This window comes from Micromonospora sp. NPDC005173 (genome assembly GCF_040608515.1).
Taxonomy (GTDB): Bacteria; Actinomycetota; Actinomycetes; order Mycobacteriales; family Micromonosporaceae; genus Micromonospora.
Map to the genome: position 1 here is coordinate 1 of NZ_JBEXIK010000035.1, position 55755 is coordinate 55755.

The window sequence follows — 55755 nt, forward strand, 5'->3', positions numbered from 1 at the left end:
TGTTGGATGAGCCTGAGGTGTATGGGCTGCCGCCGGATCCGGTGGTGACCACCCGGGACCTGCCGGCCATGTGGAAGCGCGCCGGCCTGGCGGCGCTCGCCATGGCGGCGGCAACCGTCGCCGCGTTCGTCGGAGGTTCCTCGTGAGTCCAGACCGTCCCCCGGTGGGTGACCTGTTCCGTCGCTTCCGCGACCGGCTCGCCGCCGAGGGCGCCGAAGGCCCCGACCGGCTCGGCCGCCCCACCCGGCCGGAGACGAACGGCCACGGCGCCACGCGGAGCGACAGCCCAGCGGCAACCGCGAGCCGTGGAACGGCGGGCACCGAGGCCCAGGCCGACCTGACCCCGCAGCCGCCGCGGACCGCCGAACCCGCCGGCCGGCGGACTGGCCGGCGGGGCGGTCGTCGCGGTGGTGGCGAGGAACTGCGGGTGCCAGAGGCCGAGTTCACCTCGTACTACGGCCGGCCCGTCCTGAAGCCGCCGGTCTGGAAGTGGGACATCGCGGCGTACCTGTTCACCGGCGGGCTGGCCGCCGGCTCGTCGCTGCTCGCCGCGGGCGGGCAGCTCACCGGCCGACCGGCACTGCGCCGGGCTGGTCGGGTCACCGCGCTTGCCGCCGTCAGCGCCAGCGCCGTCTTCCTGGTCAGGGACCTGGGCAGGCCGGCGCGGTTCCACCACATGCTTCGGGTGGCCAAGCTGACCTCACCGATGTCGGTGGGTACCTGGATCCTCACCGCCTTCGGGCCGGCCGCCGGGGTGGCCGCGATCGCCGAGGTCGCCGACTGGCTGCCCCGGCACGGGCTGCTCGGGCTGGCCCGTCGAGCGCTGCCGCCGGTCGGGCACGCTGCCGGGCTGCTCGCCGCCGGCACCGCGCCCGCGTTGGCGACGTACACCGGGGTGCTGCTCGCCGACACGGCGGTGCCGTCCTGGCACGAGGCGTACCCGGAGCTGCCGGTCATCTTCGCGGGCAGCGCGTTGGCCAGCGGCGCCGGCGTGGGTCTGCTCGCCGCGCCGCCGGCCCAGGCCGGGCCGGCCCGCCGGATGGCAGTGGCCGGCGCGGCCCTGGAACTGTTCGGCGCGCACCGGGTGGAGACCCGCCTCGGCCTGCTCAGCGAGCCCTACCGGCTGGGTCTGCCCGGTCGGCTGCTGCGCGCCGGTCGGCTGTTGACCTCGGTCGGGGTGGCCGGCGCGCTGCTCGGCCGGCGCAGTCGGGTGGTTGGCGTGCTGTCCGGCACCGCGCTGCTGGCCGCGTCGGTCGCCACCCGGTTCGGCATCTTCCACGGCGGCGTCGCCTCCGCCCGCGATCCGCGGTATACCGTGGTGCCGCAACGCGAGCGGGTCAATGCTCGCCGGAATGGTATGGATCTTCCACCTGGCCCGGCGGCCCCGCCTGTGTTGTGATCGAATGTCCGGTGGAGGCGTTCAGGCGGCTGGTGCCCCTCCCGGTCTTCAAAACCGGAGTGGTCCGGGACCCGGGCCAGGCGGGTTCGATTCCCGTCCGTCTCCGCCAACGCGCGGCAGGAGTTGACGTGATGGGCGAGGGGCCGGTGGACCCGCGACGCCGGGTGCCCCGCACCGACACGCTCCTGGCCGACCCGCGGCTGACCGCGGCCATCGCGAGCCTCGGGCGGGACCGCGTCAAGTCGGTCGTCGCCCAGACGCAGGAGCGGGCCCGTCGCGGCGAGATCGGCCCCGACGAGGTCCGTGACGCTGCCGTCGCCGCGCTGCCCGCACCCGGCCCCCGCGCGGTGCTCAACGCCACCGGCGTCGTGCTGCACACCAACCTGGGTCGGGCGCCGCTGTCGCCTACCGCGGTCGCTGCGGTCGTGGCCGCCGCCGGGCACACCGATGTGGAGCTGGACCTGTCCACCGGGCGGCGGGCCCGCCGCGGCCGCGACGCGATCGACGCGCTGGCCGCCGCCGTGCCCGACGCGGGCGCCGTGCACGTGGTCAACAACGGCGCCGCCGCGCTGGTGCTGGCCGCCACCGCGTTGGCCGCCGGCCGGGAGATCGTGGTCAGCAGGGGCGAGCTGGTCGAGATCGGCGACGGCTTTCGCCTGCCCGACCTGCTGGAGAGCACCGGCGCTCGGCTGCGGGAGGTGGGCACCACCAACCGCACGACGCTCGCCGACTACGCCGCCGCAGTCGGCCCGAACACCGGCTTCGTGCTCAAGGTGCACCCGTCGAACTTCCAGGTCACCGGCTTTACCTCGGCCACACCGGTCCGGCAGTTGGCCACCATCGGCGTGCCGGTGGTCGCCGACATCGGCTCCGGCCTGCTCACCCCGGATCCGCTGCTGCCCGACGAACCGGACGCGGCGAGCAGCCTGCGCGCCGGCGCCGCGCTGGTCACCGCCAGCGGCGACAAGCTCCTCGGCGGCCCGCAGGCGGGGCTGCTGCTCGGCGACGCCGAGCTGGTCGACCGGCTGCGCCGCCATCCGCTGGCCCGGGCGTTGCGCGTGGACAAACTCACCCTGGCCGCGCTGGCCGCCACCCTGCACCGCCCGGACACCCCGACCCGGACCGCGCTGCACGCCGACCCGGGCGTCCTGCGCCGGCGGGTGGAGCGGCTGCGCGACCTGCTCGGCGCGGACGGTCGCAAGGCGGAGGTGGTGCCGGCGGTCGCCGTGGTCGGCGGCGGCGGGGCCCCCGGCGTGGAGCTGGATTCCTGGGCGCTGAGCCTGCCCGAGCGGTACGCCATGCCGCTGCGCACCGGCGCCCAGCCGGTGCTCGGCCGGGTGGTGCGGGGCCGGCTCCTGCTCGACCTGCGCTGCGTGCCGCCCGACGCCGACGAGGCGGTCCGGGCGGCCGTGCTGCGCGTACCCGGAGACGACTGACCGTGTTCGTCGTCGCCACTGCCGGGCACGTCGACCACGGCAAGTCGACCCTGGTCCGGGCGCTGACGGGGATGGAGCCCGACCGGTGGGCCGAGGAACGCCGCCGGGGGATGACCATCGACCTGGGCTTCGCCTGGACGACGCTGCCATCGGGCGGCACGGTCGCCTTCGTCGACGTACCCGGGCACGAGCGTTTCGTGCCGAACATGCTCGCCGGGGTCGGGCCGGTGCCGGCGGCGCTGGTCGTGGTCGCCGCCGACGAGGGGTGGATGCCGCAGTCCGCCGAGCACCTGGCCGCGCTGGATGCGCTCGGCGTCGGGTATGGCCTGCTCGCGGTGACCCGCGCGGACCTGGCCGACCCGGGGCTGGCCATGGACCGGGCCCGGGCCGAGATCGCGGCGACCAGTCTCGGCGTGGTGGAGACGGTGGCGGTCAGCGGGCTGACCGGCGACGGCCTGCCGGAGCTGCGGGCGGCCCTGGATCGGCTCGCCGCCCGGCTGCCCGTTCCCACAGTGGACGATCCGGTCCGGCTCTGGGTGGATCGCAGCTTCACCGTGCGGGGCAGCGGCACGGTGGTCACCGGCACCCTCGGCGCTGGCCGGTTGCGGGTCGGTGACGAGCTGGAGCTGGCCGGCGCCGACGAACCGGTCCGGGTCCGTGGCCTGCACTCACTCGGCCAGGCCCGGCCGGAGGCGGCGGCGGTGGCCCGGGTGGCCGTCAACCTGCGTGGCACGCCTCGTGACCGGCTCGGCCGCGGCGACGCGCTGCTCACCCCGGGCCGGTTCCACCACACCGACCTCGTTGACGTCCGGCTCACCGGCGACCCGGCGGCTGACCTGCCGGCCACCCTCACCCTGCACGTCGGGTCGGCGGCGGTGCCGGTACGGGTCCGCCCACTCGGCCCGGACACCGTCCGGCTCAGGCTGGCCCGCCCGCTGCCGTTGCTGGTCGGCGATCGGGCGCTGCTGCGCGACCCGGGCCGGCACCACGTGTCCGGCGGGGTGCGGGTGCTGGACGTGGCGCCACCGCCGCTGGCCCGCCGGGGCGCTGCCGCCGCCCGCGCGCAGGTCCTCGCCGACCTGGACGGCCGGCCCGACCTGGCCGGGGAGCTGCGCCGCCGTCGGCTGATCCAGGCCGGCGCGCTGATCCGGATGGGGGTGCCGGTGCAGGCCGCGCCGGTGGCCGGCGACTGGCTGGCCGATCCCGGGCACTGGCAGCGACTCGGCGACCAGGTGACCGAGGAGGTCGCGCGCTACGCACGGGAGCACCCGCTGGAGCCCGGCATGCCGGTGGACGCGCTACGCCAGCGCCTCGCCCTGCCCGACCGGGTGTTGGTTGAGGCGCTGGTCCGGCCGCCGCTGCGGATCCACGCCGGCCGGGTCGGAACGGCGAGCGCCGGCGCGCTGCCCGAACCGGTGGCGCTTGCCGTGCAGCGGGTCCGGGCCGAGTACGCCGACCGCCCGTTCCGCGCCCCCGAAGCGGACCGCCTCGTCGACCTGGGGTTGGGCCCTCGGGAGATTGGGGCCGCCGTACGCGCCGGTGCATTGCTGCGGCTGGCGGACACCGTGGTGCTGCTGCCCGACGCGCTCGACGACGCGGTCCGGGTGCTGGCCGCGCTGCCCCAGCCGTTCACGCTGTCCGCGGCCCGTCAGGCGTTGGACACCACCCGCCGGGTGGCGGTGCCGCTGCTGGAGCTGCTGGACCGCCGGGGCGCGACCCGTCGACTGCCCGACGACGCCCGCATCGTCGTCACCTGACGGTCGTGCCCGGCTGACCCGGCCAACCGGCCACCGCATCACCGACGGTCACCTACGGTGACGCCATGGACCCTTCGGCGGTCTGGCGGGACCGGCAGCACCGGTGGCGGATCGAGGCGTACCGCGCCCCGGACCTGCGGTTCGCCATCTACGCCACCAACGGCCCCACCGAGTCCGCCCCGCTCTGGCTGTTCGGCATGTCGGCGCTGGCGCGGTGGCTGATGACCCACGCCATCTCGCTGGACGACCTGGAGACCGACTGAGCGCCGGCCGGCTGGAAACCGCACCCAGAGCTGGTCCCGCTGCGGTTGAGTGGCCTGAGGCGGCGGACGGGGGTGCGCGGTGGGCGGTCAGCTCGGGCAGTTGGCGCTGGTGGCCGTTCTGGTGCTGGTCAACGCCGCGCTCTCCGGCAGCGAAATGGCACTGGTGACGCTGCGCGAGGGGCAGCTGCGACGGCTGAGCCGGCGGACCAGCGCCGGCGACCGGCTGGTCCGGCTCACCCGCGACCCGAACCGCTACCTGGCCACCATCCAGCTCGGCATCACCCTGGCCGGGTTCCTCGCCTCAGCGGCGGCCGCGGTGTCGCTGGCCGAGCCGCTGGTCGCCCCGCTGGGCTTCCTCGGCGCGGCGGCCCGACCCGCCGCGGTGGTGCTGGTGACGGTGGTGCTGACCTTCGTCACGCTGGTGTTCGGCGAGCTGGCCCCGAAGCGGTTGGCCATGCAGCGCGCGGAGCGCTGGGCGCTGCTCAGCGTCGGCCCGCTGGACCTGCTGGCCCGGCTCTCCCGTCCGGCGGTCTGGCTGCTCAGCCGGGCCACCGACGCGGTGGTCCGGCTGGCCGGCGGCGACCCGCGGGCCAGCCGGCAGGAGATGACCGAGGAGGAGCTGCGGGAGATGCTGGTCAGTCAGCGTGGTCTGTCGGCCCAGCAGCGGGAGATCCTGACCGGCGCGTTCGACATCGCCGGCCGGACGCTGCGGGAGATTCTGGTGGCCCGGCGCGAGGTGACCGCGCTGCCGGCGGGCCTCGCCGCCGACGAGGGGGTACGGAAGCTGGCCGCTGCCGGCCGGTCCCGCGCTCCGGTCACCGGCCCGGGTGGCCTGGACGAGGTGATGGGCGTGGTGCACATCCGCGACCTGGTGCAGGCCGGCGTCGGCACGGTGGGGGAGAGGGTCCGGCCGCCGCTGCTGCTGCCGGTCACCCTGCCGGTCGCCGAGGCGTTGCGTCAGCTCCGTCAGGAGCACCAGCAGCTGGCCCTGGTGGTCGACGAGCACGGCGGTATCGACGGCATCGTCACCCTGGAGGACCTGCTGGCGGAGGTGGTCGGCGAGTTGTACGACGAGACCGACCGGGACGTACGGGGGGTGATCCGGGAGTCGGACGGGTCGCTGTTGGTGGCGGGTGACTTTCCGCTGCACGACCTGCCGGACCTCGGGGTGCGGCTGAGTTTCCCGCTGTCGAGGGAGTACACCACGGTGGCCGGGCTGGTGCTCGCCCGACTGGGTCACCTGCCGAGCGAACCGGGGGAGACGGTGCGGCTGCCCGGGTTGACCCTGGAGGTGGTGGAGGTCGCCGACCGGGCGGTTCGCCGGGTGCGGCTCCGCGGATTCGTCGCCGAACGCTGAGCCGGGCCCGCCCTCCACCACCCGGACGGGGGACAATACCGCCGAATTCGCCCGCAGCGGATGGGCGCCACATACGGTGCGATACGTGAAGGACCGAGGGTTGCGTACGTTCGTCACGGTGCTGGCCGGCCTCGCGGTGATCTATTTCGGTAGTACCGGCCGCAGTCCCGAGGAGGGCCGTGGCCTCTCCGGCGGGTTGGTGGTGCTGGCGCTGCTCGCCGCGCTGCTGGTGTGGCACCTGACCCGGCCGGGCGACAAGACGGTGAAGTGAGCGCCTGCCTCAGCGGGCGGCGACGCGGGTGACCTCGCCGGCGGACTCCTCGCCGAGCGCCACCCGGACCAGCGCCGAGGCGAGCCGGCCGAAGTCCGGCTCGTCGACCAGCCCGGCCAGTCGGTCGGGTGAGCCCGGCAGGCCCAGCCGCTTCGCACCGGCGAGTGCCCGGCGGTCGGCGTACGGGCGCAGGTCGGACCAGACCGTCTGTGCCTCGCGCAGGTAGATGTCCGCGCCGGTGGGCCCGATGCCGGGAAACTCGGTGAGCCGCCGACGCAGCCCGGCCGGGTCGCCCTGGGCCTCCCGGTGCAGCCGCCGCAGGTCACCGTGCCAGCGGTCCAGGCACAGCCGGGCGCCGGTGCCGAGCATGGTCGCGGTCCGCTCGTCGTAGCGGCGGTAGTGGCCCCGGCCCAGCGCGTCCACCCGCTGCTGCCAGCTGGCCGCCTCCATCGCCTGCGGCGTGCGGTAGCCCGCGGCGAACAGCTCCCGCGCGGCGTCCACCGCCACGCACGCCCGGATCCGGGTGCTCAGCAGGGTGGCCAGCACCAGCAGCTGGTACAGCGGACCGGGGCGGTCCGAAAGCCGGATGCCCGCCTGCTCCGCGTACGTGTCGTGGTGTCGGTCTAGCAGGACCCGCGCCACCGTTCGGTCGTTGCCCACGTCCGGTGGGTACCCGCCCGGCGGGCGGCTAGCCCTCCCGGCGGCGAGCGGGGCCGGAATGGCACCGGGCCGGGCGGGTATGCCTGCGGTGGAGGCGGTCGATGCCGCCTGCCGTACCCGGAGGGAGACACCCGTGGTCAACCCGCAGCAGGAGGAGTTCCGGCGCAACGCCAAGGGAGCCACCAGTCAGGACAGCAAGGTGCCCACGCCGACCGGGCACCCGCTCAACCGCGGCTCGTCGCGCGGAGACGAGGGTCGGCCGGTGCCCAAGGGTCAGGTGTCGCCGTACGGCCCGGCGGGTGAGCCGGTCGCCGAGGACGACAGCTAACGGTTTCGCCCTGACGGCCGCCGCAACCTGTTCCAGGTGGCGGCGGCCGTCAGCCCGAACGCCAGGTGCGGAATGATGTCGGAGATCCAGTCGGAGCGCCGCCAGGTGCGGGGGTCGCTGATGCCCAGTGCGGTGATGGACCCGTCAGTCATGGTCATCACGCCCGCGCCGAGCACGCCGGTGGCCATCGGCAGCGGCTGCCGCCGACCACGTGCGTAGAGCGCGAACGCCACGCCCGCGCCGATGCCCAGCCCGTAGCCGATCAGAGGCCCGAGGCCCGAGCGGCGGTTCGCCGCCCGGGCCCCGGGCCCCAGATCCACGTGCGCGATCCCGGCCAGCCGGTCCACGGTCTGCTCCGGGACGCTGCTCGCCGGCCGTGCCCGAAGGACCATGTCCAGATAGCTGACCACGTTCAGCGCGGCGCTGCCGACGGCGCCCGCGATGGCGCCGTCGGCCACGTCAACCGTCCTCATTTCGGGTCGCCCGGTTCGCGTTCTCCCTTGGGTCCGTACGTGCGCTCGCCGCGCACCACACCCCGTTGGCCGCGGTCCTCCTGCAGGATCTTGTTGGCAACCTGGTTGGCCTTGCCGTCGGGTACCCGCCGTCCGGAGTCGTCGATCACGTTGCGCATTCGCGCTCGCTGCTTGTCGTACGCGTTACTGCCCGGCCGTGGTCCTGGCATCTGCTGCCTCCTTCGTCGCCGTTGGCGTACCGCGCTCGTCTACCCGTCTGACAGCGGGCCATTCCCGCGTCTCAGCGGGGGGCGCGGACCACGGCGACCGGGCAGTGCGCGTGGTGCAGCACCGACTGGCTCACCGACCCCAGCAGCAACCCACTCACCTGGCCGCGCCCCTGCCCGCCGACGACCACCAGTTGGGCGGAGCGGGACGCCTCGGCGAGCACGGCGCCGGCCCGCCCGTGCACCGCCCGCCGGGTCAGCCGCAGCTCGGGGTGGCGCTCGGCCAGCCCGGTCAGCGACTCGGCGAGGACCTGGTCCTCCTCGTGGTGCAGTTGCTCCGCGTCGTACACCAGGGGCTGCATGTCGCCGGGGCGGGTGCTGGGCGGGTGCCGGTAGGCGTGCACCGCCAACAGCGGTGCGTCGCGCGCCACGGCGGTCTCGGCGGCGAACTCGGCGGCGAGCCGGGACGCCGGCGAACCGTCCAATCCGACCAGCACCGGCTCGCCGGGATGTTCCACGCCGCGAGCCACGAGCACCGGGCAGTCGGCGTACGCGGCAACCTGTACCGCCACCGAGCCGACCACCAGCGAGGTGAAGCCGCCCAGCCCTCGGTCGCCGAGCACGATGAGAGCGGCGGTGGGGGATTCGCCCACCAGCACCGCGGCGGCCTCACCGTCGATGATCTCGCCGGAGATCGTCAGCCCCGGTACGGTCGCCTCGGCCTCGGCCACCGCCGCCGCGACCAGTTCCTCGGCCTGGTGGCGCAGCCCGCCGCCGGCCGGGGCGTCCGGGGCGGGGGAGACGGGCACGTGCAGCAGCGGCCAGATGAACCCGTGCACCACCCGCAGCGGCCGGTGTCGGCGCGCGGCCTCCGCGGCGGCGAGGCGCACCGCGCGCAGGGACGGCTCCGAGCCGTCCACGCCGACCACCACCGCTGCGCTGTTCGCCGAGTTCACCGGCCACCTCCCGCCGGGGCCAGTATCGCGGGCGGGAACGGCTCGGCGGAGCGATACCGCCCAGGACGTCGGGGTCGGTACGCTGGCGGCGACCGGTCGGGGAGGGGGCGTCGTCGATGGGTGAACCGGACCAGCCGAGCACCGCTCGCATGATCGACTTTTGGCTTGGCGGGGATCACCACTTCCCGGTCGACGTGGCCGCCGCGACCGCCTTCGAGCAGGCGTACGGGCCGTGCGCGCCGGTGTTCCGGGAGCTGAGGGCGTTCCTCGGTCGGACGGTACGGGCGATCGCCGGGCAGGGCGTGGACGGGTTCCTGGTCTTCGGCGCGGGGGTGCCCACGATGGGCAACGTGCACGAGGTCGCCGCCGAGGCCACTGTGCTCTACACCGACGTCGACCCGGTCACCATCCGGCTGGGGCAGCGCATCCTCGTCGGCAGCGACCGGGCCGGCTACGGCTACGGCGACGCCACCGACATCGGCACCATCGATCCGGCGCAGCTGCACCGCTTCGTCCCAGGCTGGGGCCGGCGGCCGGTCGGGGTGGTCTTCCTCGGGCTCGCCGCGTTCCTCGACGACGACACGCTGACCCGCACCCTCGACGAGCTGTACGCCGCCGCGGCGCCGGGCAGCCTGCTGGCCGTGGACTTCGACACCGAGGAGCTGGCCGGTCATCCGGAGGCGCAGGCGATGATGGGGCCGGCGTTCCGGATGCGGCCGCCGTCGTCGTTCGCGCCGTTGCTGGGTCGATGGACGCCGACGGCGGACGGAATCGTGCCGGTCACCCGGTGGCGGCCGGACGGCCCGCCGGCCGAGGTGCCCGACGCGTTCCACGGTGTGCTCGCGACCCGCGGCGCCGACTGACGCCGCCTCGACCGCGCCGGCGGGCTGTCCCGGGGCGTCCGTATGATGCTTGCCCTGTAGCAAGCTTCTGGAGAGGACGACCATGGAGGACGCGCCGGGTGTGGTGTCGCGTGCGCTGCGCGAGGCCCCACCCGACCAGCTGGCGGAGGCCGCCGACAGGGCGATCCGCTCGTCGTTGGGCGCGCTGCGCACCGACGTGTTCGTCGCCGACTATCGGATCAGCGGGCTCTGGCCGTTGCTGGACCCGGAGCTGCCGGCGGGCGGGTTCCTGGCCTGCCACACGGTGGCCCAACGCTGCTTCAGCAGTCAGCAGCCGGTGCGCGACTCCGCCGAGGACGGCCCGTGCCGGCTCTACCTGCCGCTGACGGCATGGGGGGAGCGGCTGGGCGTGCTGCTGATCGAGCTGCCCGCCGTGCCGGGCCCGGCCGTCACCGGCATCGCCACGGACATCGCCGGCGTCGTGGCGGTGGCGATGCGGGCCGCGGACCGGGAGACCGACCGGTACCGGCGGGCCCGACGCCGGGAGCGGCTCAGCATGGCCGCCGAGATGCAGTGGGACCTGCTGCCGGGGCGCAGCGTGGCACACCACGCGTTCCACCTCGCCGGTCAGCTCGAACCGGCGTACACCGTGGGTGGGGACCACTTCGACTGGTCGCTGGACGGCGACCGGCTCACCGTGACGGTGCTCAACGGCGAGGGCAGCGGCCTGGCCGCGTCGCTGCTGACCGCGGCCACAGTGAACGCGATGCGCAACGCGCGCCGTTCCGGTGGTGGTCTGGTGGAGCAGGCGGAGTTGGCCTCGGACACGGTCTTCTACCAGCACCGGGGCCGTCGGCACGTGGCCACCCTGCTGCTGGAAGTGGACACCCGCACCGGGCGGGTGCGAGCGGTCGACGCCGGCTCGCCGCACATGCTGCGGCTGCGCGGCGCGGTGGTCGAGCCGGTGAAGCTGGATCAGCAGCTGCCGCTGGGCATGTTCGCCGAGACCCGCTACGAGTTGCAGGAGTTCCAGCTCGCGCCGGGTGACCGCGTCTTCGTGGTCAGCGACGGGGTGTGGGCGGCCGAGCCGGCGGGCCTAGAGCCGTACGGGCAGCGGGTGATGACCCGTTCCCTGCGCGCCACACGGTTGCAGCCGGCGACCGAGGCGGTTGGTACGGTGATGCGCGAACTGCACGCCTACCATGTGGACTCCGATCTGCGCGACGATGCCGTCGTGGTCTGCCTGGACTGGCACGGTCCGGGTGATAGCGACGGCGGGTGAGAGTCGTCAGCGGTCCGTCGGGCGGGCACCAGCGCGACAATGGCAGGGGACATCGGGTGGAGCGACCTGCGGATCTCGCAGCGGCGATCGACGCGGCCGCCGAGACGCTGATCGCCGTGCTCGATTCGGCCGCGGCGCGACATCAGGTGCCGCCGACCCAGCTGCGGGTGCTGGCGTTGATCAGCAGCCGGCCGGAGACCAATGTCAACCGGTTGGCGGAGCTGTTGGACGTGGTGCCCTCCTCGGCCAGCCGCCTCTGCGACCGACTGGAGGCGACCGGTCTGCTGCGCCGGGTGGCCGATCCGCGGGACCGGCGCGAGGTGCGGTTGGTGCTGACCGCCGCCGCGCAGACCCTGCTCGGGGAGTTGGCCGAGCGGCGGCAACGCGCGGTGCAGGTGGTGCTGGACCGGATGCCGCAGCGGGGCCAGCACGATCTGCTGCTGGCGTTGCTCGCGTTCGGCCGGGCGGCGACCCAGGTGGTGCCGGAACAGCAGACCGACTCGGCGGTGCAGACAGCCTGAGCGGACGCAGGACCCGTCCACTACTATCCTAGGACGCCTTACGCGTGGTGATCCACGCCACAGTGCGACACAGCCGCACCGACCACCGCGCGGCGGCGCCCCAGAGCTCCGACGGAAGCCCGATATAGTGGCACCGCACTCACCCGGCCCGTGATCATCGAGATCGCGGGCCGAATCAGGGAAGAGGTCCCGTTCCGGGGCCGCAGGGGGAGCCGGCGCTGGCCGGCCCGACAGCCGTACGACTTCCGCCGGGCGCCGGGTCGTGCGCGGAGGAGGTTCGGTGTCTCGTCGGCCGGCTCGGTCAGAGCATCCGCGGGACACCGGCGAACAGGTTCCCGGCGACCAGGTGCTCACCCTGCCCAACCTGATCAGCTTCGGGCGGCTGCTGGGCGTGCCGCTCTTCCTCTATCTCTTCCTGGTGACTCGCGCCGACGTCGCGGCCCTCGTCGTGCTGGCCATCGGCGGCACCACGGACTGGGTCGACGGCTGGATCGCCCGCCGGCTGCGCCAGGTGAGCCGACTCGGGGAACTGCTCGACCCGCTGGCCGACCGGCTCTACATCCTCGCCACGCTGATCGCCTTCACCGCCCGCGAGGTGGTGCCGTGGCAGTTCACCGCGGCGCTGCTGGCCCGGGAGTTGCTGCTGCTCGGTTCGCTGGGGGTGCTGCGCCGCTACGGGTACGGGCCGCCGCCGGTGCACTACGTCGGCAAGACCGCCACGTTCCTGCTGCTCGCGGCGTTCCCGGTGCTGCTGCTGGCCACCGAGTTGACCGACGTGGCGACGGCGGCGGCCGCGATCGGCTGGGGGCTGGCCTGGTGGGGGCTGGTGCTCTACTGGGTGGCCGGCGGGATGTACGTGGTGCAGGCGGCCCGGCTGGTGCGCGCGGCGCGCGACCCGGGAGCGGTTGCGTGAGCGCGCCGCGGCCCGGGGACGGCCGCCGGGATCGGGTGTACGCACCGGACTTCCTCACCGAACTGTTCCGCAACCCGCTGGACCCGGGGTACGCCGATGCGGCGGCTGCCCGTCGGCGGGCTGCGCCCGCGGAGCCCGCCCGGGGGTGGCGGGCCTGGTCGGCGCGTTCGGTCAGCCTGGTCGTGGTGGTGGTGCTGGGTTTCCTGTTCGCGGTCGCGTACCGGCAGACGTTGGAGGACGAACCGGGCCGCAGCCAGGCCCGCTCCGGCCTGGTGGCGCAGATCAAGGAGCGCGAGAGCGAGACCGACCGGTTGTCCACGCGCGCGGACCAGTTGCGCGAGGAGGTCGGTCGGCAGCGCGACGCGGCGTTGAGCGGGTCGGCCGCCGCCCGGCTGCGGGACCAGGAGGCGAGCACCGGGCTGGGCCGGGTGCGCGGCGACGGTGTGGTGGTGCGGCTGGCGGACGCGCCGGGCAAGGAGGACGCGGTGACCGGCATGGGTGCGGGACCGCCGCGGGTGCTCTACAGCGACCTGCAGGGGGTGGCGAACGCATTGTGGAGTGTCGGCGCGGAGGCGATCGCCATCAACGGGCAGCGGTTGACCTCGACGTCGACGATCCGGTCGGCGGGTGAGGCGATTCTGGTGGACTTCCGGCCGGTGACCGGGCCGTACGAGGTGTCGGCGGTCGGTCCGGGCTCGATGCGGCGGAAGTTCGAGGACAGCCGCAGCGCGGCGCTGATGCGGGAGGTCGCGCAGAAGACCGGCCTGTCGTTCGGTGTGCGGGAGTCGGATGACCTCACCCTGCCGGCGGCTCCGGAGCCGCAGCTACGCTACGCCAAGCCGTCGGTCAGTCCGAGCCCGTCCACGTCGGGTGGCCGGTCCGGCAGTCCCGGGTCGTCCGGTTCTCCGGCGACCGTTAGCCCCTCCGGAGGTGGCCGATGATCGCGGTGCTGGCGTTGCTCGCCGGTGTGGTGCTTGGTGTGTGGCTCGATCCCACGGTCCCGGCGGCGTTGCAGCCGTACCTGCCGATCGCGGTGGTGGCAGCGTTGGACGCGGTGTTCGGTGGGGTGCGGGCGAGGCTGGACCGGATCTTCGATGACAAGCAGTTCGTGGTGTCGTTCATCTCGAATGTGCTGGTGGCGGGCCTGATCGTGTACCTGGGTGACCAGTTGGGAGTGGGCGGGCAGTTGTCCACCGGTGTGGTTGTCGTACTCGGGGTGCGGATCTTCGGGAACGTGGCGGCGATCCGTCGGCACCTGTTCCGGGCGTAGGTTTGACAGCGATGAGCGACGAGCAGACCGAGACGGGGACGGGCTGGCCGCAGCCGGCGGGTCCGGCGCGGCCGGGTGGGCCGGCGGGTGAGCCGGATCCGCGGCCGGATGCGCCGGACCCGGACGAGTTGAGCCCGCTGGCGCCGCAGGGACCGGCGGAGCGGGAGCCGGAGCCGCCGGATGACGAGCCCGCGGTGGCGTCGGGGGACGACGGCGCGACGGTGGACCTGAGCGCAGTGTCGGGGTCGGGTGAGCCGGCGGCGCGGTCGGAGGGGTCGACGGTGCCGGCCGAGGAGCCGGTGGCGCCGGTGAAGTCGGCGGCGGGTCGGTTCCGGTTGAGCACGGCCAGCTTGATGATCGTGGTGTTGTTGGCGTTGTTGGGCTTCACCCTGGTGGTGCAGTTGAAGACGACGTCGACGGATCCGACGCTGGGGGCGACGCGTCAGGAGGACCTGGTCCGGATCCTGTCGGATCTGGATGCCCGGGAGAACCGCCTTCAGCAGGACATTCGGGCGTTGGAGGACAGTCAGCGGCAGTTGCGCTCGGGTGAGCAGGGCCGCCAGGCGGCGCTGGACGAGGCGACCCGGCGGGCGGACGAGCTGGGCATCCTGGCGGGCACGTTGCCGGCTGTCGGCCCCGGGTTGACCGTGGAGTTCGAGGGTGCTGGTAAGCCGATTTCGGCGAACCGGGTGCTGGACGCGGTGCAGGAGCTGCGGGGCGCGGGCGCGGAGGCGATGCAGATCTCCGGTGGCGATCGGGCGACGGTGCGGATCATCGCGTCGACGTACTTCCTGGACGGGGAGAACGGGTCGTTGGTGGTGGAGGGGCGTCGGCTGATGGGGCCTTTCACGATCACCGTGATCGGTGATCCGGCGACGATGCGTACGGCGTTGAACATTCCTGGTGGGGTGGTGGCGTCGGTCCGGGGTGACGGCGGTAACGTGACCTTTGGGGAGCGTGAGGTTGCCGAGGTTTCGGCGCTGCACGTGCCGATCAAGTTGGAACACGCCCGTCCGGTCGCCTGACCGGCGCGGCCGCGCCGGACCCGGGTGGTCCGGGGCACGATGGATGAAGGACGCGTCTGGTGATTCCCGAGGATCTGCGATACACCGCCGAGCACGAGTGGGTGTTGGGTAACGGCACCGGTTCGGTCCGGGTCGGCATCACGCACTTCGCGCAGGACGCGCTGGGTGACATCGTGTACGTGCAGTTGCCCGAGGCGGGTGCTGCGGTCGCGGCCGGTGACTCGTTGGGTGAGATCGAGTCGACCAAGAGCGTGTCGGAGATCTACGCGCCGTTGGCGGGTACGGTGGCGGCGCGCAACGAGGCGTTGGGTGACACCCCTGAGCTGATCAACACTGATCCGTATGGTGCGGGTTGGTTGGTGGAGATCACTCCGGCTGATCCGACGGCGGTGGACGGTCTGCTGACGGCGGGCGCGTACCGCGAGATCACCGAAGGCTGAGTGTGCTTGATCCGGTGCGTGGGATGTCTGCGCGCGTCCGGTTGCCCTGCATTTCGGCGCTGGCTAGGCTCGCCCAGTCGACCGAGAACCCAATAGTTGAGCGTTGCGGAATTGCCTTCCCGGGCACGGGGAGCCAGCCGCCGGGTGTTCAAGTGCCCGGCGGCCAGACCCGCCATTACCCGACGCCGACCGAACAGATCCGTGAGGTGGTCCCATGACGCGCCCAGACGACGAGTTCCCCCCGCTCGACGTCACCTCGACGCTCAATCTCGGCTCGCTCGACGAAGTGCTGGAGGGGCCGGAGACCGATGTGGTGCCGAGCCGGATGTCCGGTTCGTTGCCGCCGGGTATGGCGCTGCTGGTGGTTCGTCGCGGCCCGAATGCGGGTGCCCGGTTCTTGTTGGACCACGATGTGACGACCAGTGGCCGGCACCCCGACAGTGACATCTTCCTCGACGACGTGACGGTGTCGCGGCGGCACGCGGAGTTCCACCGTGACGGTGGCACGTTCACGGTGCGGGACGTGGGCAGCCTGAACGGCACGTACGTGAACCGTGAGCGGGTCGAGGCGGCCACGTTGAGCAATGGTGACGAGGTCCAGATCGGTAAGTTCCGGGTGGTGTTCATCGCCGGTCCGCGCCCGGAGGAGGAGGCCGGCCGGGGGTGAACGAGCCTGCGGCCTCCATGCCACCCGGGGCGGCCCGGTCCCAGCCGCTGATGAGCATCGGTGAGGTGCTGGGGCAGTTGCGGGTGGATTTTCCGGACACCACGATTTCGAAGCTGCGGTTCCTCGAGGCCGAGGGGCTGGTTGAGCCGCAGCGGACGGCGGCGGGTTACCGGAAGTACAGCTGGGACGATGTGGCGCGGTTGCGGTTCGTGTTGACCGCGCAGCGGGACAAGTACCTGCCGTTGCGGGTGATCCGTGAGCAGTTGGCGGAGTGGGATTCGTCCGGCGAGCAGCCGGGTCGGTCGCGGCCGGCGTTGGTCGCGGTGGGGCCCGATGGTGCGGTTCCCGGTCGGGAGTCGGCGGAGCCGGCCGAGTCGTCGCAGGTGCGGCTCGGCCGGGCGGATCTGGTGGCGCGCAGCGGCGTCGAAGAGTCGACGTTGGCGGAGTTGGAGCGGCTCGGTGTGCTGGTGTCGGATCCGCCGGGGTGGTACGACGCCGATGCGTTGATCATCGCTTCTGCGGTGGCGGGGTTGGCGGCGTACGGGTTGGAGCCGCGGCACCTGCGGGGTTACCGGACGGCGGCGGACCGTGAGGTCGGGTTGTTCGCGCAGTTGGTGGCGCCGTTGGCGCGGCAGAGTGACCCAGCGGCGCGGGCGCGGGCGGCGGAGACGGCGCGGGAGTTGGTGGCGTTGTCGGAGCAGTTGCACGCGGCGTTGGTGCGGGTGGGATTGCGCTCGACGTTGGGTCGGTGAGGGTGCCCGGCGGGCGGCGGCTGAGCGGAAAGATCTCTTCCGGGAAGCGTGCCGTAGGCTTGCCGGGGTAACCCCTTTCTGGCGCGGGCGTGGTGCTGTAGCGCATGGGACGGCCGTGTCGCGGTCCGTGTACCGTGCAGGGAAGGGCGCGGTGCGGCGTAGGTGACAACGACACGGAGGCGGCGGTGCGCGAGCTGAGCGTGGTCGGAGTTCGGGTGGAGCTGCCCAGCAACCAGCCGATCGTCCTGCTCAGGGAGGTCGAGGGGGACCGCTATCTGCCGATCTGGATCGGCGCGGTCGAGGCCACGGCTATCGCTTATGAGCAGCAGGGGGTCAAGCCGGCCCGGCCGTTGACGCATGATCTTCTGCGGGACGTGTTGGCGGCTTTGCAGGCGCCGTTGCAGGCGGTGGAGATCACCGAGCTCAAGGAGAACGTCTTCTACGCGGATCTGTTGATCGGCGACGGGGTGCGGGTGTCGGCGCGGCCGAGCGATTCGATCGCTTTGGCGTTGCGTGTCGGTGCGCCGATTCGTTGTGCGGAGCAGGTCCTCAGCGAGGCGGGGATCGTCATCCCCGATGAGCAGGAGGACGAGGTGGAAAAGTTCCGCGAGTTCCTGGAGCAGGTGCGTCCGGAGGACTTCGCGGGCTGAGCCTGGCGGTCCGGTTCTGCATCGGGTGTCACTGTGGGTGACGTCGTGGTGCGCTTGGTGATCTTTCTCGGTGGCTTCGCGGCGTGTCGCGTCGGTTCCTCCGTGGTAACCCCTGAACGTGGCTATAGGGTTGCCGTGTCGAGGGGTGCGCGTCCCGGAAACGACGCGTCACCACACTGACGGGGAGGTTGTCCGGATGCACGAGCCGCAGAATCCCGATCCGGGTACGGAGTTGGCGTCGCCGGGTGTGGCGACTGAGGGTGACGGTTCGGTGGGCTACCGGGGTGTGACGGCGTGCACTGCGGTGGGGATCAGTTACCGGCAGTTGGATTACTGGGCCCGGACGCAGTTGGTGGTGCCGAGTGTGCGCGACGCGTCGGGTTCGGGGACGCAGCGGTTGTACTCGTTCCGCGACCTGGTGGTGTTGAAGGTCGTGAAGCGGTTGTTGGACGCGGGGGTTTCCCTGCAGAACATTCGCAAGGCGATCGAGGCGCTGCGGTCGCGTGGTGTGGAAGACCTGGCCGGGATCACGCTGATCTCCGATGGGACGACGGTGTACGAGTGCCGGTCCCCGGAGGAGGTGGTCGACCTGTTGCAGGGTGGCCAGGGCGTGTTCGGCATCGCGATCGGTGGGGCTTTCAAGGAGATCCAGGGGTCGTTGTCGCATCTGCCGGCCGAGCCGGCGAGCGGGCCGGCGGAGCCGGTGGTGGCGTCCGAGTCGGATCCGGTGGGCGACGAGTTGGCGGCGCGGCGGGCGCGGCGGCGGGCCGGCTGAGCGCAGGTGTGCCGCCCGGTGCGGTCGACACGCCCGGCCTTTCGCGGTTGGTTTTACTCGGCCGGCTGGTGACTGAGGGTCAGGCCCGGTAGATCGGTGGTAGCCGTTCCCGGAGCGCGGCCGGTCCACAGTGGATGACGGTGGGTGCTGTTCTGGTGGCCGACTGTGGAAGGCCGGGACAGCAAAGGTGACGCTGTGTGTCGGGTTGTTGTCGGGCATCCGATACCCGGGTCCTGACCGGAAACCGCCGACACGCTATGGTCCGTCACGGTCCCCGGTGCGGTCGCCGTGGCAAGACGCTGTCGCTCCGGTGGGCCGTTGCCCCTCCGCGCCGACCCCGCGCGGCCTCCACCCTGGAAGGAACGACCGTGACGGTTACCGAAGAAACCGCTCCTGTCTCGCACTACGACCGCATCGGCGGCGCTGCCTCCGTCAAGGCTGCCGTCGAGCTGTTCTACGACAAGGTGCTCGCCGATCCGGAGCTGGCCGGCTACTTCGCCGAGGTGGACATGCCGGGTCAGCGGCGGCACCTGACTTTGATGTTGACTGTGGTGTTGGGTGGTCCGAATGAGTACGCCGGTCGCGGCTTGGCCGAGGCGCACCAGCCGCTGAACATCCCGGTGGAGCACTACGTCATGGTGGGTGAGCACCTGACGGTGACGCTGGCCGAGCTGGGAGTGCCGGCGGACATCCTGGCCGACGTGCAGACGGTGCTGGGGCAGGTGCAGGACCAGGTGGTGGCCGCCGGGACCCGTCCGGGCGTCTGACGGTGGACGCGGCTCGACTCAAGCAGAGCTGGTCTCTGGTCGCCGGGCATGGTGACCAGGTTCCGCTCTATTTCTATTCGACGTTGTTCCTGGCCCATCCCGAGACGCGGCAGATGTTCCCGACGAACATGGCCGGGCAGCGGGACCGTCTGGTGACCGCACTGGGGCACATCGTGTCCAACGTGGACCAGGTCGATGGGCTGGTGGGTTTCCTGCAGGGCCTCGGCGCGGACCACCGCAAGTTCGCGGTACGCGCGGAGCACTATCCGGCGGTTGGTGAGGCGCTGCTGGCGACGTTGCGGCATTTCCTGGCCGAACAGTGGACCGACGAGCTGGCCCAGGACTGGGCGGCCGCGTACGGGCTGGTCGCGCAGGTGATGCAGGAAGCCGCGCAGGCCGCGGAGGCGGTGAATCCGCCGTGGTGGGAAGCGGAGATCGTGACCCACGAGCGGCGGGCGTTCGACGTGGCGGTGCTGACGGTGCGTCCGCAGTACCTGTTGCCGTTCACCGCGGGTCAGTCGATCGGGGTGTCGCATCCGTCGGTGCGGTCGTGGCGGTACTACTCGCCGGCGAACGCGCCGCGCGCGGACGGCACGTTGGAGTTGCACGTGCGGGCCGCGCCGGGTGGCGCGGTGTCCTCGCGGCTGGTGTACGGCTCGGCGGTGGGTGACCGAATCCACCTGGCCGCGCCGGTCGGGGAGCGGTTGGCGTTGTGGTCGGCGGGCTCGAGTGATCTGTTGCTGCTGGCGGCGGGTACCGGCTGGGCGCCGGTGAAGGCGTTGGTGGAGCAGGTCGCCGCGGAGGGTGCCCGCCGGCGGGTGGACCTGTATGTGGGTGCCCGTTCGCGCAGCGAGTTCTATGACAGCGACGCGATCGACAAGTTGGCGTCGTCGTACCCGTGGTTGACGGTGACCCACGTCGTGGGCGCCGACCTGAACCGGCCGGGGGAGTTCGTGCAGGCGGTGGATCGGGCGTTGGCCGACGGCGACTGGCGTTCCCGGCACGTGTACGTGTGCGGGTCGGACGAGATGGTTTCGCACACGGTGCAGACGTTGGTCCGGGCGGGTTACCACGCGGGTCAGGTGCACCATGAGGGCTTGGGTACGCAGTGGTACGGCCCGGCTTGGCGTACGGCGGTGGAGCAGTCGACCGCTGGTGACACTTCCGGAGGTGTTCAGTGAGCGCGAGGAGTGAGCTTGCGAGCCCCGCAGTCGCGAACGGAGGCGGGCACAGATGAGCGCGACCCCGATCAGCCGGTACGACGGGATGCAGGTTTCCGGCGGTGTGCAGGTCCGGATCACCGCCGACCGGGTCCGGCGGTGGGAGTTCGGCACGGCCCCGTTCGCCCGGCGCGGCTACGACAACGCCGACGTGGACCGGTTCCGGGTGCAGGTCGCCGATGAGCTGGACCTGTTGGCGACGCAGGTCGCGCACCTGCGGGCGGAGAACGAACGGCTCAACGACCGGGTGGAGTTGCACCGGCACGGGGTGATCCCGAGCACGGGGGCGGCGGCGAAGGTGCCGGCGGCCAAGGAGGTGAATCTGCTGTCCGCGGCGCAGCGAGAGGCGGAGCAGATCATCGCGCAGGCGCACGACTATGCGCGGCGGGTCGCCGAGTACGCCCGGATGCAGTACGAGAGTTACATGCGCGCGGCGGCGGAGGAGGCGAAGCAGGAGGCCGAGCGGGCGGTGACGGAGTATCGCAGCACGGCCGGGTCGAGCTTCGACGAGACGGTGGCCACCCGGGAGGCGCTGCGGATCTTCGGCGAGATGATGGTGTCGCACATGCAGGCGGCGGCGCGGCATCTCGACGACGGCAGTGAGCAGTTGGCCCGCACGATGGACCGGATCGCGAAGGAGACGCCGGGGGCGCCGTTCGTCCTCGGCGCGGCCGGGCAGGATGCGTTGCCTCGTCACCAGCAGCGGTGAGCATCGGGTGGGGTCCGCCGAGCGGGCCCCACCCGGCTGGTGAGGCGGTCATGGACTTCGGGGCCCGGTTCTGTCCCTGCGGCGGTCACCGCGAACAGGCCCCGTGGCTTTTACCGGTCGAGGCTGAGCTTGTGTACCTGGTCCGTTACCGCCGTCAGAAGGGCGGTCAGCGCGGGAGCCGGGGGGTTGTCCCGGGTGACGGCGACCAGGCGGCGTTGGAGAGTGGCTTCGGCGATGTCCCGAATCGCGAGAGCGGGGTCATCGGTGGGTAGGGTCAGGGCCGGCATCAGGGCGACCGCTGCCGCGGCGCGGACGAGTTCGAGTTGCACGTCGGCGTCGCTGCAGCGGTGCCGCAGGTCGGGCTCGTAGCCGCCGACGGATCGGCAGGTCCCGACGACCATGGTGTGGTGGCCGGTGCCCTCGGCGGAAGCGGTCCAGATGTCGGATCGCAGCTTGGCGACCGCGACGGGGCCTCCGGGCCGGGCGAGTGGATGCGCTGCCGGTAGCACGATCTTCAGTGGCTCTTCGAGCAGGAGCGTGAAGCGCAGCCCGGCCGGGCGGGGGCGGGGGTGGCCGTCGTACTCGTCGCCGATGACCAGGTCGACCGCGCCCAGCCGCAAACCTGGCAGGGATTGTTCGAGTTCCAGCTCGAAGATCTCCACGCGGACCTGTGGGTGGTCGACCGTCATGCGGGCCAGGGCCGGCACCAGCAGGCGACGGGTCACCGATTGCAGGCCACCGGCGCGCACGGTGCCCCGGATTTCACCGCTCAACGCGGCCAGGTCGGCTTCTGCCGCCTCGGCCGCTGACAGGAGTACGCGCGCGTGCTGGGCGAGCAGGTGTCCGGCGTCGGTGAGCCGCACGCCGCGCCCGGCCTTGTCGAACAGCCGGGCGCCGACCTCCTTCTCCAGGATGGCCAGTTGCTGGGAGACCGTCGACGGGCTGTAGCCCAGGGCTGCGGCGACCGCGGCCAGGGTGCCCCGCTCCTCGAACTCGCGAAGGAAGCGCAGCCGCCGGAGATCCAGGGGTGCCGGTGAGAAACGTGTCATGAGCCCCAAACTCTGATCTTGTCGTGATGTGCCTACGAGCGGGCTGAGTCGGGAGTGCGCTGCGGGGCGGCGAGGACCCAGGCGGCAAAGGCTTCGACGCCGTCCACGACTGCCTCGAAGCGCGGGGAGTGGAACAGGTCGAACGAGTGCTGCCCGCCGGGCAGTTCGGCGTAGACGACGGCGTTGGAGGAGGTGTGGCGCAGCCGGTCGGCGAAGTTTCGGGCGGCCTCGACGGTCGCCAGGGCGTCCTTGGTGCCGTGGGCGATGAGGAACGGCGGCGCGCCGGGGTGGAGGTACGCCCATGGTTGATTCGGGGACGGCGCCTGGTCGGGGGTCTGGCCGAAATAGTGGCCGTAGTAGCCGTAGAGGCAGATCGCGGCGGTGACCGAGGTGTCGGCGGACTCGAACCCGGGCTGGAACGCCGGGTCGTTCGGCGTGAGCGCACACAGGGACGCCAGGTTGGAGCCGGCGGAGCTGCCCGCCACGAACAGCCGCGACGGATCGGCGCCGTAGGCGGGGGCGTGCTCGCGGGCCCAGGCGATGACCTTCTTGGCGTCGATCTGGTGGCCGGGGAAAGTGGTCTGGGGCCGCAGCCGGTAGTTGGCGCTGATGCACACCCATCCCCGGCTGGCGAGCTGGTACAGCAGGGGCCGTGCCTCGCGGTTCTTCGCGCCGCTGGTGAAGCCGCCGCCGTGGAAGTAGATCAGGACCGGCGCGTTGTGCGGCGCGTCGCGGCGGCGGTAGATGTCGAGGAGATTCCGGCGCCCGGCGTCCCCGTAGCTGATGTTGGGGATCCGCTCCACGTCACGCCGCCGCATGAGGCCCGGTAGCAGCAGAATGCGGGTCCAGGGCCGGTGGCGGCGCAGCGGCATGTGCACCCGATCCCGCCAGTTGGGTCCCAGCCCCTGGTCGAGGGCCTGCTCGACCACCCGATCGGTCCGTACGCCCCGCCAGGCGGAGACAGCCAGCCCGGCGGAGGCGACGGCGGCCACTGCGGCCGTCACCTTGGCGCCCGATGACTCCAGATCGCCCTGGGCTGCGGCCAGCGTTGTGGAGGCCAGCAGGGCCAGAACGCCCAGGAACGGCACCTCGTTGAGGGTCAGGCCGAACCAGAAGCTCATCGTCGCCAGCGGTTGGGGCCGGCGCGGCGCGACAACGGCGAAGAAGGTGCACCAGGCGACGAGCGCCACGGTGATCACATAGCCAACGGGCACGAAACCTCCCAAGATGAGTCACCGACGTGGGCAGTAGCGGGTCGTGAGTCGCCCCGGCTCTGATGGAGGCTGTGATCATCGCGCGGTTGCTGCCGGAGCTTCCGCCCGGGGCAACCATGTGGGAATCCTAACGACTCACCTCCATGAATCATCGCTGGACCTGGCGGGTCTGGTCGATGATCCTTGGCGCATGGGTCCAGCACTGTGCCTTTTGTCCGCGGCGTGCTTCGGCGCCATGGCGATCTTCGGCAAGCTCGCCTACGAGGCCGGTGTCTCGCCCGGGGCGCTGCTGCTGGTGCGCTTCACCCTGGCCGCCGCGCTGCTGGGGATGGCCCTGCTCGTGCGGCCCGGCCTACGCCGAGCGGAACCGGGTCCGCACCGGGGCGAACCGGGCAGCCAGCCGGCGACGACGCGCGGCCGGGTGCTGGCCACCGCCGTCGGGCTGGGTGCCATCGGGTACGCCACACAGGCGAGTCTGTTCTTCTCGGCCCTGCAGCGGATGGACGCGTCGCTGCTGTCCCTGATCCTCTACACCTACCCCGTCCTGGTCACCGTGGCGGCGGTGCTGCTCGGCCGTGACCGGCTCACCCCTGGACGCGGCGCCGCGCTGGTGGCGGCGTCGGGCGGAACGTTGCTGGTTCTGCTCGGCGCCGGTGGCGTGAGTTTCCACCCGGTCGGGGCACTGCTCGCCTTCGCCGCCGCGCTCACCTACACCGTCTACATCCTCGTCGCCGACACCGTCGTGCACCGGCTGCCGCCCGTGGTGCTGTCCACACTGGTGATGGCCGGCGCGGCCGGCACCCTTGGCGTACGCGCCCTGTTCACCGGCGGGGTCGACCTCGACTTCGGGCCGCCGGGATGGTTCTGGCTGGCCTGTATCGCTGTGGTCTCCACGGTCGTGGCGATGCTGACCTTCTTCGCCGGCCTGAAACGGACCGGCCCGTCGACCGCCGCGATCCTGTCCACCTTCGAACCCGTGGTCACCACCGCGCTGGCCGCGCTCATCCTCGGCGAATCCCTGACCCCGGTGCAGCTCGTCGGTGGCGCCCTGGTGCTGTCCTCCGTCGTCGTCCTCCAGCTCCGAGCGACCCGCACCCACCGCCAGGACCGGGGGCCACGCCCGACACCCGACCCCGAGACCCGAAAGGCGCGGGATCCGGTACGAGACGGCAACGCCGAACCGACGACGGTAGCGCCGTAGGGCTGCTCAGATGGGCAGTGCGTCGCCCTGCCGCGGTCAGCTGAGCCGTTGGTCGAGGTGGAAGCTGACCTCGGCGCCGGCCTCGCTCTTGCCGATGAGCTTGCACAGGGCGGCCCGGATGGGCAGCCAGTGCGGGCCGGTGCCCGACGGCATGAGGGTGGCGCTGAACGGGTGACCGTCGATCGTGCCGGTGACCTTGACGGCGCGGCGGGTGCCGAGCAGTTCGGCCGAGTCGGGCACGGTCACGTAGGTGGCGAAGGCGCCGTCTTTCTCTATCGGCGCGGTGAAGCGGTGGTCGAGTGGTTGCGGGACCATTGCTCTCCTCCGGTGGGTGCGGCGGCCGGTGGGTGTGCCGAGTGGCGTACGCGATCGCCCTCAGGTGGTCGTGGCGCCGATGGCGTCGGCGATCGGCGTCGGACCGTTCACGAGTTCCAGGGTCGCGCCGGCGGTGCGTGGTTCGTCGAGCAGCGCGACGAGCACCTGGGCGACGTCGGCGCGGGTGACCGCGCCCCGTCCGGCGTGCCGGGTGAGGGTGATCCGTCCGGTGGGTTCGTCGTCGGTGAGCCGGCCGGGTCGCAGCACCGTCCAGTCCAGGTCCCGGCCGGGCAGGTCGTCCTCGGCGGCCCGCTTGGCCCGCAGGTACGCCGCCCACACCTCGTCGGTGCCGGCGGCCGGCGGGTTGTTCACGCCCATCGAGGAGACCAGCAGGTAGCGGCGGACGCCGGCGCGGGTGGCGGCGTCGGCGAGCAACGCGGCCGCAGCCCGGTCGACGGTGTCCTTACGGGCGGCGCCGCTGCCGGGGCCGGCACCGGCGGCGAAGACCACCGCGTCCGCGCCGTCGAGGTGCGCGGCGACCTCGGCGACGTCGGCGTGTTCCAGGTCGCAGACCACCGGTTCGGCGCCGGCGGCGCGCAGCGCGCCGGCCTGTTCGGGGTTACGGATCAGACCGACGGCGGTGTCGCCGCGCTCGGCGAGGTCGCGCTCAAGAAGTAGGGCGATCTTGCCGTGGCCTCCGGCGATGACGACGCGCATGCGCCCAACCTACCGGCGTACGACGGCGCGGGCCGGCCGCTGACGCCCGAGGCGGGCCGGGGTTCGGCGGCGGGGCATCGGCTGAGGCAGCATGGAGGGGTGACAGAGAGCCTCGACGCGTTGACCTCGCTGGTGGCCGGCGGCGGGGTGGTGGTGCTCAGCGGGGCGGGCCTGTCCACCGAGTCGGGCATCCCGGACTACCGGGGGCCCAGCGGGGTGGCCCGCCGGCACACCCCGATGACCTTCCAGGCGTTCACCCGTGATCCCCTCGCCCGGCGCCGCTACTGGGCGCGGAGCCACCTGGGGTGGCGGCTGATCGCCCGGGCCGCGCCGAACGCCGGGCACCGGGCGGTCGCCCGGCTGCAAGACGCCGGCCTGGTCGACGCGGTGATCACCCAGAACGTCGACGGGCTGCACTCGCTGGCCGGCAGCGCGCCGGTGATCGAGTTGCACGGCCGCCTGGACGAGGTGACCTGCCTGGACTGCGGCAACCTGACCTCCCGGGAGGAGTTGGACCGCCGGCTGCGCGAGGCCAACCCGGACTTCGTGGCCCACGTCGCCGCCGTGAACCCGGACGGTGATGTGGATCTCCCCGACGAGCAGGTGGCCGCGTTCCGGCCGGTGGATTGCGGGATCTGCGGCACGGGGATGCTGAAACCGGACGTGGTGTTCTTCGGCGAGACGGTGCCGCCCGAGCGGGTGGCGCGTTGCTTCGCGCTGGTGGAGCAGGCCCGGGCGTTGCTGGTGCTCGGCTCGTCGTTGACGGTGATGTCGGGTCGCCGGTTCGTGATCCGGGCGGCGAAACGGGGCATTCCGGTGGCGATCGTCAACCAGGGGCCGACCCGTGGTGATGGCCACGCCACGGTGAGCGTCGACGCCGCGCTGGGCGCGCTGCTGCCGGCGCTGGCCGAGCGGGCCACCGGCGGCGTCGACGCCGATGCCGCGACGATGGTCGCCCCGGCCGGGGTGTGACAGCCCGGGGGTAGGACATGTGGCGGAAACACCGGCGCTGGTAGCGTTGACCATGCCGGTACCACCCACGTGGGAGAGACCGCCCGACAGCACCCGGGGCGGCGCCGAAGGGGCAAATCCTCCCCGGAACCTCTCAGGCAAAAGGACCTCGTGGGCAGGCACTGTGGAGCGCCCTGCGGGTGTGACAGAGGGGGAGGCCGATCCGTCGACCTCGCCCGGGAGCGCCCCCATGACCGCAGAGCAGTTCGCCACCCGTCACATCGGTCCCGGCCCGGACGATGAGCGCCGGATGTTGGAGGTCGTCGGGCACGGCTCGATCGACGAGCTGATGGACGCCGCGATCCCCGAGGTGATCCGCTGGCACGGCACCCTGGACCTGCCGGACCCGGCCACCGAGGCCGAGACGATCGCCGAGCTACGGGCCCTGGCGGCCCGCAACACCGTCGCCGTGTCGATGATCGGGCTGGGCTACCACGGCACGCACACCCCGGCGGTGATCCGCCGCAACGTGCTGGAGGACCCGGCCTGGTACACGGCGTACACGCCGTACCAGCCGGAGATCAGCCAGGGCCGGCTGGAGGCGCTGCTGAACTTCCAGACCATGGTCACCGACCTGACCGGGTTGGCCACCGCGAACGCGTCGATGCTCGACGAGGGCACCGCCGCGGCGGAGGCGATGACCCTGGCCCGCCGCGCGTCGAAGAGCAAGAGCGCCGTGTACGTGGTCGACGCCGACGCGCTGCCGCAGACCATCGCGGTGATCACCAGCCGGGCGGAGCCGCTCGGCATCGAGGTGCGGGTGCTGGACCTGGACGTCGAGGAACTGCCGGCGGAGTTCTTCGGCCTGCACCTGCAGTACCCGGGGGCGTCCGGCGCGGTGCGCGACCACGCCCCGCTGGTGGCGGCGGCGCACGCCGGCGGCGCGCTGGTGACCGTGGCCGCGGACCTGCTGGCGTTGACGCTGCTGCGCGCGCCGGGGGAGATCGGCGCGGACATCGCCGCCGGCACCACCCAGCGCTTCGGCGTACCCATGGGCTTCGGTGGGCCGCACGCCGGTTACCTGGCGGTGCGGGCGGGCCTGGAGCGGATGCTGCCGGGCCGGCTTGTCGGGGTGTCCCGCGACGCGGACGGCAACCCCGCCTACCGTCTGGCGCTGCAGACCCGCGAGCAGCACATCCGGCGGGAGAAGGCGACCAGCAACATCTGCACCGCGCAGGTGCTGCTCGCGGTGATGGCCGGCATGTACGCGGTCTACCACGGCCCGGACGGGCTGCGGGACATCTCGGCGCGTACCCATGCCATGGCGGTGCGGCTCGCGGCCGGGTTGCGCGCCGGCGGCGTGCAGGTCGCGGACGTCGCGTTCTTCGACACCGTCACCGCGAGCGTGCCCGGCCGGGCCGGCGAGGTGGTGGCCGCCGCCGCGCAGCGCGGGGTGAACCTGCGGCTGGTCGACGCCGACCGGGTGGGTGTGTCCTGCGACGAGACGACCACCGTCGCGCACCTGGCGGCGGTGTGGGCGGCGTTCGGTGTGCCCACTTTCGACGGCGCCGTCGACCCGGCCCTGCCGACCGGTCTTCGCCGCACCAGTGACTTCCTCACCCACCCGGTGTTCCGCAGCCACCACTCGGAGACGGCGATGCTGCGCTACCTGCGCCGGCTGTCGGACTTCGACTACGCCCTGGACCGGGGCATGATCCCGCTGGGGTCGTGCACGATGAAGCTCAACGCGACCACCGAGATGGAGCCGATCAGCTGGGCGGAGTTCGCGCACATCCACCCGTTCGCGCCGGACACGCAGACCGCCGGGTACCGGGAGCTGATCGGTCAGCTGGAGTCGTGGCTCGCCGAGGTGACCGGTTACGACGCGGTCAGCGTGCAGCCCAACGCCGGTTCGCAGGGCGAGCTGGCCGGGCTGCTGGCCATCCGGGCGTGGCACCGCAGCCGTGGTGAGGCGCACCGCGACGTGTGCCTGATCCCGTCCTCGGCGCACGGCACCAACGCGGCGTCGGCGGTGATGGCCGGCATGCGGGTGGTCGTGGTGGCCTGCGACGACGACGGCAACGTCGACCTGGTCGACCTCGACACGAAGATCGACAAGCACCGGGACGCGCTCGCCGCGATCATGGTGACGTACCCGTCGACGCACGGGGTGTACGAGACGGGCATCGCGCAGTTGTGCGCGAAGGTGCACGACGCCGGCGGGCAGGTGTACGTCGACGGTGCGAACCTGAACGCGCTGGTCGGGTTCGCCAAGCCGGGCAAGTTCGGGGCGGACGTGTCACACCTGAACCTGCACAAGACGTTCTGCATCCCGCACGGCGGCGGCGGGCCGGGGGTCGGTCCGGTGGCGGTGCGCTCGCACCTGGCGCCGTTCCTGCCCGGCGACCCGCTGGGCGCGCACGTCGACGCCACGCCGGCGATCTCGGCGGCGAAGTACGGGTCGGCGGGGATCCTGCCGATCCCGTGGGCGTACCTGCGGATGATGGGCGCGGCCGGGCTGACCCGGGCGACCGGGGTGGCGGTCCTGGCGGCGAACTACGTGGCGGCGCGGCTGCGCGGGCACTTCCCGGTGCTGTACGCCGGCAACAAGGGCCTGGTGGCGCACGAGTGCATCCTCGACCTGCGGCCGCTGACGAAGGCGACCGGGGTGAGCGTGGACGACGTGGCGAAGCGGCTGATCGACTACGGCTTCCACGCGCCGACGATGTCGTTCCCGGTGGCGGGGACGTTGATGGTGGAGCCGACCGAGAGCGAGGACCTGGCCGAGTTGGACCGGTTCTGCGACGCGATGATCGCCATCCGGGCGGAGATCGAGCAGGTGGCCTCGGGGCAGTGGCCGGCCGGGGACAACCCTCTGGCCAACGCGCCGCACACCGCGGCGATGGTCAGCGGTGACGACTGGACGCACCCGTACCCGCGGTCGGTGGGCGCGTACCCGGCCGGGGTGGACCGGGCCGGGAAGTACTGGCCGCCGGTGCGGCGGATCGACGGCGCGTACGGCGACCGGAACCTGGTGTGCTCGTGCCCGTCGCCGGAGGCCTTCGAGGACTGACGACGGGCGGGCCGGGGCGGGCGGTGTGGCCGCCCCGGCAGCCGCGCCGACCTGGGCAGGAATGTCCCGGACCGGGGGACTAGCCTGGGTCGACAGCGGCGGTTCGGTGACGCTGAGTGGTCAATCAGGCCACGAGGGCGTGGCGGGCGGGGCCGCGGTGCGGGGCGATGCTGCTGCCGTCGGGGAGCAGCTCACCTGTGTCCTCGAAGACGATGACACCGTTGCAGAGCAGGCTCCAGCCCTGCTCAGGGAAGCAAGCGAGGACCCGGGCGGCTTCCCGGTCGGTAGCTTCAGCAGAGGGGCAGGTCGGTTGGTGCTGGCACATCGGGTTCTCCGGACTGTGGGGGCACTGTGTCATGGTTCACATGACCAGTGACGCACAGTACCAAGCGAAAGTGTCCAGCATCGAGCAGGTAGCCGCCTGGTGCACGGGAAATCCACTGAACGGATGAGGAAGGTCGGACCGTACGGCGTGGAAACGCTCCCACATGTGCTGGTAAATGCACCAGCCGCACCGGCCGCCTGCCGAGGCGGCCTCGTCGAACGCGCCCGCCTGCAATGGCACCGCTCCGACGGCGGCGACCCCGCCGCGCTCGCCGAGCAGTTCCTCGCCGCACACGGCCTGCCACTGCACGACCTGACCCGCCCCGCCGACCACCGGCACCCCACCACCGACGCGTGCGGCGCCGCGCTCTACCTGTCCGCCGCCGCCGGAGCGCTGCTGGCCGGCGCCCCGACCACAGCGCCCGACCCCACGCCGACCCTGCCCGACCTCGCCGTCGTCGTCTACGGCCGCGGCCCCACCCGGACCGCACCGACCGGACCGCCACCGCCCTGGTGGCTCGGCCCGTGGACCGAGAGCTGGACCCCACGCCAGCACGCCGACGCCGTCGATGCGGTCCGCGCCGCCATCGGCCGCGGCGACGTCTACCAGACCAACCTCGTCGGACACGCCGCCGCCCGCTACACCGGCGACCCGCTGCCCGCCCTCAGCCGCCTCGGCGCGCTACCCGGCGCCCGCTACGGCGGCGTACTCACCGGCGACGGCTGGGCGATCGGCTGCGCCTCCCCGGAGACCCTCGTCGAGGTCACCGACGGGCAGCTGATCACCCGACCCATCAAGGGCACCCGCCCGGCCACCGCCGCCGGCCGCGCCGAACTGCTCGCCAGCGCCAAGGAACGCGCCGAACACATCATGATCGTCGACCTGGAACGCAACGACCTGGCCCGCATCGCCCGCACCGGCACCGTCCGCGTCGACGAGCTGTTCGCCGTCCGCCGCTGGTGCGACCTGTGGCAGGCCGAGTCCACCGTTCGCGCCACCGCCGCCGACGGCCTCGGCCTGGCCGACCTGCTGCGCGCCACCTGCCCCGGCGGCTCGGTGACCGGCGCGCCGAAACACGCCGCCCTGACCCAGATCGGCGCCCTCGAACCCGTCGGCCGGGGCGCCAGCATGGGCGCCCTGGGCTGGGTCGCCCCCGGCCGGGTCGACCTCGGCCTGACCATCCGCACCGCCGCCGCCGACGGCGAGAAGCTGCACACCTGGGCCGGTGGCGGCATCACCTGGGACAGCGACCCCGCCGCCGAGGTCGCCGAGGCCGCCGCGAAGACCGCCCCGATCCGCGCCACCCTGGCCGGGCGCTGAACCCACCACCACCGGCGATACGCTGACCCGCATGACCATGCGGCCCATCCGGATCATCGGCGACCCCGTGCTGCGCACCCCGTGCGAGCCGGTCACCACCTTCGACGCCGAGCTGCGCGCCCTGGTCACCGACCTGATGGACACCCTGCTCGGCGCGCCCGGCCGGGCCGGTGTGGCCGCCCCGCAGATCGGGGTCAGCGCCCAGGTGTTCGTCTACGACGCCGACGGGCACCGCGGCCACCTGATCAACCCCACCCTGGAGCTGTCCGAGGAACGCCAGGACGACGACGAGGGCTGCCTGTCCATCCCCGGCCTGTACTTCCCGACCGCCCGGGCCATGCACGCCACCGCGAACGGCGTCGACCAGCACGGCGAGCCGTTGACGATCGCCGGCAGCGGCTTCCTCGCCCGCGCCCTGCAACACGAGACCGACCACCTGCGCGGCAAGCTGTACGTCGACACGCTGAGCGGGGACATCCGCCGCCGCGCCCTGCGCGAGATCCGCGCCGGCCGCTTCGACTCGCCCAGCCGCCGCCGCTGACCCGCCTGCCGCTGACCCGCCGCCGCTACCGGGCGGTCAGCGTGTACTCGTCGTAGTCGGCGACCCGGGTGAAACCCACCCGCTCGTACAGCCGCACCGCGGCCGCGTTGTCCGCCTTCACGTTCAGCGTGACGTGCTCGACGGTCTCGCGCAGCCGGGCGCACAGCGCCGCCACCACCGCCGCCGCCAGGCCCCGCCCCCGCCAGCGTGGATGGGTCGTGACGTTGCCCAACGCCGCCACCCGGTACACCGGGGACCACACGTGCACCCCGGCCACCGCCGCCAGCTCATCGCCCTCGCGTACGCCCAGGTACTGCCCGGTGTCCACCATCCGGGGATCGAACCAGTTCTCCGGGTACGCCTGCGCGTACAGGCGGCGCAGCCGCGGCAGGTCCGCCGCGCCGAGCACCACACCCGCCGGGCGCACCGCCGCCAGCCGGGCCGGATCGGTCAACGCCATCCGGTGGTGCGCGCCGCCGGAATCCAGCCGGAACGACCCGGCCAGGGCGTCGCTCAGCCCGGGGGACAGGTGCGCGTACAGCCGGGCGGGCAGCACCGGCGCCAGGTCGGCCAGCAACGCCGCCAGCGCCGCGGTGTCCGCCGGCGCCGCGAACGCCAGCAGCGTCGGCGGGTCCACCCCGTGATAGAGCAACGCGACCTGCTCACCCCGGCGGAACCATGACGTGTACGGCCAGAAGAAGTCGTCCAGGTCGCCCAACTGGTAGGCGTGCAGCACCGGATCACGCCCCAGCAGGTCGGCCAGGACGGCACGGTCGTGCTCCGCGCGTACCGGCATCAGCGCCGGCTCACCGGGCCAGCCACTGGTCGTATCCGAGCTTGGCGACCAACGCCACCACCACGACCAGCAGCACCACCCGCACGAACCCCGACCCGCGGCGCAATGCCATCCGCGCCCCCAGCACCGCGCCGGCGATGTTGCACACCGCCATGCCCGCCCCCAGCAGCCACCACACGTGCCCGGTCACCCCGAACACCACCAACGCACCCAGGTTCGTGCCCGCGTTGACCACCTTCGCCATCGCCGAGCCGTGCACGAAGTCCGCGCCCACCAACGCGGTGAACGCCAGCACCAGGAACGTGCCGGTACCCGGACCGATCAACCCGTCGTACAGCGCGATGCCGACCCCCGCCACGGCGACCACCGCCGCCACCCGCACCGTTGTCCGCCGCTGCGGCATCGCCACCACCCCCAGCCGGGGGCGCAGCAGCACGAACAGCGCCACCGACACCAGCACCACCAACACCACCGGCCGGTACGCCGACGCCGGCACCGAGCCGGCCAGCGCGGCGCCCACCCCCGCGCTGAGCACCGCCAGCCCCGCCGCCGGCCCCGTCACCCGCCAGTCGATCTTGGTCCGGCGGGCGTACGTCGCCGCCGCCGTGGCGGTGCCGAAGATCGCCGCCAGCTTGTTGGTGCCCAGCGCCGTGGCCACCGGCAGGCCGGGCGCAGCCACCAGCAACGCCGGCAGCAGCAGCAACCCGCCGCCACCGACCACGGCATCGACCCAACCGGCCATCGCGGCGGCAGCGAGCAGGGTGGTCAGCGAAACGGGGTCCACGGGCGGCCATTCTCCCCACCCCAGCCCACCCAGCCACCACCGAAGTGGCCAGCCTCACCCCAGCCCCGAGCAAGGTCAGCGACCCCGCGCCCTCCTCAGCCACACCCCCAACGCGCCAATCGCCACGAACACCAGCACCGAACACAGCAGCACCTTGACCACCCGGCAACCCTGCCACGGGGACGTAAGGTGCAGGAGTGCGCCTGGCCACCTTCAACCTGCTGCACGGACGATCCCTCACCGACGGGCTCGTCGACCCCGACCGACTCACCGCCGCCGTCCGCGCCCTCGACGCCGACGTGCTGGCCCTGCAGGAGGTCGACCGCGACCAGAGCCGCAGCGGCAACCTCGACCTCACCGCCATCGCGGCCCGCGCCCTCGACGCACCCCACCACCGCTTCGCCGCCGCCGTCGTCGGCACCCCCGGCGAAAAATTCCGCCCCCTGCGCCACGACGACGACGGCCACGACGAACCCTGCTACGGCATCGGCCTGATCAGCCGACACCCGGTGCGCAGCTGGCAGGTCACCCGACTCAAGCCCGCACCCGTCCGCTCCCCGGTCTACGTCCCCGGCCCCGGCGGCGGCCTCATCCTGCTGCACGACGAACCCCGCGTCGTCCTCGCCGCCGTCCTGGACACCCCGCACGGCCCGCTCACCGTGGCCGCGACCCACCTGTCCTTCGTCCCCGGCTGGAACGCCCGCCAGCTACGCCAGACCATCCGCGCCCTGCGCGCGCTGCCCGGCCCCCGCGTCCTGCTCGGCGACCTCAATCTGCCCGCCGGCCCGGCCCGACTCATCTCCGGCTGGCGCCCACTGGGCCGCCGCCCGACCTACCCGTCCGGGCAACCCCGCGTCCAACTGGACCACATCCTCGCCGACCGACAGGCCCTCGACCAGCTCCCACCGGTACGGGCCGTCACCGCGCCGCTGTCCACCATCTCCGACCACCGCCCCCTGCTGGTCGACCTCGGCTGAAACGGGTCAACCCAGACCACCCGGCGTGGCTGAGTCGCAAGATTCCCTCAAGATCATTGCATCGACGATCTCCGACGATCATGCTGAGCGGGCCGTGCCACGATCAACCAGTCGGAGGCCACATGAGACGCCAGCGACCCACCGTCATTGCCATATCCACACTTCTCGCTGTCACCCTTGCCATCGCACCCACCCCCGCCAACGCGCAGAGTGCTGCGGAACCGAACCAGGTCGCCGCCCTCACCGTCCGCCAGGCTGACGGGTACGCCACCCTCGCCTGGCAACCGGTCGACGGCGCGACCGACTACCAGATCGAACGCACCGCCGTCGACGCCAACGGCACCCCCACCGGCGCACCGACCATCGTTGGTATCTGGCGCCCCAACCGCCAGATCAACCAACAGTCACCCACCTTCGCCGACTCCGGATTCAACCCCGGAGACACGTTCCAATGGCGGGTACGCGCCCGCGCCGGCACCACCGAGCAGCCCTACTCCGACCCGGTCGTCGCCACCACCACCGCACCCTGGGGTAACCCCGGAACCGCGGGCGAGCAACTGCGCACCCAGTGGGAGACCGCCCATGCCGCGCAGTACACCAGCGACACCGACGAGTACGCCTACACCGCCGCCGTCGACGCCCTCAGCGACCGGGTCCGCGTCGTCGAGCTCGGCCGCACCGTCCAGAACCGACCCATCAACATGATGGTCATCGGTTACCCCACCCCGGCGGCCACCCCGGCGGCCGTCGCCGCCACCGCACCCGTGGCCATCAACTGCAACGTGCACGGCAACGAACCGGGCGACCGCGAAGCCTGCCTCATCATGGCCCGGCAACTCGCCTTCAGCACCGACCCCCGGATCACGGACCTGCTCAGCCGTACCAACGTCCTGATCGTCCCCACCATCAACGGTGACGGCCGGGCAGCCAACACCCGTGGCAACTCCACCGGCCAGGACCTCAACCGGGACTACTCGCTGATCCGCCAGCCGGAGACCGCCGCGTACATCAAGATGGTCCGCGACTACCGACCCGTCGCCGGCTACGACGGCCACGAGTTCGGCAACTCCCGCGCCGGTGACCTGCCGATGCTGCCGCCGCGCCACCAGAACGTCGCCCAGCCCATCTTCGACCAGTCCCAGGACATGATCGAAGGCCACATGTACGCCAAGGGCGCCGAAGCCGGCTGGTGGGCCTGCCCCTACGGCTGCGAAGGCGGCGGCAACGTCGGCCTCAGCGAGGAAACCATCCTGCGGAACACCCTCGGGCTCAAGAACGTCGCCAACTCCCTGCTGGAACTGCGCAGCTCCGGCGGACAGACCCGACCCGACGAGGGCAACACCGCCAACAACCGGCGCCGCAAGACCTACTCCGCCCTGTGGACCTTCCACCAGTTCCTCGACTACCACCGGGCCGACCGCGGCGAGATCCTCGACGCCCGCGCCGAGTCCATCGAGATCCAGGCCGCCAACACCGGCCGCCTCGTCTTCCGCGGCTCCCGGCCGATCCCCGCCCACCCCGCCCCGCACCCGGGCGACAGCCCGCCGCCGCTCGACGCACCCCGCGCCGACCTCATCCTCGACAACGCGCCGTGCGCCTACAAGCTCACCGACGAGCAGTACAACGGGGCACGCACCGACGGACCAGGCGGCGTGGGCACCACCGTCGCGCAGCGCATCGCCGCACACGGCTGGAAGGTCATCAAGACCGACGACGGCTACTACGTACCCCTCAACCAGCCCGAACGCGGCCTCATCCCGCTGCTGCTCGACACCAAGGGCGTGGAGAAGCTGACCGACGGCGAACGCATCTACCCGACCCTCACCGGCCGACGTAACGGACCGCTGGTCGTCTCCGGCTTCACCTGCGCCGCCGACGCCACCATCAACGGCCCGGTCACCGTCCGGGCGGGCGCGGCACTCGTCGCGACCGGAACCACCATCAGCGGCCCGATCAGCGCCACCCGCGCCGCCGGCGTCCTCCTCGCCGACAGCACCATCAACGGCCCGGTCCAGATCGCGAACACCACCGACGCCATCTCCATCATCGACGTCACGATCGCCGGCCCGGTCAGCCTGTCCGGCAACACCACCGGCACCGACGCACCCCTGCTGGCCGGCAGCACCATCCGCGGCCCGCTCAGCTGCACCGCAAACAGCCCCGCCCCGATCAACCTCGGCGTCGCCAACACCGTGCACGGTCCACGCACCACCCAGTGCGCGGCACTGTGACCGCCAGCTAGCCGAACCAGCGTGCCGGCGGCACGGGCGTAGTGCCCGTGCCGCCGGCACACCCCATCCACCCAACCCCGACCCGTGGAGACCGCCGTGTCGCACCCCACCTCACCGAACGGCACCCCACCGCGGCACCCCCGGTTCCTCCGGCTTCTCGTGCCGGCCCTGCTGCTGGCCGTCACCGCATGCACCGGCGCCCCCGCCGCTCCCCGCGCGGACGCGGCACCCCAGGTCACCGGACCGCTCTGCGCCGCCCTGCCCACCGGCACCGAACCCGGAAACCCGACCTTCCTCGCCGGCCAACCCGTCGACCAGGCGCTGCGGTGGATCCCCACCCTCACCACCTTCGAAGCGGCCCTGCGCACCAGCGGCGTCCTCACCGACCTGCCCACCGGCACCGGCGTCACCATCCTGGCGCCCTCCGACGACGCCTTCGCCGCCAAGTTCTCCGAGGACAACTGGGACGACCTGATGGTCCGCCACACCGACCAGCTGCGCACCCTGCTCAAAGCACACCTGATCGCGGGAGCCCACCGAGTCGACGACCTGGTGAACGCCGGCACCGCAACCACCCTCGACGGCACCACCGTCACCATCACCCGCACCGGCCCCACCGTCCGGCTCGCCGACCGCGCCGACGCCGTATGCGCCGACTACCAGGCCACCAACAACACCCGGATCCACATCATCAACGCGGTACTCGGCACACTGCCCACCACCGCCAACGACAGCGACCAACGGGCCCACTGACCGCACTCACCGCACTCACCGCACTCACCGCACTCACCGCGCCGCGCCCGCCTGGTCGGCCGGTACGAGCGCGGCCAGCGCGCGGTTGGTCCGGTTGGCCCGCACCGCGTCGCGCTGCTGCCCGGCCGTCACCTCGATGTACGTCTGCGACGACGCCAACGACGCGTGCCCCAGCAACCGCATGATCTCCGCAGCACTCGCCCCGTCCTCGGCAAGCCGGGTGGCGAACGTGTGCCGCAGCGCGTGCAACCGCGCACCACGCGGCACCCGGTCACCGATGCCCGCCCGCCGGTAACACGACTCCACCAGGTACTGGAGCCCACCGCGGCGCAGCGGCTCGCCGTGCCGGTCCACCAGCAACGCCGAGTCGGGGCGTACCGACCGCGACCCGAACCGCCGGGCCCGACTGTCCAGGTAGTCCACCAGCACCCGGTCCAGGTCCGCCTCGATCGGCACCACCCGTGGCCGCCCGCCCTTGCCGACCACCTCGACCCGCCGTTCACCGGGCCGACCGGCCAGCGAGCTGACCCGCAGCGCGAGCAGCTCCGACAGGCGCAGCCCGGCACAGAGCGCCACCGCCAGCACCGCCACATCCCGCTCCGGCCACGGGTCGCGCTGCCGGCCGTCGTCGCGCGCGGCCGAGGCGAGCAGCAGCTCGGGGGTGTCGGCGCCGCGCAACGGCTTCGGCTGGGGGAGTAGTGCCCGGGGGCGGCCGACGGCCGGCATCGGATTGCCCGCCACCACCCCATCGGCCACCAGGAACGTGAAGAAGCTGTTCCAGGTGGACCAGGCCCGATGCACCGACGCTGCGGCCCGGGGTGCGGCGAACCGGGCGAAGGCCGCCCGCATCACCCGGGGGGAGAGGTCGGTGATCAACAGTGTCTCGTGGGGGAGGGGAGCGGTGTCATCCTCGGCAACCAGGGCAGCCACCGCGTGCAGGTCCCGCCGGTACGCGGCGAGAGTGTGGGGGGAGGGCTTGCGAGTCGCCCGGGCGGTCAGGAACTCCTCGATCAAAGCCATGAGCGATTCGTCCTGTTTGTGATGCATAAGGGATATTATGCAGCATTTTCGGGTTTCCCGGCAAGGGGAGGAGAGGGGAGCGGGGCGAACGCGGCTCCAGCCGTCGTCTCGGTGGTCGCTGCTCATGCTCCCGGGCCGCCCGGGGGCATGAGCAGCGTCGCCCGGAGGTAGTCCGCAGCGGAAACGGCTTGACCGTACGGCCGTCACCGGGGCTCACTGGGCCCATGAGCGGCGGCGATCTCGGCCAGCGGCTGGCCTGCGTCCAGCGATCGTGGACCCCTCACCAGCGCCTGCACATTGGCAATGCAGCCTGGGCCGGCGCCCACGGTGACGGCAGCCCGGTCCCGGACGCCACCCTTGGCTGGGGGGATCCGCTGGTGGGATTCGCCGACGTGTGGCATCCGGCAGTATCAGACGAGCCGGCACAGGCCTCCCTGCACATGGGACCCGCCGCGACCGCCGCGCAGCGGGCCGCCGCGGTAGATGAGCTGCTTGACCTGGCACCCCACGTCAGCGTCGAGGTGTCCCGGGCGGACGCGGACCTCATTCGAGCCTTGGCCGAGCGTGGCTTTCGTAGCGCCGACGGGCCCTGGTTCGTGCAGCTCTGGCGTGACCTGACGCAGCTTGCCGACCTGGAGGCGCGCACCGACGTCAACGGGTACACCATCCGTGCTGTCCGCGACGATGAGCTCGCCGAGCGGGTCGACGTGCACCGCCGGTGCTGGGCGCCGGCGAGGATCAAGGAGATGCTGGGCCTGCCGGTGACCGGTACCGAGCCCGGCTCGAGCTACTCGCTCGACAAGCATCGTGCCGTGACGGCCTCGCCGGTCTACCGCGCCGAGCTGGATGTGGTGGCGGTCGCCGCGGACGGTTCGTTCGCCGCCTTCGGGTTGGCCTGGCTGGACCTCGAAGCTGGATGTGTGCTCGTCGAACCGGTCGGGACCGACCCGGACCACGGCAAGCGCGGCCTGGCGGGAGCGCTCTGCACGAAGATCTTCCAGGTGGCCCGTGACCTCGGGGCTACCCAGGCGATCGTCGGCCCTCGTGGCGACGACGGCTACCCGGTCCCGCGTCGGCTCTACACCGGGCTTGGGATGCACGAGGTGACGCAGTTCGTTCCCATGTCCACATCGCCATGAGGTCGCCGTCCGCCCCGACCGAGGGGACGCCCAGATCGCTTTACTTTACATAATGTGCATTATCGAATCAGTCGTGCTGGGCTGGCGGGAGCCGCGTCGCCCGCCGGACGTCACCCTTGTCGCTTCTCATTCATCCTGAGCCATTCTCAACAACTTGAGCCATCTCCTGAGTCTTCTCACTTACTTGAGCCACGGCGGGCACCCGCGGGCCGCTTGGGGTCCTGTCCCCTACGCTGCGTGACGGGCATGGATTGTCCATCCTCCCCCGCGGTTGCTCACTCGTGACTGGAGGACACAGCTACACCCTGCCGCCTGCCCGCTCGCGCGCGAGGTCGAATGCCTCGCCGCCGAGCGGCGCTGGATGCGGGAGGCGGTATGGACACCCGCGTGGAGGGCTTCAAGCGCGGCCCGACCGTCACCCGCTACAAGGTGGTCCTCGGCCCGAAGAAGGTCGAGGCCGTCACCAAGCTGGACAAGAACATCGCGTACGGGGTCGGGTCGTCCGAGGTGCAGCTCCTCGCCCCGATCCCGGGCAAGAGCGCTGTCCGGGTGGAGATCCCGAACACGGACCGGGAGATCGTCACCGTCCGGTCCGCACGAGCCCGGCCGGTTGGATGATCTTCCGATGCGACTCCGACACACCCTCGTAACCCTCACCGCCGTCACGCTCATGCTCGCCGGCTGCGGCAACAACTCCGCCAACAGCCCCCAGGCCGCCGGCCCCGCCGCGGCCACCAGCGCAGCCGAGAAGGCGCTGGCGCCAGCCCCGCCGATGGACTCGAAGGCGGTGCTGGCGAAGCTGACCGCCGCGAAACTCGGCGCCACCCACGGCGCGGTGCAGGACGAGGACAACGACCCTAACGACCTGCTCGGCCGCCCGAACGGCTACACGTCCCGCGCCTCCGCCGACCTTCCCGGAGGCGACACCGAAGCCGGCAAGTACGGCATCGACCGCAGCCTTGTGATTGAGGTGTGGCCGACCGCCGATGATGCGGACCGGCGGTCGAAGTTCATCCAGGACACGCTCAAGAACATGCAGATCTTGGGCACCGAGTACCACTACCGCGCGGATCAGGGGCGGGTGCTCGTACGGGTGTCGGGGAAGGTGAAGCCGTCGCTGGCGAAGAAGGTCGAGGCGGCGGCGGCCGGGCTGTGACCCACACACGACCGCGGCCCGTCACCCAGCTCGGCACGGAGGGCCGCTGTCGTGTCACGCGTCAGTCGGCCAGGTCGACGACCATCTGCGCCCGGTAGTCCTCCGACCGATCCCCGGCCGCGGACCGTACCTCTTCGAGGTGCCCGATGCGCCGATCCAGCATGTTCCGCAGCCCAGCCATAGCTCCGTATCCGCCTACCTCGGCCGGGTGCGGCCCGCCGGCCTGCTTCGGTGATCCCCAGATCCGGTCGACGCGCCGATAGAGCACCCACAACGCCTCGCAGTGGGCGGCGCGCTGCTCGGCGGTCATGAGGGCGAGGAACTGCTTGTCGTGGTCCTCGAACAGCGGCGAGCATGGCGCCGCCCCGACGCCTCACGAGATCGTCGTACTGTGCCCGACCCGTAGGCCGGCGGACGCGGCCCACTCCAGCAGCGATCCGACCACCTTGCCGCTCACGCGGACTCGTCGAACCGTCCCTGCCGGCGAGCACCAGCGGCGACCGGTGGGGCGTTCAGGGTGATCCGAGCGCCCTGCCGGTATAGAGCGCCCTGCCGGTAAAGACGGTGCCGGTGAAGACCCACCCGCCCTGGGAGGAGGGTAGGTGATAGTGCTTGACCCGCGCTCGAGCCCCGCCGCCCTCATCTGCTCCGGCGCATCCGTTCGGCGCGATGAATACCATGACCCACGGCGAGTAGGCCGGCCCCTGCGGCAACCCATTGCAGGTAGTCGCCGAATGTCATCCCGTGCCATTCCGCCAAGCCGGCGAAGAAGCCGCCGATTACGAGTGCGGCGAACAGCCCTGGTCCGAGCAGGAACGTCAGTCGCTCAACTAGATCGGCGCCATGGCTGAGCTCCCGGTTGTCGTGTGGAACTTCATTTGGCTCTGCACTCATGCGACTCGCCGTCCGTTTCCTTGCCGCGCTCATAGAAGGCGGTGGGCGCCACGTACGGCTGCCGTCAGCGAGAAGGGCCGAGGGCACGATTGCTGGTGAAGCTGACGGCCTGACTGCCCGCCCGCATCCCGTGCAACACGAACAGGCGACGCCACCCGTGTGCTGGCTGTGCCGGGCTGCAGCTTCTTCGCGGCCCGTGAGTCGGAGTCAGGCGTGGCCGAGTTTGAAGATGGGGCCAGGCGTGTAGGGGACACCGGCGGGGGCCGGGAGTTGGTGCTTGTCGTTGGTGAAGGGCAGGTCCACCGCGGTGTCGAGGTAGAGCATCGTTGTGGAGATCTTCGTCTGCCAATGGTCGCCTGCTACACCGCCGATCTGTGGTGAGGTCATCTCGCGGATCTCGGTGTCAAGGGAGATGAATAGGTCGTCGTCGGGGGTTGGCAGCTGGCCGTTGAGGAACGGAACGGTATGGACGAGCCAGTTGCGCACCGCGTCCTCGAAGTTGGGCCGTGCGGGGACGATGACGCGTGCCGAGCCGGCGCGTAGGAATCGCTCGAACTCGGCGTCGTTCGAGGTGATCTGAGAGAGCTCCTCCCACTTGGTTCGGTGAGCCCAAAAGTATGGGTAGAACGCGTACGACAGGTTTGTCCACTCGAACGCCTGCTCCAGGAATTGGATCGTCGGTGCGTCGGCGATTGCACGCGCCACGTCCATGTTCGCGAAGTCGATCTCTTTGCCTGCGAGGTCTCTCGCTCGCGGGAGTAGCGCGGGCTTGCCGCCGAACGCGGCGTCGTCGAGGAGCCAGGCGACAAGTAGGCGTTTGAGTTCCTCGCGGACGACCTGGTCGTTGCGCTGTGTGCCGCCAGCGTCGATGGCGCCGGTCTGTCCGAGCAGCGTTTTGCGCATCCCTTCGGCTTCGTGGTCGCGCTTCCACTGCAACCATGCGGAGAACAGTGCGTCGTACACCGCGAGCTTCCACCGGTGCTCGGCGGCCGGAGAGAGCGTGCACTTGACGGCAAACGTAACCGTGCAGGACAGCAGGGCCAATGTCCCGACGGCAACCTTGACGAGGTTCGCCGCTCCTTTGAGGTCGACGGTGACCGGGGCGGGGTCGAGCGAGCCGTCACTGCCGATCGGCAGCAGGCCGCGCCCGTAGGGTGGCTCTCCGAACTGCACAGTTTGGACCGTGCCGACATCTGTGTTGTCGCCGTGCGTTGCGTGGAACACGGGCCCCGCGTCGACGCCGCCGTTGAAGTAGAGCGTGCTGTCTCCGCCGATGGCTACTGTGGCGAACCCGGAGCGCAGTCCGTCCTCGTCGTCGCCATGGTCGTTCTTCCACTCGCCGGCGAGCGGAAACCCCTCGCCCGTGTATGTGACGGTGTCGGTGATATAGTCGGTTGGGATCTGTATGTCCAGCTCTTTGGCGCCGACCGGTGGGTTCCATGTGCGGCCCGCGGCGGGGGTGGGGCTGTCCACGATCAGTGTCCGCACCACGGTGATGCTCGGGTCGGGTGGAGGGGGCAGGCTCGTCGCTCGGTATTTCGCGGCTAGCTCGATCAGCTTGTCCTCGGTGATGTCCTCGGCCTTGAGCGACCATTCGGGTGGGGTGTCGACAGCGCTGGCTGCGATCTCCGCGTTACGGTGCCGCCACCGGAAGAACTCGGCTGGCTCGGGTATCTGGAACTCGAGCTGTAGTCGGTCGGTGTAGCGGAACAGTTGGTAGGTGTCGACGCGGTCGACCCAGCGGTAGATGCCGTGGGCGTTCTTTCTCGACGAGTTCTTGAGGGAGTACTCGTAGCGCTGCTCGTTGTGGGTTAGTTCGCGCCGGGCTCGGGTCTCTCGGGTCATCGTGTCGACCCGGCTGGTCGCTCTGGATACGGCTTCGCGGACGATTTTGCTGGCCTGGGTCTCGCTGCGCTGCAGGCTGAGCCCGCCGTCGACGCCGCCGCTGATCCGCGCGGTGACCGTTGGGTAGCTGTACTCGGCGGATGCGTCGGCGTGGCCGTTGACGGTGACGCCGAGTTCTGTGCTCAGGGAGGCGCTGAGCTCGCTTGCGAGCTTGGACTCGGAGGAGCTTTCGCTCTGTTCGGTCCGTTCGGTCGTGGTCGTGGTGGTGGTTTCGGTTTCGGTGGAGGACAGTTCGTACTGGTTGAAGCTCTCCCCGGCCATCATGTTGCGCACCGATGCGATCTCGCCGGGTAGGTAGCCTGTCCACTCGCGGCGTACGACCTGAAGATCGCGAACGGTGGCCTCGCGGATGAGGTTGACGCGCGCCTTTGGCGCCAATTTGGCTTTGGACAGTTTTGGAAGTACCAGCGGTCGGCGGTGTAGCAGGTCGTAGGTCTGTGTGGCGGTCAGGCCGGGACGTGGTACGGCAAGCACGTCGGCGACCAGCGCGAGGCGGGTGAGCCGGACAGCTCGGTCGTGGTCGGGCGGGTCTTTGGTCATCTCGTCGGCCAATGCCGCGTGCACCATGAGTTGCGCGATCGGAAGGATCACATCGCTGTTTGCTTTGCCGCCGAGCAGCGTTGTCCAGTCCTCGGAGTCTAGTGCTTGGCGGGTCGACGCGGTCTTCAATAGCTCGCGCAGTGCCTTCTCGTCGAGTCGGTCGCTCGCGGCGGTGAGGGCCTGTTCGCAGTGGCGTAGTGCGGCGAAGATGCGTTCGAGCACCGAAAGGCCGTCCGTCGACTCGGGGACCGCCAGTGGGTCGGTGTGGCGGTCGCTGAGGGTGTCGGGCAGCGACTCGGCGGTCAGCGTGATCGGCGCAGGCACGTACGCCATAAGCCTTCCGCCGGGCTTCGGCGGCAAGACGAGCCGCGTCGGGGGTCGGGCGACTAGGGCGGGGTCGACGCCGCGGGCGGGGCGGATGATGGCGAACTCGGCGATGTCCATGGTGCTGTCCTTCGGTTAGTGGCCGCGTCTGAGTACGTCGATGGCGCTCTCGGCGACGGAGAGCGTGAGGTGCGTGAAGTGTGTGAGGGTGAGGTCGGTGGTCATCTCGCGGATCGGAAGGCCGTAGGCTTGCAACGCAGCCATCTGCGCGGCGGGTGTGCGGCTTCCAGCGGCATTGATCAAGTAGATCTGAGTCCGCACCTCAGGGCGCCAGGCGAGCAACAGCGTCACCGGCTTCTCGCCTGGCGCGCGTGTGAAGCTGATTGTCGCTGTCTGCTGCACGCGGCCTACCTCGAATCCAGCCCAGCGCAGCACGTCATTTGCACTCTGTTCAGCGCCCTCGCTCACGCGCGCGATCTTGTTCTGGGCTGACAGCGAGACGTACGCGAGCGGCGTATGGCGGTGGCTGATCAGCGCCATGGCGTCCGGGCCCTCGACGCCGTTGATCCGAATATCATTGGCGGCCTGGGTGAGGTATTCGACGGTGTGCCCGGGGCCGAGCTCGGTTGCGAGCTTCCGGCTCCCCGCCAGCACCTTCTCTATCTCGTCCAGCCAAACCTTGTCTCCGAAGCCGTACGCCTCCCCAAGAGGGCTGCGGATATTTACCAGGTGCCCCCACAGTGCGGACAGCCGTTGCTGCCTGGTCAGGCCAGGCTGGCGTAGCACGGCGAGCATCGCCGGGGCGCGCTCGGCGGCCGCCTCAGCGGACAGCCGCAACCCGTCGGCCGCACCCTGCGCCGTCCCAAAGTGGGCCCACAGCCTTCGCAGATCCTCAGGCCTCCTCTCGATGAACTCCTCGAGCCGTGCCAGCACCTTCGCCGCCTCGGTGGGTGTTACCGACTTCACCAGGGTCCCGGCCGCCTTGACCGCCGCCTCCGCCACCGGACCGCGCAACGCGGCGTCACCCTTCTGAATGGCCTCGGCGTACTCGAACTCGGTGTTGTCGACCCAGCCGGCGGCGTAACCCTCCATCCGCGCCTTCAACCCCGCCATGGCGCGCTCCACCTCGAACGCGACCAATTCCCGCTCCGGCCCCGGCGGCAACGAACGCAGCATGTCCCCGAGCCCGTGGATGGCCCGCCAACCACGGTCAATGGCAGTCTGCGGCAGCGTTGGGTGGGGAAGTGACAGCACCTCTTGCAGCACATGCACGTGGTGCTCTGCCTCTTTGCCGAAGCGCACGAGAACCGCGACAAACGCGTGTCGTCCCAGGCTGCGCGCTTCCAGCACCGTGCGTGCCGTCACCTCGGTGGCCTCTCCGACGCCGAGAAGCGTTGCCAGGTCTCCCCCGCGCGGCCGCCGGGGCGTTGGGGTGACGAGGCCGGCGGCGGTCGACGCGATGCTTCGGGATGCGCGCACCGCCGTAAGTGCTTCCTTCACCCCCTTGATGTCCAGCACCGAGAACACGACGCCCACGAATACCCCGATGTAGCCGGTCGGTGACGCGACCGCCTTGCCCGGATCCAGCACCGCGTCGTACGCGGCGTTCTGCTCGTGCCGGTTCCATAGGTCCAGCACCGTCCCCCACACCCCGAACACCGCGCCCAGAACGGCGAGCCCTAGGCCGATCGGCGGTGCTACCCCGCCCGCCATCCAGCCGGCGACAGATAGGCTGCCGACGGCGATGTTGACACTGTCGATCCAGGATGGTCCGGACTCGCGGCGGACGCGGTCGAGCGCGGCGCGGAAACCCACCGACGGGTCCCGGAACTTCAACTGATCCAGAATTCGGGCGATCAGCGGCTCGTAACGCCAGACATGGTCCTTGTCCTTTTTGATCGCGTCGGCGAACTTCGCGTTCTCGCGCCATGCGTCGCGCAGGGCGTACCAGATCGCCTCCTTCAAATCGTTAATGGCTTTGCCGATCGCGTAGTCCAGTCCCGGCTGCACTGGCGGCATTGGGTCCCAAAACTCCCACGGGTTCTCGGGGTTGACGGCGAGCATCCACTCACCGTCGGCGGCGAACGTAAACCTGCGCCCTCGCGGGGGTGTCCGTGGATCCGCCGCCTGCGCGGCTGTTGCCTCGGTCAGGTCTGAGACATCTGAGACCTTGTCCCACACCCGGAACAGAATCGGGAAGGTCGCTCCCTCCACCATGACCTGCTGCGTGAGATCTTCGGAAAGTTCCGTGACCACTTGCTGCATAACGAACGCGGCGACGGAACCCTCCTTCAGCCCGCCGAATGTGTCGATGAGACGGTCCCGCTCCGCCGACTCCAAGCTGTTCGTGGCCCTCTGCAGCGCGCGGCGACGGTCGTGGATTCGACCTAGCGCGTCGACGAGAGCTCGCAGATCCTTCCCTTTGAGCCAGACCCCGGCAACGGAGACCTCGGCCGTCAGGATGTCGTCCGCGGTCGCCCGCCGCAGCGGCCCCGCCCCGCCCATCATTCGCCATACCGGTGGCAGGTCCAGACCCGGTACGTCAAGGTAACGCGTGGCCTCGGCATGGATCTCGCACCTGGCCTTGCGCAGGCTGTCGTCGGCCAGCTTGGCTGCGGAGTTCTCGATGTCTTGCAGGCTTGCGGCCGCCCGCTTTTCCACGTCCTTAAGCGCTGTGCGGCAGGCCGCCATCGTGGTGTCGGCCGCCAACGCCGCTCGCTCGCGGGACGACCAGGGGATGACGTTGCGCCACGGCCGGTAGAAGTCCGTTCCGTCATCGAGCGCCTGCGCCCGAGCTGTGTAGTCAATCCAGACGAGCAGACGCGTTGCTTCCTCGAGCCCATACGCCGCGTACACGTCGTCGACTTCGCGCTGCATCTGGCGAGCCAGCAGGGCTGGATTCGCCCATGCAAAGTTCACTGGGACCCAGTCTTCGGGCGTGGTCCAGGGGTGGGTCTGGGTCGTGGCTCCGCTTCTCCTGCGCCGGCGCGCTGCCTCCCGGCGCACTGCATCCGGGAGCTGGAAGTACACGGTGAAGACCTCCGAAATGGGCTCCGAAGGCGGCTTCGGGTGGTCGAGTTCGTCGGCGATCCGCGCGATTTCGCGGGCCGCAAACGCACGCGCGTCATCCTCGGATCCGTCCGGACACACCAAAATAAAGTCGGCTCCGTCGATCATGGTGGCCAACGCAGGTGGGCCGTGCGGTCATGGTCTGGTGACCGCACACGAGGACTCTGGATGTCAGCCATAGCGCACAAGCCGTTCTGAATCGTGGGCGACTGCACGCGCGAGCCAGACCTCGGACCTACCGCATGGGCCGGCAGGTGGCGATACAACCAAGACCGGGCAATCACAAGCGTGCGAGCGGCCGTTGGGGAGGATCACTCACAGGGATCGCGTAATGACCCTGTGTGTTTCATTCTATTGTCCGAGCGATGCGCTACAGGTGTCAGATTCCCGATCGGCAGCGCAGTGGAAGGCAATCACACGATTGCCCCGCCGGCGCCGCACGCGTGGTGATGACGGTGCGGCCGGGGCTTAGTCGACGCGCTCCTCGCGTTCGTGACCGGCGGCCAGGCGCCCCCAGCGCCGTACGTGACCATCGCCCAAGAGCTGGACGCTTTCGCCAACACCAACTACCCCGGCATCCAGCCAGCCACCAGGGTCGAGGACGCGCGACCGCTGCTCCTGCCGAAGCAAAAGACAGCGTGGTCCGACATGCAGACGTTGACGCTGTTGCTGGGCGACTACCGGCAGCAGAACGGGAGCTCTGGCCGGCACACGACCGCGGTCCGCCACCAGCTCGGCACGGCGGGCCGCGGTCGTCCGGGTGTTGGCGGGACGTCCACAGCTACCCTGTTCGCCGGCGGTGACAGCACAAGTCTGTCAGCGCCGGCGCTGCTCATCGGGGACGGCAACGAGCTGGCGGTGTGCGTACTGAAAAGTTGAGCGGCGCAAATCCCGCAGAACGGGCCCACCGACAGATTTCGCTGCGCAGGTCAGAGCGCCGACCGCTGAAGAGCTCATAGAGAACCGACATTGGAGGTTTCGATATGCGGATGGGCGGTGCGACCGAGGTCGCCGACCTGCTGGGGATCTCTCGCCAGCGGATGCTGAAGCTGCGGGAGCGCCCGGACTTTCCGGACCCGATCGGCACGCTGGCGCAGGGAGACATCTGGGACCTCGACGAGGTGGCCGCCTGGAACAGGTCAGGGCTCAGGAAATCGACGTCCGGCAGGCCGACCGCCAAGTCCGCGGCGAGCACGCTGGGCGGACGTTTCCTGGTCGAGGACAAGATTGACAGCGGCGGGTTCGCCGACGTATTCCGCGCGGTCGACAAGAAGAAGTCCGGGCAGATCCCGGCCATGGCCGGGATCAAGATCGTGAAGGATGTCGCTGCCCTCGACCCCGAAGCAGTCCGGCGGTTCAAGCGCGAGTTGCGGATGCTCGACGAAGATCTGTCCCACCCACACAGCTCTCCCACGACGGAATGGCAGCCGCAAGCCTGATCGAGGCCCGTCTCCAGACCATCGCGTTCCAGCTGCGCGACGTCACCACCGAAGACGGGCAGGAGATCATCCCGTTCCAGGGGGTGAGCAAGGCGAGCATGGCCGCTGCCTCGCTGCTGGCCTACCAGATACTGTCCATGCCCGATCCTACGGGGCAACCCGCCGACGCCTCGTTGCTCCGGGAGCCGCTCCGCGGTGCCCGCCGGTTTCTCGGCGACGCCCCCCGCTCCTACGACCGCTTGGCCGCGTATTTGAAGGGCCGGGGCTTCACCGTGTGACGCCGACGCCGACGCACGGCCCGGACCGCCGTGCGGGCCGTGCGTCGTCACTCCGGCGGGTACTGGCCAGGGCCGGGGCGGCTGGTGCCTCGGGGTCACCACAACGGTTGACCGGCAAGCGAGCCGGCCCTCGGTCAATCGGCGCCTTGCGCCTGCCGGATCATGCTGCTCGGTTGCGCCCCGCCCGGACTGTCGACCGAATCGCCCAACGATAGAAGCTCTCCCGCCACCAGGTAGGTGCTGATGGCGCACAACTCAGCCTCGTGGACACCGAGCTCCGCGTGGACACCCTTGCTAGCCAGCTTGTCTAGGGCGGTGAAGCGGTCGTAGAGACCGCCGAGGGCTGCCTTGACCGTACCGGCGGTCGCCTCGCTTGCGACGTTGTCCTTGATGAGCTGGAAAATCCGGTTCCGGTAGGCGGCGTCGTTGAGCGAGACGCCCGCCTCGGTCGTGGCAGCCGCAACGCCAGGAAGAAGGTGGTCAGCAACGGCCTTCAGGATCCGCCGGCACGTAGTGACGGCCTGCGCTAGGTCCTCGGTCAGCGGCACCGTCGGATCCTTCGTTGCCTCCCGCAGCCGCAACCACGTCCGCATCGTGATCGAGTGCGACGGCAAGCAGCACTACGCCGACGATGACGGACGCGCCAATCCCCGCAAGTACGCCGAGATGGTCGCCGAGGACCGAGCGCTGCGGGTCCGCGGCTACGAGGTGTACCGGTTTGGCGGCCACGAACTGAAGGAGGGATCCGAGACGCGCATCGGTGCCTTCCTCGACGCCCTCCACGCCCGCCACAACCTAGCTGTCGAGTAGGTCGCACAAACCCAGATCATCCCGGCATACGGCCAGGATCGCGAGGACCGCGAGGGCGGCTTGCTCTGCGGCGTGGGCGTGGGCGTGGATGGTGGTTGTCTCCGCTCGTCAGAGTCCGACGCCGGCGAGAGCGTTGGAGATTACTCGGTCGACGTCTTCCATGTAGCCGGCAAGGGTGGCGGAGCCGTCCTTCCATCCGCCGTGTCGGCCGATGCGGATCTGGTCATGGCCGGCCCGGCGGGCTTCGGTGGCGAAGCCGCGGCGCAGGGAGTGGCCGCTGAAGGCCGAGGCGGCGTCGATGCCGGCAGCAAGGGCTGCCCGCCGGACGATGATGGCCACGGCCTGGCCGGTGATGCGCCCGTCGGTCGAGCCGCGGCCGTGCGGGGCGCGGCCGAGCTGGCCGTGCTTGTCGATCCGTCGGTAGAGGGCGCCGCTGGTGATGCCGCGCTCTGCGAGGGCGGTTAGCCAGGCCCGGGTGGTCCGGACCGGGCAGGTCTGCTCGTTGGTGCCGTACGGCACATGAACCTTGCGGCCTGCGGCGTCCTTGTCGGTCTTGGACCGGCGGATGGTCACCTCGACGCCGTGCTCGTTGAAGTCCAGGTCCTCGATGTCAAGGGCCGCGATCTCGGATCGGCGCGCGCCGAGGGCGAACCCGAGAACGAGGACGGACCGGTCGCGAAGTCCGGCCAGCTTGCCCAGGTCCAAGGTGTCCACCATGAGGCGGAGGTTGGAGACGAGGAGCGGCTTGGCCTTGCGTACCTTCCGGCCCGCGTCGGCGCTGTCCCGCCGGTAGGTTCGCAGCACAGCCCGGGGCCGCGTCGGTGGCGAGGCGCCCGGCGCCAGCGGATCGGTGGGCGACCGCGATGGCGGCCAAGGCACGGTCGATCGTGCTGGGCGCCTTGGCCTCCTCGGCGAGGTGGTTGATGTACTCGGTGGCCACCGCGTGCAGCTGGCCGTACCGCTCGAGGAGGGCGGCGAACGCCGCGGCGTTGAGGTCGTCGTTGATCGGGCCCCGCTCGGTCGGGGTGAGGTCTGCAGTGATCATCTTCTCGGCGCCGGCCCAGACGAGGAACCGGCGGAGGTCGCCTCGGTACGCGCGGACGGTGGAGTCGGCCTTGGCGCGGCGGAGCCGGTCGAGCGCGGATTCCGACAGGACGTGTTGAGTGACACGAAAGTGTCAGTGAAAGTGACAGGGTGTCAGTACATCCACCCCAGGCCACGGTGAGCGCGGCAACCCGGGAGGTCCGAGCGAGGGCGGTGTTCGATTGGCAGCAGGCAGCGTGTAAGGCGAAGGCCCGGGCGTGGGAGGCCAGGGAAACCGCAGAGGCCGTCACCGGGCCCGTTCGTCCCACCGCTTGAAGTCCGTCCGCCAGAACCCGACCGACCCAACCCTCGCCGAGCAGATCGGGAGCAGGTCGCCAGGTTCACGCCAACTCCGGTGGCGCCTCCAGGGCCCCTCAGCCGGTGCTGGGGACCCGCACCAGGGGTAGCCCGGTGTTGTCGAGGACGCCGACGATCCGTCGTAGGACGCCACGGTCGATAGCGTCCACACCGGCGAAAAGTCGCGCACCTCGTTCGCCGTCGAGGGCGGCGCGGATCCGGGGCGCGAGTCGGCGCCAGTCTGGATTGACGCCCAGGTTGGCGAGCTCGGCGTTCAGCCTTGCCCGTGCCCCGCTGTCGCCGGTCGCTGCACGGGCGGCGAGTTGAGCGAGCGGATCGAAGCCGGCGATCCGGTTGGCGAACTCGGTCACCTGTCCACCGAGGATCGTGTCGAGCTGATCCGCCAGTGCCTTGACCGAGGATCGGTTCGGCCAGGGGTCGAGGTGAGGGGCTGCCGACTGCCGACAGGTGGCGAGGACGTCGAGGACGACCAGCCGGTCCGCGCCGAACGTTCCCAGCGTGAGCGGCACTGGCGAATCGTCGATCATCAGGCGGCGCAGCGCGTCACCGAGGTATTCGGTGCGTTCGAAGTATTCGAGGACGGTGACTACGGCGTCGAACGCGAGAGCCGCCTGCGGATCAACCTGTGCCAACTGCGCGAGCTTCGCCAAGGGCCGAAAGTCCGCCGCGCCTTCCCGCGCCTTGCCGCAAGCGGCTTCTGCCGCGCTTTCCAACAGCCGACAGGCCGCCTGAAAGGCCGTGTCCGAGGCCGGCAGGGAGCGCAGCAGCGCTGCGAGCCGAACCCCGGGCAGCGCCTCCACCAGGCGAACAAGATCGTCTTCGGTCCGGGGCAGCGGCGCCGTACCGGCGGGAAAGCCGGCGGCCTGGTTGGCGAGCCTGTCAACCACCTCGGCAAGCCGGCCCGAGCCGATGGCCACGGAGAGGGTTGCGGCCGCCAATCCGTGCGCAAGTCCGGCTTCATCCTGGCCGGTGACGTGGGCACAGAAGCCATAGTTGCGGTGACTGACCACCAACTCTTCGGGTCGCGGCGCGAGGTACTTGTGCCGCAGCGCCTCGACCTCCAGGTCCCTGCCGGAGGCGTAACGACCCCGGCGCGCCTCAATCACCGCGAGGTCGCTCAACTGCTGGCCCACGTCGGCGTGCAGCTGGTGCTCCTCGTACACCCGCTTGACGTCGACAACGAGCCGCTCCGCCTCGTCGAGCCGACCGAGGGCGACTAGAGGGGCTGTATCGTTGCCCCGCGCACGGGCCAGCTCCACCGGGGACCCGCCACGGCGGTGCTTGCTGGCTACGCGCTGGGCGTTGAACTCGATCGCGGCGGACCAGTCCCCCAGGTCCTTCGCGGCGCGGCGCCCGGCGTCGAGCAGTCGTTCCAAAATGTTAAACGCGATGTAGTCGGGATCAGACTGCGATCGGAGGGATTCGAGCCGGACCACCAGCTCGCGAGCGGTCTCCAGCAGCACCGCTCCCGGCGAGGTGTGCACAAGGACTTCCAGCCGGAGCACCTCCAGGTGCACCTGACGCCACGCCGAGTCAGAATTGGTCATCTCGTCAGCCAGATACCGGTCGAACGCGGCCTGCGCCTCTGGGTAGCGACCTAGGCGCTCCAGCAGAGATACATAGCTGGCGGCCACATCGACGGTAGACATCGGCGCGAGGGGTGCCGCGAGCAAGGCCTGGAACCGGGGCAACGCCACGTCGGGGGGCGCCATCTGCAGCGCCACGGCGAGCGCGATCACGACCGTCGACTCGGCGTCAGTGCCACGTGCCCGCGTTTGTAGGGAATCGAGCAACCGAAGGAAGCTGCCGGCCTCCTCGGCACTGCCGGTGCCGCGCCCAAACGCGTTGTGCAGCACACGCGCCGCGGCCTCGTACTCGCCTAGCCGCGCCAGGTAGCGGGCGCCGCTCATCCCAGCGTCTCGGACGAGGTAGCTGAGCCCCTCCTCCTCGTCCCGCTCAGCGCTCTGCGCTTGCCGCACCCAGAAGTCGGCCAGCAGCCTGTCGTACAGTTGACGAGCAGCGGCGTGCGTCTCGCGCCGCCACGCCCAGGACACTAACAGCGGGATGCGGTACGTCTCTGGCGAGCCATCGGCCGGCCGGACGACCTCGAGCAGGCCCGTTGCCCGCAGCCGCCGAGCCAACTCGGACAGGTCGAGATCGGACTCGTCCTCGTTATGGGCGACCAGCCGAGCGACCTGTGGCCAGAGCTGGTTGAGCACGTCGAGGCGCCGGTCGGCCTCCTCGACCGCACACAGAAACACCAGCGTGGCGTTCTCGGTGCGGGTCAACCGCGGCAGCATTGCCTCCAACCAGTCCACCATGTCCGCGAGATACGCTCTAATGTCGTCGTCGCAGTGCTGCAACTCGACAAACACCGAGCCGTCGTCGCTCCACGGTTCCTGCGGACCGAGCAGGTCGGGAAATGTTTTCTGGCCGACGACCGCATCCAGCTGGCGCAGTAGGAGGGGAATGCCATCGGCCACCCGCAGCAGCCGTAGCACGCCGTCCCGGACGGCCGGTGACACGTTGGCCCGCGCCCCTCGCAGAATGGGGCCGACTACGGCGGAGTCTCGGGCGAGGAGCACCGACTCAGACCAGCTAAGCGGCGGCAGGGGTTCGCGGCGCAGCTGGGAGGGCAGCGTCGGAGAGTCATACCGGGCGGTAACAACCAGCCGGTCAGTCCCGGTCGACCGGTCGGTTAGAAGGAGCTGCCAGCGGGCGGCCATTGCGCCCTTCAACAATGTGTCCACGCCGTCCAGCACCAGCAGGCGACGACCGAGGTCCGGGCCCGGGTTCCCCTCCAGCCGGTGCAGCAGTCCTGCCGCACCGACGGCGTCGTCCGGCACCTGGTACCACTCGACCTCCTCGAACCAGGACCGGGTGAGGTGTGCGACCTCCAGCGCACACGCGGTTTTGCCGATACCAGGTGGCCCGAAAAACACCACCCCACCATGATCGGCGTCCGGGGTTAGGGCCGCCAAGGCGCGGGCCAGCGTCGTGACCCGGCCGACCATGTTGTCGGCCGCTGGCGGGAGCGCGGGCAACGGGCTCCTCTCGCAGTCCGACGATGCGCCGGCGGGCGTCACGACGAGCCGCAGTTCGACCGCCGGGGCGCCGTGCAGGGACGGGGCGACCGCGTCCAAGGGCACGCCGTCCGGCACGGCGTTGGACAGGGCCGCCCGGAACGCGGCTGGGAGGGGCTCCCCATCACACAGCAGCGCGCGGTACAGGATGGCGGTGAACGCAATGCCGAACCGGTCGCTCACCGGATAGCGCATGGCCAGGACCGCGCAGCCGTACCGCTGCGTGATGGTCCGGGCCAGCCCCGGCAACCGGCTAGGCCCTGTCGGCCCGTCGCCCTGCTCGGGTTCGACCAGCCCGCCGCTCGTCGGCTGTTCGATGAGGTTGTCATCGTGGCTGAGCCGTTCGAGGGCCTCGTTAACAACCTCCGCGCCCGACTCGCACGCGGACAGGACGACCAGTTTCAGTCGGGCGGCAGTCGGCTGAAGCAGCTCGGCGAGCATCTCGGCGTCCACGGGGTCAGTGTCGCCGGCATCGTCCTCCAGAGTCAGCATGCCCGCGACGCCGTGACCGGCGTAGTGCACGACATCCCAGCCCGCCGGATCGGCCAGCAGCGCGGCCAGCGCCGTACGGGTGACGCCGTACTGCAGCATGTGCAGCTCAACCGCGGCGCCGCAGTCGCGGGCCGTCTCCACCGCATCGGCCAGCCGCATCCGCTCAGCGCGCAGCGCGAGAGGGTCGGCGTCAACGGGCAGGCTGAACGCGGCGAGCATCCGAATCGGCCCGGGCACCAGCCGTACCGAGTCGGGCGGCACGCCGGTCAGGGTGCGGATTAGCACGACGCCGTGCTCGGCGAGCGACCGGCCGGCGACTTCTGCCAATTCCAGGGGTCGGTCCAGCAGCGCCGCCGCGACGGGCGGGACGCGCAGACGGACGACCGGCCCGTGCTCGGAGGCCGCTTCGACGAGGGCCGGACCGACCCGGCCCAGCACGGCGGACCCGACCCAGCGGCTGACCCGTCCGAGCAACGCGGCCTCGCTAGCAACGCGGTCGTCGGAGGCGGCGCGGGCCCGCAGGTAGGTACGCAGGTCGACGAAGCCGCCGTACTCCGAGTCGGTGTCATCGAGAGTGACGGTGGCTGCCGCGAGGACGTTGCCGGCCGGGTCGTGCAGCCGCCATTGCCAGTGCAGGTCGTCGGTCCAGGCGGTGACGTTCAGGTCGAGCATCACTATTGCCGCCTTTCGCGCTCGCGGACGGCCGACCACCGCTGTCATGATGGTAGCCAGCGATCGAAGGTGGCAAGTGCCATGGTTCCGATGCGTGAGGGGTGGTGCCTTGCGGCTGACCGGTATCCCCGAGGCCGTGCTGTCGTTCCTTCTCAGCGGCATCGGCGCCACAGTCCTGCTGCTGTTGCCTGGCTACTTGTTGACCGGGGCGTACGGCCGGGGTGTGCGCGGCCCCGCGTTGAGCGAACGGGCGTTCGTGGCCAGCACCGCCGGCGCCGGTGTCGTGGTGCACCTGCTGGCCCTGCCGTGGACCCTGGAGCTGGGGCGCCGCATCGTGAACGCCGGTC

56 protein-coding genes, 1 tRNA gene, 2 pseudogenes and 1 riboswitch (1 of these 60 only partly in view) are annotated in these 55755 nt (G+C 71.2%); of the genes and pseudogenes, 40 read left to right on the plus strand and 19 right to left on the minus strand.

Annotation, left to right across the window (positions count from 1 at the left end):
- From ABZV00_RS28050 to ABZV00_RS28085, 8 genes and pseudogenes are all read left to right on the plus strand, one after another.
- A pseudogene (locus tag ABZV00_RS28050) lies at window positions 1–146 on the plus strand (4Fe-4S ferredoxin); the annotation flags it as partial.
- Entirely contained in the window at window positions 143–1399 is a 1257-nt protein-coding gene (gene nrfD, locus ABZV00_RS28055) for an NrfD/PsrC family molybdoenzyme membrane anchor subunit (protein WP_355611381.1), read from the plus strand. The pseudogene ABZV00_RS28050 and the gene nrfD, both read left to right, overlap by 4 nt.
- Window positions 1400–1412: 13 nt before the next feature.
- Window positions 1413–1508 (plus strand) — tRNA-Sec (locus ABZV00_RS28060).
- Window positions 1509–1530: 22 nt separating this feature from the next.
- Complete coding sequence (gene selA, locus ABZV00_RS28065) at window positions 1531–2835, plus strand: L-seryl-tRNA(Sec) selenium transferase (protein WP_355611384.1); 1305 nt, start codon at window positions 1531–1533, stop codon at window positions 2833–2835.
- A 2-nt stretch (window positions 2836–2837) separates the two neighbouring features.
- On the plus strand, window positions 2838–4592 hold the full coding sequence (gene selB, locus ABZV00_RS28070) for a selenocysteine-specific translation elongation factor (protein ID WP_355611387.1): 1755 nt from the start codon (window positions 2838–2840) through the stop codon (window positions 4590–4592).
- A gap of 65 nt (window positions 4593–4657) precedes the next feature.
- Window positions 4658–4855, plus strand: coding sequence for a hypothetical protein (locus ABZV00_RS28075; RefSeq protein ID WP_089022155.1), 198 nt, complete (start codon window positions 4658–4660; stop codon window positions 4853–4855).
- A 79-nt stretch (window positions 4856–4934) separates the two neighbouring features.
- Window positions 4935–6212, plus strand: a complete 1278-nt coding sequence (locus ABZV00_RS28080) for a hemolysin family protein (protein ID WP_355611390.1) — start codon at window positions 4935–4937, stop codon at window positions 6210–6212.
- 85 nt (window positions 6213–6297) lie between these two features.
- Window positions 6298–6483 (plus strand): hypothetical protein, encoded by a 186-nt coding sequence (locus ABZV00_RS28085; protein WP_328426859.1) that lies wholly within the window; start codon window positions 6298–6300, stop codon window positions 6481–6483.
- A 9-nt stretch (window positions 6484–6492) separates the two neighbouring features.
- On the opposite strand, the gene ABZV00_RS28090 is transcribed toward ABZV00_RS28085, so the two are convergent.
- A complete protein-coding gene (locus tag ABZV00_RS28090; protein ID WP_328416546.1) occupies window positions 6493–7143 on the minus strand; it encodes a hypothetical protein in 651 nt (216 codons plus the stop codon).
- Between the two features lie 133 nt (window positions 7144–7276).
- Here ABZV00_RS28090 and ABZV00_RS28095 point away from each other — a divergent pair, with 133 nt between their 5' ends.
- Window positions 7277–7471 (plus strand): hypothetical protein, encoded by a 195-nt coding sequence (locus ABZV00_RS28095; RefSeq protein ID WP_328416548.1) that lies wholly within the window; start codon window positions 7277–7279, stop codon window positions 7469–7471.
- Here the strand turns inward: ABZV00_RS28095 and ABZV00_RS28100 are convergent.
- The 3 genes from ABZV00_RS28100 to ABZV00_RS28110 all read right to left on the minus strand — a co-directional run bounded on the left by ABZV00_RS28100 (window position 7468) and on the right by ABZV00_RS28110 (window position 9106).
- Window positions 7468–7944, minus strand: a complete 477-nt coding sequence (locus tag ABZV00_RS28100; protein ID WP_355611394.1) for a hypothetical protein — start codon at window positions 7942–7944, stop codon at window positions 7468–7470. The two genes, ABZV00_RS28095 and ABZV00_RS28100, sit on opposite strands and share 4 nt — an antisense overlap.
- Window positions 7941–8153: a phosphatidylethanolamine-binding protein gene (locus ABZV00_RS28105; protein ID WP_328416551.1), complete on the minus strand. Its 213-nt coding sequence runs from the start codon at window positions 8151–8153 to the stop codon at window positions 7941–7943. The genes ABZV00_RS28100 and ABZV00_RS28105 overlap by 4 nt, the downstream gene beginning before the upstream one ends.
- A 71-nt stretch (window positions 8154–8224) precedes the next feature.
- Window positions 8225–9106, minus strand: a complete 882-nt coding sequence (locus ABZV00_RS28110) for a universal stress protein (RefSeq protein ID WP_355611397.1) — start codon at window positions 9104–9106, stop codon at window positions 8225–8227.
- 116 nt (window positions 9107–9222) lie between these two features.
- On the opposite strand from ABZV00_RS28110, the gene ABZV00_RS28115 reads away from it, so the two are divergent.
- From ABZV00_RS28115 to ABZV00_RS28185, 15 genes are all read left to right on the plus strand, one after another.
- Window positions 9223–9969, plus strand: a complete 747-nt coding sequence (locus tag ABZV00_RS28115) for an SAM-dependent methyltransferase (RefSeq protein ID WP_355611400.1) — start codon at window positions 9223–9225, stop codon at window positions 9967–9969.
- An 82-nt stretch (window positions 9970–10051) separates the two neighbouring features.
- Window positions 10052–11230: a PP2C family protein-serine/threonine phosphatase gene (locus ABZV00_RS28120; RefSeq protein ID WP_355611403.1), complete on the plus strand. Its 1179-nt coding sequence runs from the start codon at window positions 10052–10054 to the stop codon at window positions 11228–11230.
- A 56-nt stretch (window positions 11231–11286) separates the two neighbouring features.
- Window positions 11287–11751, plus strand: coding sequence for a MarR family transcriptional regulator (locus ABZV00_RS28125; protein WP_328416559.1), 465 nt, complete (start codon window positions 11287–11289; stop codon window positions 11749–11751).
- A gap of 280 nt (window positions 11752–12031) precedes the next feature.
- The gene (locus tag ABZV00_RS28130) at window positions 12032–12664 is read left to right on the plus strand and encodes a CDP-alcohol phosphatidyltransferase family protein (protein ID WP_355611406.1); all 633 of its coding nucleotides are present in this window, start codon (window positions 12032–12034) and stop codon (window positions 12662–12664) included.
- Window positions 12661–13605, plus strand: a complete 945-nt coding sequence (locus tag ABZV00_RS28135) for a DUF881 domain-containing protein (protein ID WP_328416561.1) — start codon at window positions 12661–12663, stop codon at window positions 13603–13605. Before ABZV00_RS28130 ends, ABZV00_RS28135 begins: the two co-directional genes overlap by 4 nt.
- Window positions 13602–13934, plus strand: a complete 333-nt coding sequence (locus ABZV00_RS28140; RefSeq protein WP_030327710.1) for a small basic family protein — start codon at window positions 13602–13604, stop codon at window positions 13932–13934. The genes ABZV00_RS28135 and ABZV00_RS28140 overlap by 4 nt, the downstream gene beginning before the upstream one ends.
- An 11-nt stretch (window positions 13935–13945) precedes the next feature.
- On the plus strand, window positions 13946–14959 hold the full coding sequence (locus ABZV00_RS28145; protein ID WP_355611408.1) for a DUF881 domain-containing protein: 1014 nt from the start codon (window positions 13946–13948) through the stop codon (window positions 14957–14959).
- A gap of 59 nt (window positions 14960–15018) precedes the next feature.
- Window positions 15019–15399: a glycine cleavage system protein GcvH gene (gcvH, locus tag ABZV00_RS28150; protein ID WP_328416565.1), complete on the plus strand. Its 381-nt coding sequence runs from the start codon at window positions 15019–15021 to the stop codon at window positions 15397–15399.
- Between the two features lie 214 nt (window positions 15400–15613).
- Entirely contained in the window at window positions 15614–16066 is a 453-nt protein-coding gene (locus tag ABZV00_RS28155) for an FHA domain-containing protein (RefSeq protein WP_328416567.1), read from the plus strand.
- Window positions 16067–16116: 50 nt separating this feature from the next.
- On the plus strand, window positions 16117–16818 hold the full coding sequence (locus ABZV00_RS28160) for a MerR family transcriptional regulator (protein ID WP_328426620.1): 702 nt from the start codon (window positions 16117–16119) through the stop codon (window positions 16816–16818).
- Window positions 16819–17003: 185 nt separating this feature from the next.
- A complete protein-coding gene (locus ABZV00_RS28165) occupies window positions 17004–17468 on the plus strand; it encodes a bifunctional nuclease family protein (protein ID WP_007460347.1) in 465 nt (154 codons plus the stop codon).
- Between the two features lie 196 nt (window positions 17469–17664).
- Window positions 17665–18243, plus strand: coding sequence for a MerR family transcriptional regulator (locus tag ABZV00_RS28170; protein ID WP_328416570.1), 579 nt, complete (start codon window positions 17665–17667; stop codon window positions 18241–18243).
- Between the two features lie 368 nt (window positions 18244–18611).
- Window positions 18612–19010: a group 1 truncated hemoglobin gene (locus ABZV00_RS28175; protein ID WP_355611413.1), complete on the plus strand. Its 399-nt coding sequence runs from the start codon at window positions 18612–18614 to the stop codon at window positions 19008–19010.
- 2 nt (window positions 19011–19012) lie between these two features.
- The gene (locus tag ABZV00_RS28180) at window positions 19013–20191 is read left to right on the plus strand and encodes a globin domain-containing protein (protein ID WP_355611416.1); all 1179 of its coding nucleotides are present in this window, start codon (window positions 19013–19015) and stop codon (window positions 20189–20191) included.
- A gap of 52 nt (window positions 20192–20243) precedes the next feature.
- Complete coding sequence (locus tag ABZV00_RS28185; RefSeq protein ID WP_328416574.1) at window positions 20244–20939, plus strand: DivIVA domain-containing protein; 696 nt, start codon at window positions 20244–20246, stop codon at window positions 20937–20939.
- A gap of 110 nt (window positions 20940–21049) precedes the next feature.
- On the opposite strand, the gene ABZV00_RS28190 is transcribed toward ABZV00_RS28185, so the two are convergent.
- Both ABZV00_RS28190 and ABZV00_RS28195 read right to left on the minus strand, forming a co-directional pair.
- A complete protein-coding gene (locus tag ABZV00_RS28190; RefSeq protein WP_355611420.1) occupies window positions 21050–21988 on the minus strand; it encodes a LysR family transcriptional regulator in 939 nt (312 codons plus the stop codon).
- A gap of 32 nt (window positions 21989–22020) precedes the next feature.
- Window positions 22021–23202 (minus strand): alpha/beta hydrolase, encoded by a 1182-nt coding sequence (locus tag ABZV00_RS28195; protein WP_355611423.1) that lies wholly within the window; start codon window positions 23200–23202, stop codon window positions 22021–22023.
- Between the two features lie 190 nt (window positions 23203–23392).
- On the opposite strand from ABZV00_RS28195, the gene ABZV00_RS28200 reads away from it, so the two are divergent.
- Window positions 23393–24403, plus strand: a complete 1011-nt coding sequence (locus ABZV00_RS28200; RefSeq protein ID WP_355611426.1) for a DMT family transporter — start codon at window positions 23393–23395, stop codon at window positions 24401–24403.
- A 36-nt stretch (window positions 24404–24439) separates the two neighbouring features.
- On the opposite strand, the gene ABZV00_RS28205 is transcribed toward ABZV00_RS28200, so the two are convergent.
- The gene (locus ABZV00_RS28205; RefSeq protein ID WP_355611429.1) at window positions 24440–24718 is read right to left on the minus strand and encodes a DUF1905 domain-containing protein; all 279 of its coding nucleotides are present in this window, start codon (window positions 24716–24718) and stop codon (window positions 24440–24442) included.
- 60 nt (window positions 24719–24778) lie between these two features.
- Window positions 24779–25435 carry an NAD(P)H-binding protein gene (locus ABZV00_RS28210; RefSeq protein WP_355611432.1) on the minus strand — a complete coding sequence of 219 codons (657 nt, stop codon included), beginning with the start codon at window positions 25433–25435 and terminating at the stop codon, window positions 24779–24781.
- A gap of 99 nt (window positions 25436–25534) precedes the next feature.
- On the opposite strand from ABZV00_RS28210, the gene ABZV00_RS28215 reads away from it, so the two are divergent.
- Entirely contained in the window at window positions 25535–26407 is an 873-nt protein-coding gene (locus tag ABZV00_RS28215) for an NAD-dependent protein deacetylase (protein ID WP_355611435.1), read from the plus strand.
- Window positions 26408–26467: 60 nt separating this feature from the next.
- Window positions 26468–26566, plus strand: a riboswitch (glycine riboswitch).
- A gap of 70 nt (window positions 26567–26636) precedes the next feature.
- Window positions 26637–29459, plus strand: a complete 2823-nt coding sequence (gene gcvP / locus ABZV00_RS28220; RefSeq protein WP_355611438.1) for an aminomethyl-transferring glycine dehydrogenase — start codon at window positions 26637–26639, stop codon at window positions 29457–29459.
- Between the two features lie 124 nt (window positions 29460–29583).
- Here gcvP and ABZV00_RS28225 read toward each other — a convergent pair whose 3' ends face one another.
- Window positions 29584–29784, minus strand: coding sequence for a DUF5999 family protein (locus ABZV00_RS28225; RefSeq protein ID WP_089000314.1), 201 nt, complete (start codon window positions 29782–29784; stop codon window positions 29584–29586).
- A gap of 96 nt (window positions 29785–29880) precedes the next feature.
- Here ABZV00_RS28225 and ABZV00_RS28230 point away from each other — a divergent pair, with 96 nt between their 5' ends.
- Window positions 29881–31104 (plus strand): chorismate-binding protein, encoded by a 1224-nt coding sequence (locus tag ABZV00_RS28230; RefSeq protein WP_355611526.1) that lies wholly within the window; start codon window positions 29881–29883, stop codon window positions 31102–31104.
- A gap of 31 nt (window positions 31105–31135) precedes the next feature.
- Complete coding sequence (gene def / locus ABZV00_RS28235) at window positions 31136–31645, plus strand: peptide deformylase (RefSeq protein WP_328416591.1); 510 nt, start codon at window positions 31136–31138, stop codon at window positions 31643–31645.
- 25 nt (window positions 31646–31670) lie between these two features.
- On the opposite strand, the gene ABZV00_RS28240 is transcribed toward def, so the two are convergent.
- The gene (locus ABZV00_RS28240; RefSeq protein WP_355611442.1) at window positions 31671–32441 is read right to left on the minus strand and encodes a GNAT family N-acetyltransferase; all 771 of its coding nucleotides are present in this window, start codon (window positions 32439–32441) and stop codon (window positions 31671–31673) included.
- Between the two features lie 10 nt (window positions 32442–32451).
- Window positions 32452–33225, minus strand: coding sequence for a TSUP family transporter (locus ABZV00_RS28245; RefSeq protein ID WP_328416594.1), 774 nt, complete (start codon window positions 33223–33225; stop codon window positions 32452–32454).
- Between the two features lie 197 nt (window positions 33226–33422).
- On the opposite strand from ABZV00_RS28245, the gene ABZV00_RS28250 reads away from it, so the two are divergent.
- The 3 genes from ABZV00_RS28250 to ABZV00_RS28260 all read left to right on the plus strand — a co-directional run bounded on the left by ABZV00_RS28250 (window position 33423) and on the right by ABZV00_RS28260 (window position 37186).
- Window positions 33423–34202, plus strand: a complete 780-nt coding sequence (locus ABZV00_RS28250; RefSeq protein ID WP_355611446.1) for an endonuclease/exonuclease/phosphatase family protein — start codon at window positions 33423–33425, stop codon at window positions 34200–34202.
- 122 nt (window positions 34203–34324) lie between these two features.
- The gene (locus ABZV00_RS28255) at window positions 34325–36433 is read left to right on the plus strand and encodes a M14 family zinc carboxypeptidase (protein ID WP_355611449.1); all 2109 of its coding nucleotides are present in this window, start codon (window positions 34325–34327) and stop codon (window positions 36431–36433) included.
- Window positions 36434–36529: 96 nt separating this feature from the next.
- A complete protein-coding gene (locus ABZV00_RS28260) occupies window positions 36530–37186 on the plus strand; it encodes a fasciclin domain-containing protein (protein WP_355611452.1) in 657 nt (218 codons plus the stop codon).
- A gap of 33 nt (window positions 37187–37219) precedes the next feature.
- Here the strand turns inward: ABZV00_RS28260 and ABZV00_RS28265 are convergent, their stop codons facing one another.
- Window positions 37220–38233: a tyrosine-type recombinase/integrase gene (locus ABZV00_RS28265; protein WP_355611455.1), complete on the minus strand. Its 1014-nt coding sequence runs from the start codon at window positions 38231–38233 to the stop codon at window positions 37220–37222.
- 197 nt (window positions 38234–38430) lie between these two features.
- On the opposite strand from ABZV00_RS28265, the gene ABZV00_RS28270 reads away from it, so the two are divergent.
- The 3 genes and pseudogenes from ABZV00_RS28270 (at window position 38431) to ABZV00_RS28280 (ending at window position 40501) form a co-directional block, all read left to right on the plus strand.
- Entirely contained in the window at window positions 38431–39345 is a 915-nt protein-coding gene (locus ABZV00_RS28270; RefSeq protein WP_355611458.1) for a GNAT family N-acetyltransferase, read from the plus strand.
- A gap of 375 nt (window positions 39346–39720) precedes the next feature.
- Window positions 39721–39933, plus strand: a pseudogene (locus ABZV00_RS28275) (DNA translocase FtsK); the annotation flags it as partial.
- Between the two features lie 37 nt (window positions 39934–39970).
- Entirely contained in the window at window positions 39971–40501 is a 531-nt protein-coding gene (locus tag ABZV00_RS28280; RefSeq protein WP_355611461.1) for a hypothetical protein, read from the plus strand.
- A gap of 61 nt (window positions 40502–40562) precedes the next feature.
- On the opposite strand, the gene ABZV00_RS28285 is transcribed toward ABZV00_RS28280, so the two are convergent.
- The 4 genes from ABZV00_RS28285 to ABZV00_RS28300 all read right to left on the minus strand — a co-directional run bounded on the left by ABZV00_RS28285 (window position 40563) and on the right by ABZV00_RS28300 (window position 47341).
- Window positions 40563–40811, minus strand: coding sequence for a hypothetical protein (locus tag ABZV00_RS28285; RefSeq protein WP_355611464.1), 249 nt, complete (start codon window positions 40809–40811; stop codon window positions 40563–40565).
- Between the two features lie 329 nt (window positions 40812–41140).
- Entirely contained in the window at window positions 41141–41395 is a 255-nt protein-coding gene (locus tag ABZV00_RS28290; protein ID WP_355611467.1) for a hypothetical protein, read from the minus strand.
- Window positions 41396–41602: 207 nt separating this feature from the next.
- Window positions 41603–44284 (minus strand): hypothetical protein, encoded by a 2682-nt coding sequence (locus tag ABZV00_RS28295; RefSeq protein ID WP_355611470.1) that lies wholly within the window; start codon window positions 44282–44284, stop codon window positions 41603–41605.
- 15 nt (window positions 44285–44299) lie between these two features.
- Window positions 44300–47341 (minus strand): hypothetical protein, encoded by a 3042-nt coding sequence (locus tag ABZV00_RS28300; RefSeq protein ID WP_355611473.1) that lies wholly within the window; start codon window positions 47339–47341, stop codon window positions 44300–44302.
- 384 nt (window positions 47342–47725) lie between these two features.
- Here ABZV00_RS28300 and ABZV00_RS28305 point away from each other — a divergent pair, with 384 nt between their 5' ends.
- The 3 genes from ABZV00_RS28305 to ABZV00_RS28315 all read left to right on the plus strand — a co-directional run bounded on the left by ABZV00_RS28305 (window position 47726) and on the right by ABZV00_RS28315 (window position 48950).
- A complete protein-coding gene (locus ABZV00_RS28305; protein ID WP_355611476.1) occupies window positions 47726–48112 on the plus strand; it encodes a hypothetical protein in 387 nt (128 codons plus the stop codon).
- Between the two features lie 110 nt (window positions 48113–48222).
- Window positions 48223–48672 carry a hypothetical protein gene (locus ABZV00_RS28310; RefSeq protein WP_355611479.1) on the plus strand — a complete coding sequence of 150 codons (450 nt, stop codon included), beginning with the start codon at window positions 48223–48225 and terminating at the stop codon, window positions 48670–48672.
- The gene (locus ABZV00_RS28315; RefSeq protein ID WP_355611481.1) at window positions 48654–48950 is read left to right on the plus strand and encodes a hypothetical protein; all 297 of its coding nucleotides are present in this window, start codon (window positions 48654–48656) and stop codon (window positions 48948–48950) included. The genes ABZV00_RS28310 and ABZV00_RS28315 overlap by 19 nt, the downstream gene beginning before the upstream one ends.
- A gap of 134 nt (window positions 48951–49084) precedes the next feature.
- On the opposite strand, the gene ABZV00_RS28320 is transcribed toward ABZV00_RS28315, so the two are convergent.
- Window positions 49085–49498 (minus strand): hypothetical protein, encoded by a 414-nt coding sequence (locus tag ABZV00_RS28320; RefSeq protein WP_355611484.1) that lies wholly within the window; start codon window positions 49496–49498, stop codon window positions 49085–49087.
- Between ABZV00_RS28320 and ABZV00_RS28325 the strand changes: the two genes are divergently transcribed.
- The gene (locus ABZV00_RS28325; protein WP_355611487.1) at window positions 49464–49760 is read left to right on the plus strand and encodes a DUF559 domain-containing protein; all 297 of its coding nucleotides are present in this window, start codon (window positions 49464–49466) and stop codon (window positions 49758–49760) included. The genes ABZV00_RS28320 and ABZV00_RS28325 overlap by 35 nt on opposite strands.
- Before the next feature lie 108 nt (window positions 49761–49868).
- Here the strand turns inward: ABZV00_RS28325 and ABZV00_RS28330 are convergent, their stop codons facing one another.
- Both ABZV00_RS28330 and ABZV00_RS28335 read right to left on the minus strand, forming a co-directional pair.
- On the minus strand, window positions 49869–50477 hold the full coding sequence (locus tag ABZV00_RS28330; RefSeq protein ID WP_355611490.1) for a site-specific integrase: 609 nt from the start codon (window positions 50475–50477) through the stop codon (window positions 49869–49871).
- Between the two features lie 740 nt (window positions 50478–51217).
- On the minus strand, window positions 51218–55570 hold the full coding sequence (locus ABZV00_RS28335; protein WP_355611494.1) for a CHAT domain-containing protein: 4353 nt from the start codon (window positions 55568–55570) through the stop codon (window positions 51218–51220).
- Between ABZV00_RS28335 and ABZV00_RS28340 the strand changes: the two genes are divergently transcribed.
- A protein-coding gene (locus ABZV00_RS28340; RefSeq protein ID WP_355611497.1) for a DUF6338 family protein crosses the window boundary here: on the plus strand, window positions 55503–55755 show its 5' portion. It continues 458 nt past the right edge of the window; 253 of the gene's 711 nt are visible here — the first part of the coding sequence; it begins with the start codon at window positions 55503–55505; its stop codon lies off the right edge, out of view. The genes ABZV00_RS28335 and ABZV00_RS28340 overlap by 68 nt on opposite strands.

Coding starts and splice junctions, on each gene's coding strand:
- selA (WP_355611384.1), top strand. CDS start 1,531: ATGGGCGAGGGGCCGGTGGACCCGCGACGCCGGGTGCCCCGCACCGAC.
- ABZV00_RS28075 (WP_089022155.1), top strand. CDS start 4,658: ATGGACCCTTCGGCGGTCTGGCGGGACCGGCAGCACCGGTGGCGGATC.
- ABZV00_RS28100 (WP_355611394.1), bottom strand. CDS start 7,944: ATGAGGACGGTTGACGTGGCCGACGGCGCCATCGCGGGCGCCGTCGGC.
- ABZV00_RS28105 (WP_328416551.1), bottom strand. CDS start 8,153: ATGCCAGGACCACGGCCGGGCAGTAACGCGTACGACAAGCAGCGAGCG.
- ABZV00_RS28115 (WP_355611400.1), top strand. CDS start 9,223: ATGGGTGAACCGGACCAGCCGAGCACCGCTCGCATGATCGACTTTTGG.
- ABZV00_RS28120 (WP_355611403.1), top strand. CDS start 10,052: ATGGAGGACGCGCCGGGTGTGGTGTCGCGTGCGCTGCGCGAGGCCCCA.
- ABZV00_RS28140 (WP_030327710.1), top strand. CDS start 13,602: ATGATCGCGGTGCTGGCGTTGCTCGCCGGTGTGGTGCTTGGTGTGTGG.
- ABZV00_RS28145 (WP_355611408.1), top strand. CDS start 13,946: ATGAGCGACGAGCAGACCGAGACGGGGACGGGCTGGCCGCAGCCGGCG.
- ABZV00_RS28155 (WP_328416567.1), top strand. CDS start 15,614: ATGACGCGCCCAGACGACGAGTTCCCCCCGCTCGACGTCACCTCGACG.
- ABZV00_RS28160 (WP_328426620.1), top strand. CDS start 16,117: ATGAGCATCGGTGAGGTGCTGGGGCAGTTGCGGGTGGATTTTCCGGAC.
- ABZV00_RS28170 (WP_328416570.1), top strand. CDS start 17,665: ATGCACGAGCCGCAGAATCCCGATCCGGGTACGGAGTTGGCGTCGCCG.
- ABZV00_RS28185 (WP_328416574.1), top strand. CDS start 20,244: ATGAGCGCGACCCCGATCAGCCGGTACGACGGGATGCAGGTTTCCGGC.
- ABZV00_RS28190 (WP_355611420.1), bottom strand. CDS start 21,988: ATGACACGTTTCTCACCGGCACCCCTGGATCTCCGGCGGCTGCGCTTC.
- ABZV00_RS28200 (WP_355611426.1), top strand. CDS start 23,393: ATGGGTCCAGCACTGTGCCTTTTGTCCGCGGCGTGCTTCGGCGCCATG.
- ABZV00_RS28205 (WP_355611429.1), bottom strand. CDS start 24,718: ATGGTCCCGCAACCACTCGACCACCGCTTCACCGCGCCGATAGAGAAA.
- ABZV00_RS28210 (WP_355611432.1), bottom strand. CDS start 25,435: ATGCGCGTCGTCATCGCCGGAGGCCACGGCAAGATCGCCCTACTTCTT.
- gcvP (WP_355611438.1), top strand. CDS start 26,637: ATGACCGCAGAGCAGTTCGCCACCCGTCACATCGGTCCCGGCCCGGAC.
- ABZV00_RS28225 (WP_089000314.1), bottom strand. CDS start 29,784: ATGTGCCAGCACCAACCGACCTGCCCCTCTGCTGAAGCTACCGACCGG.
- def (WP_328416591.1), top strand. CDS start 31,136: ATGACCATGCGGCCCATCCGGATCATCGGCGACCCCGTGCTGCGCACC.
- ABZV00_RS28240 (WP_355611442.1), bottom strand. CDS start 32,441: ATGCCGGTACGCGCGGAGCACGACCGTGCCGTCCTGGCCGACCTGCTG.
- ABZV00_RS28255 (WP_355611449.1), top strand. CDS start 34,325: ATGAGACGCCAGCGACCCACCGTCATTGCCATATCCACACTTCTCGCT.
- ABZV00_RS28265 (WP_355611455.1), bottom strand. CDS start 38,233: ATGCATCACAAACAGGACGAATCGCTCATGGCTTTGATCGAGGAGTTC.
- ABZV00_RS28270 (WP_355611458.1), top strand. CDS start 38,431: ATGAGCGGCGGCGATCTCGGCCAGCGGCTGGCCTGCGTCCAGCGATCG.
- ABZV00_RS28280 (WP_355611461.1), top strand. CDS start 39,971: ATGCGACTCCGACACACCCTCGTAACCCTCACCGCCGTCACGCTCATG.
- ABZV00_RS28285 (WP_355611464.1), bottom strand. CDS start 40,811: ATGACCGCCGAGCAGCGCGCCGCCCACTGCGAGGCGTTGTGGGTGCTC.
- ABZV00_RS28290 (WP_355611467.1), bottom strand. CDS start 41,395: ATGAGTGCAGAGCCAAATGAAGTTCCACACGACAACCGGGAGCTCAGC.
- ABZV00_RS28295 (WP_355611470.1), bottom strand. CDS start 44,284: ATGGACATCGCCGAGTTCGCCATCATCCGCCCCGCCCGCGGCGTCGAC.
- ABZV00_RS28300 (WP_355611473.1), bottom strand. CDS start 47,341: ATGATCGACGGAGCCGACTTTATTTTGGTGTGTCCGGACGGATCCGAG.
- ABZV00_RS28310 (WP_355611479.1), top strand. CDS start 48,223: ATGGGCGGTGCGACCGAGGTCGCCGACCTGCTGGGGATCTCTCGCCAG.
- ABZV00_RS28315 (WP_355611481.1), top strand. CDS start 48,654: ATGGCAGCCGCAAGCCTGATCGAGGCCCGTCTCCAGACCATCGCGTTC.
- ABZV00_RS28330 (WP_355611490.1), bottom strand. CDS start 50,477: ATGGTGGACACCTTGGACCTGGGCAAGCTGGCCGGACTTCGCGACCGG.
- ABZV00_RS28335 (WP_355611494.1), bottom strand. CDS start 55,570: ATGCCGCTGAGAAGGAACGACAGCACGGCCTCGGGGATACCGGTCAGC.